This is a genomic window from Jiangella asiatica, from assembly GCF_004349065.1.
GTDB classification, from domain to species: domain Bacteria; phylum Actinomycetota; class Actinomycetes; order Jiangellales; family Jiangellaceae; genus Jiangella; species Jiangella asiatica.
In genome coordinates this window covers 57,223-97,721 of the sequence record NZ_SMKZ01000023.1, presented here as the reverse complement: position 1 = coordinate 97,721, position 40,499 = coordinate 57,223, and the positions used below count along the sequence as shown (strand labels likewise).

General features: G+C 71.9%; 38 protein-coding genes and 2 pseudogenes (1 of these 40 running past the window's edge). 27 read left to right on the top strand and 13 right to left on the bottom strand.

Annotated features, from left to right (window positions below):
- From E1269_RS17120 to E1269_RS17105, 4 genes are all read left to right on the top strand, one after another.
- Nucleotides 1–1,509 (top strand): ABC transporter substrate-binding protein (locus tag E1269_RS17120; protein ID WP_131896665.1); only part of this gene is annotated, 1,509 nt, incomplete at its 5' end.
- 89 nt (nucleotides 1,510–1,598) lie between these two features.
- Nucleotides 1,599–2,501, top strand: a complete 903-nt coding sequence (locus E1269_RS17115; RefSeq protein WP_203433779.1) for a dihydrodipicolinate synthase family protein — start codon at nucleotides 1,599–1,601, stop codon at nucleotides 2,499–2,501.
- Nucleotides 2,498–4,006, top strand: coding sequence for a sulfatase-like hydrolase/transferase (locus tag E1269_RS17110; RefSeq protein WP_131896661.1), 1,509 nt, complete (start codon nucleotides 2,498–2,500; stop codon nucleotides 4,004–4,006). Before E1269_RS17115 ends, E1269_RS17110 begins: the two co-directional genes overlap by 4 nt.
- Nucleotides 4,007–4,067: 61 nt before the next feature.
- Nucleotides 4,068–5,978 carry a sialidase family protein gene (locus E1269_RS17105; RefSeq protein ID WP_131896659.1) on the top strand — a complete coding sequence of 637 codons (1,911 nt, stop codon included), beginning with the start codon at nucleotides 4,068–4,070 and terminating at the stop codon, nucleotides 5,976–5,978.
- 11 nt (nucleotides 5,979–5,989) lie between these two features.
- On the opposite strand, the gene E1269_RS17100 is transcribed toward E1269_RS17105, so the two are convergent.
- Nucleotides 5,990–7,516, bottom strand: a complete 1,527-nt coding sequence (locus tag E1269_RS17100; protein ID WP_162606463.1) for a sulfatase family protein — start codon at nucleotides 7,514–7,516, stop codon at nucleotides 5,990–5,992.
- Between the two features lie 207 nt (nucleotides 7,517–7,723).
- On the opposite strand from E1269_RS17100, the gene E1269_RS17095 reads away from it, so the two are divergent.
- The 9 genes from E1269_RS17095 to E1269_RS17055 are packed head-to-tail and all read left to right on the top strand — an operon-like array spanning nucleotide 7,724 to nucleotide 18,145.
- On the top strand, nucleotides 7,724–9,679 hold the full coding sequence (locus tag E1269_RS17095) for an ABC transporter substrate-binding protein (protein WP_131896655.1): 1,956 nt from the start codon (nucleotides 7,724–7,726) through the stop codon (nucleotides 9,677–9,679).
- A gap of 42 nt (nucleotides 9,680–9,721) precedes the next feature.
- Nucleotides 9,722–10,714 (top strand): ABC transporter permease, encoded by a 993-nt coding sequence (locus E1269_RS17090; protein ID WP_131896653.1) that lies wholly within the window; start codon nucleotides 9,722–9,724, stop codon nucleotides 10,712–10,714.
- Nucleotides 10,715–10,721: 7 nt separating this feature from the next.
- Complete coding sequence (locus E1269_RS17085; RefSeq protein WP_131896651.1) at nucleotides 10,722–11,933, top strand: ABC transporter permease; 1,212 nt, start codon at nucleotides 10,722–10,724, stop codon at nucleotides 11,931–11,933.
- Complete coding sequence (locus E1269_RS17080; protein WP_131896649.1) at nucleotides 11,915–12,994, top strand: sialidase family protein; 1,080 nt, start codon at nucleotides 11,915–11,917, stop codon at nucleotides 12,992–12,994. Before E1269_RS17085 ends, E1269_RS17080 begins: the two co-directional genes overlap by 19 nt.
- On the top strand, nucleotides 12,987–14,009 hold the full coding sequence (locus E1269_RS17075; RefSeq protein ID WP_203433775.1) for an ABC transporter ATP-binding protein: 1,023 nt from the start codon (nucleotides 12,987–12,989) through the stop codon (nucleotides 14,007–14,009). Before E1269_RS17080 ends, E1269_RS17075 begins: the two co-directional genes overlap by 8 nt.
- Nucleotides 14,009–15,121 carry an ABC transporter ATP-binding protein gene (locus tag E1269_RS17070; protein ID WP_131896647.1) on the top strand — a complete coding sequence of 371 codons (1,113 nt, stop codon included), beginning with the start codon at nucleotides 14,009–14,011 and terminating at the stop codon, nucleotides 15,119–15,121. Before E1269_RS17075 ends, E1269_RS17070 begins: the two co-directional genes overlap by 1 nt.
- Complete coding sequence (locus E1269_RS17065; protein ID WP_131896645.1) at nucleotides 15,118–16,008, top strand: dihydrodipicolinate synthase family protein; 891 nt, start codon at nucleotides 15,118–15,120, stop codon at nucleotides 16,006–16,008. Before E1269_RS17070 ends, E1269_RS17065 begins: the two co-directional genes overlap by 4 nt.
- The gene (locus tag E1269_RS17060) at nucleotides 16,005–17,384 is read left to right on the top strand and encodes a sulfatase family protein (RefSeq protein WP_131896643.1); all 1,380 of its coding nucleotides are present in this window, start codon (nucleotides 16,005–16,007) and stop codon (nucleotides 17,382–17,384) included. The genes E1269_RS17065 and E1269_RS17060 overlap by 4 nt, the downstream gene beginning before the upstream one ends.
- Nucleotides 17,381–18,145, top strand: coding sequence for an alpha/beta hydrolase (locus E1269_RS17055; protein ID WP_162606462.1), 765 nt, complete (start codon nucleotides 17,381–17,383; stop codon nucleotides 18,143–18,145). The genes E1269_RS17060 and E1269_RS17055 overlap by 4 nt, the downstream gene beginning before the upstream one ends.
- Before the next feature lie 41 nt (nucleotides 18,146–18,186).
- Here the strand turns inward: E1269_RS17055 and E1269_RS17050 are convergent, their stop codons facing one another.
- Nucleotides 18,187–19,065 (bottom strand): LysR family transcriptional regulator, encoded by an 879-nt coding sequence (locus tag E1269_RS17050; RefSeq protein WP_131896639.1) that lies wholly within the window; start codon nucleotides 19,063–19,065, stop codon nucleotides 18,187–18,189.
- A gap of 81 nt (nucleotides 19,066–19,146) precedes the next feature.
- Between E1269_RS17050 and E1269_RS17045 the strand changes: the two genes are divergently transcribed.
- Genes E1269_RS17045 through E1269_RS17035 form a run of 3 tightly spaced genes read left to right on the top strand, consistent with a single transcriptional unit; the run spans nucleotide 19,147 to nucleotide 20,369 of the window.
- Nucleotides 19,147–19,647 (top strand): YbaK/EbsC family protein, encoded by a 501-nt coding sequence (locus E1269_RS17045; protein WP_203433773.1) that lies wholly within the window; start codon nucleotides 19,147–19,149, stop codon nucleotides 19,645–19,647.
- Between the two features lie 48 nt (nucleotides 19,648–19,695).
- Entirely contained in the window at nucleotides 19,696–19,935 is a 240-nt protein-coding gene (locus E1269_RS17040) for a type II toxin-antitoxin system VapB family antitoxin (protein ID WP_203433771.1), read from the top strand.
- On the top strand, nucleotides 19,935–20,369 hold the full coding sequence (locus E1269_RS17035; protein ID WP_131896635.1) for a TA system VapC family ribonuclease toxin: 435 nt from the start codon (nucleotides 19,935–19,937) through the stop codon (nucleotides 20,367–20,369). Before E1269_RS17040 ends, E1269_RS17035 begins: the two co-directional genes overlap by 1 nt.
- Here E1269_RS17035 and E1269_RS17030 read toward each other — a convergent pair.
- From E1269_RS17030 to E1269_RS17020, 3 genes are all read right to left on the bottom strand, one after another.
- Nucleotides 20,350–21,216 carry an NAD(P)H-binding protein gene (locus E1269_RS17030; RefSeq protein ID WP_162606461.1) on the bottom strand — a complete coding sequence of 289 codons (867 nt, stop codon included), beginning with the start codon at nucleotides 21,214–21,216 and terminating at the stop codon, nucleotides 20,350–20,352. The genes E1269_RS17035 and E1269_RS17030 overlap by 20 nt on opposite strands.
- Nucleotides 21,217–21,284: 68 nt before the next feature.
- Complete coding sequence (locus E1269_RS17025) at nucleotides 21,285–22,376, bottom strand: nucleoside hydrolase (RefSeq protein WP_131896631.1); 1,092 nt, start codon at nucleotides 22,374–22,376, stop codon at nucleotides 21,285–21,287.
- The gene (locus E1269_RS17020) at nucleotides 22,373–25,246 is read right to left on the bottom strand and encodes an ADP-ribosylglycohydrolase family protein (protein WP_131896629.1); all 2,874 of its coding nucleotides are present in this window, start codon (nucleotides 25,244–25,246) and stop codon (nucleotides 22,373–22,375) included. The genes E1269_RS17025 and E1269_RS17020 overlap by 4 nt, the downstream gene beginning before the upstream one ends.
- A gap of 187 nt (nucleotides 25,247–25,433) precedes the next feature.
- On the opposite strand from E1269_RS17020, the gene E1269_RS17015 reads away from it, so the two are divergent.
- From E1269_RS17015 to E1269_RS16990, 6 genes are read left to right on the top strand one after another with little or no spacing between them, the layout of a single operon-like run.
- Nucleotides 25,434–26,504, top strand: a complete 1,071-nt coding sequence (locus tag E1269_RS17015; RefSeq protein WP_131896627.1) for a LacI family DNA-binding transcriptional regulator — start codon at nucleotides 25,434–25,436, stop codon at nucleotides 26,502–26,504.
- Nucleotides 26,501–27,448: a ribokinase gene (locus tag E1269_RS17010; protein ID WP_131896625.1), complete on the top strand. Its 948-nt coding sequence runs from the start codon at nucleotides 26,501–26,503 to the stop codon at nucleotides 27,446–27,448. Before E1269_RS17015 ends, E1269_RS17010 begins: the two co-directional genes overlap by 4 nt.
- Entirely contained in the window at nucleotides 27,438–27,827 is a 390-nt protein-coding gene (gene rbsD / locus E1269_RS17005; protein ID WP_131896623.1) for a D-ribose pyranase, read from the top strand. The genes E1269_RS17010 and rbsD overlap by 11 nt, the downstream gene beginning before the upstream one ends.
- A 48-nt stretch (nucleotides 27,828–27,875) precedes the next feature.
- A complete protein-coding gene (locus E1269_RS17000) occupies nucleotides 27,876–28,847 on the top strand; it encodes a sugar ABC transporter substrate-binding protein (protein WP_203433769.1) in 972 nt (323 codons plus the stop codon).
- Nucleotides 28,844–30,424 (top strand): sugar ABC transporter ATP-binding protein, encoded by a 1,581-nt coding sequence (locus tag E1269_RS16995; protein WP_131896621.1) that lies wholly within the window; start codon nucleotides 28,844–28,846, stop codon nucleotides 30,422–30,424. The genes E1269_RS17000 and E1269_RS16995 overlap by 4 nt, the downstream gene beginning before the upstream one ends.
- Nucleotides 30,414–31,424, top strand: a complete 1,011-nt coding sequence (locus E1269_RS16990; protein WP_131896619.1) for an ABC transporter permease — start codon at nucleotides 30,414–30,416, stop codon at nucleotides 31,422–31,424. The genes E1269_RS16995 and E1269_RS16990 overlap by 11 nt, the downstream gene beginning before the upstream one ends.
- Nucleotides 31,425–31,480: 56 nt before the next feature.
- Here the strand turns inward: E1269_RS16990 and E1269_RS16985 are convergent, their stop codons facing one another.
- From E1269_RS16985 to E1269_RS16975, 3 genes are read right to left on the bottom strand one after another with little or no spacing between them, the layout of a single operon-like run.
- Nucleotides 31,481–32,677: an RNA polymerase sigma factor gene (locus E1269_RS16985; protein ID WP_131896617.1), complete on the bottom strand. Its 1,197-nt coding sequence runs from the start codon at nucleotides 32,675–32,677 to the stop codon at nucleotides 31,481–31,483.
- 5 nt (nucleotides 32,678–32,682) lie between these two features.
- Nucleotides 32,683–33,024: a YciI family protein gene (locus tag E1269_RS16980; RefSeq protein ID WP_131896615.1), complete on the bottom strand. Its 342-nt coding sequence runs from the start codon at nucleotides 33,022–33,024 to the stop codon at nucleotides 32,683–32,685.
- A 3-nt stretch (nucleotides 33,025–33,027) separates the two neighbouring features.
- Nucleotides 33,028–33,510, bottom strand: a complete 483-nt coding sequence (locus E1269_RS16975) for a VOC family protein (protein ID WP_131896613.1) — start codon at nucleotides 33,508–33,510, stop codon at nucleotides 33,028–33,030.
- 134 nt (nucleotides 33,511–33,644) lie between these two features.
- Here E1269_RS16975 and E1269_RS16970 point away from each other — a divergent pair, with 134 nt between their 5' ends.
- Both E1269_RS16970 and E1269_RS16965 read left to right on the top strand, forming a co-directional pair.
- Nucleotides 33,645–34,364, top strand: a complete 720-nt coding sequence (locus E1269_RS16970) for a FadR/GntR family transcriptional regulator (RefSeq protein WP_131896611.1) — start codon at nucleotides 33,645–33,647, stop codon at nucleotides 34,362–34,364.
- A 40-nt stretch (nucleotides 34,365–34,404) separates the two neighbouring features.
- A complete protein-coding gene (locus E1269_RS16965; protein ID WP_131896609.1) occupies nucleotides 34,405–35,121 on the top strand; it encodes an SOS response-associated peptidase in 717 nt (238 codons plus the stop codon).
- Nucleotides 35,122–35,128: 7 nt separating this feature from the next.
- Here the strand turns inward: E1269_RS16965 and E1269_RS16960 are convergent, their stop codons facing one another.
- Nucleotides 35,129–35,350, bottom strand: coding sequence for a hypothetical protein (locus E1269_RS16960; protein ID WP_131896607.1), 222 nt, complete (start codon nucleotides 35,348–35,350; stop codon nucleotides 35,129–35,131).
- 199 nt (nucleotides 35,351–35,549) lie between these two features.
- On the opposite strand from E1269_RS16960, the gene E1269_RS16955 reads away from it, so the two are divergent.
- Entirely contained in the window at nucleotides 35,550–35,837 is a 288-nt protein-coding gene (locus E1269_RS16955) for a sigma factor-like helix-turn-helix DNA-binding protein (protein ID WP_131896605.1), read from the top strand.
- Nucleotides 35,837–36,181 (top strand): annotated as a pseudogene (locus E1269_RS16950) (STAS domain-containing protein); the annotation flags it as partial. The gene E1269_RS16955 and the pseudogene E1269_RS16950, both read left to right, overlap by 1 nt.
- A 50-nt stretch (nucleotides 36,182–36,231) precedes the next feature.
- Here the strand turns inward: E1269_RS16950 and E1269_RS34310 are convergent.
- A pseudogene (locus E1269_RS34310) lies at nucleotides 36,232–36,383 on the bottom strand (VOC family protein); the annotation flags it as partial.
- A gap of 86 nt (nucleotides 36,384–36,469) precedes the next feature.
- Here E1269_RS34310 and E1269_RS16940 point away from each other — a divergent pair.
- Complete coding sequence (locus E1269_RS16940; RefSeq protein ID WP_131896603.1) at nucleotides 36,470–37,795, top strand: hypothetical protein; 1,326 nt, start codon at nucleotides 36,470–36,472, stop codon at nucleotides 37,793–37,795.
- Between the two features lie 93 nt (nucleotides 37,796–37,888).
- Here the strand turns inward: E1269_RS16940 and E1269_RS16935 are convergent, their stop codons facing one another.
- The 3 genes in view from E1269_RS16935 to E1269_RS16925 are tightly spaced (at most 45 nt apart) and all read right to left on the bottom strand, a layout consistent with a single transcriptional unit that may run on beyond the window.
- Nucleotides 37,889–39,757, bottom strand: a complete 1,869-nt coding sequence (locus E1269_RS16935) for a glycoside hydrolase family 15 protein (protein WP_131896601.1) — start codon at nucleotides 39,755–39,757, stop codon at nucleotides 37,889–37,891.
- 45 nt (nucleotides 39,758–39,802) lie between these two features.
- Nucleotides 39,803–40,096 carry an SHOCT domain-containing protein gene (locus E1269_RS16930; protein WP_131896599.1) on the bottom strand — a complete coding sequence of 98 codons (294 nt, stop codon included), beginning with the start codon at nucleotides 40,094–40,096 and terminating at the stop codon, nucleotides 39,803–39,805.
- 22 nt (nucleotides 40,097–40,118) lie between these two features.
- Nucleotides 40,119–40,499, bottom strand: partial view of a DUF6325 family protein gene (locus E1269_RS16925; protein ID WP_131896597.1) — the 3' portion only. The gene runs 57 nt beyond the window's last position; only the last 381 of its 438 coding nucleotides appear in the window; its start codon lies beyond the right edge, outside the window — the gene reads right to left on this strand; it ends in the stop codon at nucleotides 40,119–40,121.

Here is a 40,499-nt window from a genome sequence, read left to right as displayed (position 1 = left end):
CTCCTACGCACCATAGGCATCACCGGTGCCGGCACACTCTTCGGCCTCCCCCTCCTCACCGCCTGCGGCAACGACGATTCGACCTCGGGCAACGCGACCGGCGGACGTCTCATCCTCGGCACGACCGAGATCATGCAGTTCGACCCCTACCTGACCAACTCGGCCATGCACATCCACACCTTCTACACGTATCTGATCGACTACACGGCCGCCGACGACTACACCCCGGTCCCCGCGGGTGCCGAGAGCTGGGAGCTGGCCCCCGATCACCTGTCCGGCACGATCACCCTGCGTGAGACCACCTTCCACACCGGCGACCCGGTCACCGCCGCCGACATCGTCGCCGGCATCGAGCGCGCGAAGAACCCGGAGGCCGGCTTCACGCAGACCGGGCCGGCCTCGTTCATCTCCACCGCCACGGCCGTCGACGAGCGCACCGTCCAGCTTGCCTTCACCGAGCCGACACCCGAGGGCCTCGTCCTGGACTGGATGTTCGCCTTCCCACTGGTTCCGGCGGCGAGCAACGTGCCGGCGACGCTGGAGACCGAGCCATCCGGCTCCGGACCCTTCCTCCTCGACACCTTCGAACGCGACCGCCGCCTCGTCCTCACCAAGAACCCCGACCACTGGAACGACGGCAAGCCGCACCTGGACGAGGTCGAGTACCGCTTCTTCAACGACGAGGAGGCACTGGTCGCGGCGCTGGAGTCCGGCGACGTCGACGGCGCGGTGTACCTGGCGTTGCGGCACGCCGAGCGCCTGGAGAGCCGGTTCACCCTGGTCCAAGGCGGCGGCCGGATGGACCTGTTCTTCATGAACGCCGCGCTGCCGCCGTTCGACAACAAGGCACTACGCCAGGCCGTCGCCCGCGCCATCGACCGCGAACGCATCATCGAACAGGTCCGCTTCGGCCTCGGCGAGCCCATCTACACCGCGTTCATGCCGCCGTCGCCGGCGTTCGACCCCGCCTACCTGGACTCACACAGCTTCGACCTCGACGCCGCCGCGGCCATGCTCGACGCCGCCGGCGGCCCCCGCCAAGCCGTCGCCGGCGTCGGCGACGAACCCGGCGCCATCGAGATTCTCCAAATCATCCAAGCCGACCTGGACAAGATCGGCTTCGAGCTCACCATCGACCCGATGGAACAGACGACGTTCCTCGAGGAGCTGTTCGCCAGCCGGCTGCAATGCTGTGTCGCCGCCCAGCCGAACAACCTGCAGAGCCCATCCCTGATCTCCCGCGGCCGGCAGATGCTGCCGAGCACCGAGAACGTGATGCTCGGCGCCGCGGTGCCCGACGCCTACATCCAGGCCGTCGCCGCCGCCCGGACGGCGATCACCGACGCGGACCGGCAAACGGCGTTCGCCCAGCTCAACGAGGTCCTGGTGGACGAGGCGTGGGCCATCGGCATCGCGACCCGTCCGTCGTTGTCGGCACTGCGCGACGGGGTGGACGGCCTGGCCGTCGACCCGCGCGACTTCCTGGTGCTCGACGACGTCGAGGCGTGAGCCAGCTGCCGACACGCGCACCGTCCACCTCATCCTCCGAGAAAGGCCAGGCCTTGACCGTGCTGAACCACTCCACGCCCAGTTCGCCGATGACCCTGCTGACCGCCGTGTTCACCCCGTTCCGCGCCGACGGCGAGCTGGACCTCGACGTCGTGGCCGCGCAGGCCGACGCCGCGGCGGGCTGGGGAGCCCGCGGTGTCTACGTCGGCGGGTCGGCGGGGGAGGGCGCCTCGATGACGACGGCGGAACGGAAGGCGCTGTTGGAACGCTGGTGCGGCGAGGCGACGGGCCGGTTCGACGTCATCGCACACGTCGGTCACACCAGTCTGGCCGAGGCGCGGGACCTGGCCGCGCACGCTCAGCGGGTCGGCGCGGACGCGATCTCGGCGGTGCCGCCGTACTATCACCGCCCGGCGGACGCGCAGGCGGTGGTGGGGTTCATCGGGCGGGTGTGCGAGGCGGCGCCGGAGCTGCCGTTCATCTACTACCACATCCCGGGCATGACGGGCGTGAAGGTGCCGGCCAGCGCGGTGCTGCTGGCCGCGGAGGACCGCGTCCCGACCTTCGCCGGCGTCAAGTTCGCCGACGGCGACCTTGCCGACCTGCAGCGCTGCCTGGACCTGGCGGAGGACCGGTTCGAGGTGTACGTCGGCAGCGCCCGGCTGCTGCTGGCCTCGATGGGGATCGGTGCCCGGACGGCGATCGGCTCGGCCTACAACTTCACCGCGCCGCTGTACCTGCGGATGATCGAGCACGTCGAGCGCGGCGAGCTGCGCGAGGCACGGCGCTGCCAGGTGCTCGCACAGTCCGCGATCGAGGCGGTCGGCCGGTTCGGCGGCGAGCTCGCCGGGTTCAAGGCGGCATCCAGCCTGGTCGGGCCGGACTGCGGGCCGTGCCGGCCGCCGCTGGTCTCGCCGAGCGAGACCGAGCTGGCCGAGCTGCGCGAGCGGCTGGACACGTTCGGCCTGCTGCCAGCGGCGACGGGTCGATGACCGGCCGGCCGAACGTCCTGGTCATCCAGGCCGACCAGTTTCGCTCGGACTGCTTCGGCGCGGCCGGCAACCCGGACGTTCGCACCCCCGCGCTGGACGCGCTGGCCGCGGACGGCGTGCTGTACACCGACGCGTTCTGCCCGCTGCCGGTGTGCACGCCGTCGCGGTACTCCCTGCTGTCCGGCAGGTACGTGCACCAGCACGGCGGTTGGACCAACCGCAGCACGCTCGCGCCGGGTATCGACACGTTCCCGCGGGCACTGCGCCGGGCCGGGTACCGCACCGCGGCGGTCGGCAAGATGCACTTCACGCCGACCTATCTCGACGTCGGCTACGACAGCCTGCTCCTGGCCGAGCAGCACGGGCCCGGGCGGTACGACGACGACTACCACCGCGACCTGCGCGCGGCCGGGCTCGCGCCGGTGGTCGATCTGCTGGACCAGGAGGAACCGCTGCGGTCGTCGGCGGGGCCTGCGTACTGGACGACGTACGGCGCCGGCCGCTCCGATTTGCCGGAGGAGTGGCACTCCACGACGTGGATCGGCAACCACGCCCTGGCCGAGCTGGACGGCTGGGGCGACGGCGGCGGGCAACTGCTCCACGTGTCGTTCATCAAGCCGCACCACCCGTTCGACCCGCCGGCTCCGTGGGACGCGCTGTACGACCCGGCCGGGCTGCGCCTGCCGCCCGGCTGGACCGAGACGATCCCGGAGCCGGACCGGCGGCACGCGGAGGAGTACTTCGGCTACGACGGGCTCACAGAGTCGGCCCTGCGGACGGTCCTGGCGCACTACTACGCCACCATCACGCATCTGGACCACTGGATCGGGCTACTGCTGGAGCGGTTGCGCCGGCGCGGGCTGTACGAGGACACGCTGATCGTCTTCACATCCGACCATGGCGAGTACCTCGGCTTCCACCACCTGCTGCTGAAGAACGGTCCGATGTACGACCCGCTGGCGAAGGTCCCGCTGGTGGTGAAGTTCCCTGCCTCCGACGGCGCCGAGCGCGCCGGTGAACGCGACGGGTCGCTCGTCTCGCTGGTCGACGTCGCGACGACGGTGCTCGCGGCGGCCGGGTTGGAACCGGAGGCGCCCCTGCCCGGGCTGGACCTGGCCGACCCGGCGGCGGCCCGCGCCTGCGTCTTCGCCGAGAACCGGCACGGCCGGCCGGCCGCCATGGCCCGCACCGCCACCCGCAAGCTGCTGGCCTACGGCGACGACGGCGGAGACGCGTTCTACGACCTCGCCGCCGATCCGCACGAGCTGGACAACCGGATCGACGACCCCGCCTGCGCGGTCCAGGTTCGCGACCTGCGCGACGCGCTGGCCCGGTGGCTGTTCGACACGCCGCCGCCGGACTACCTGGACGAGCGGGCGCCACGCGTCGACCGCCCCAACGTCCCGCAGCCGGACCCGGACCGGCACACCGAGCACCGCGACTGGTTCGCCGCCCGTGTCACCGAGGCCGCCGCACGGCCCGGATTCGCGCCCTGGCGAGCCTGACGCACGTCCCGTTCCGTTCCCGCACGTACGAGCTGTTCCGCATCCCATTCGAAGGAGCACGATGTCGACGACGACACGTCGCAGGACCCGCTTGTCCATCACCGCCGGCCTGGCCGGTTTCGCCCTCGCGGCCAGCATTGGCGCGAGCGGAGCCGGCTGGGCGCCGGCGCCGGCGCAGGCGACACCCGATCGGGCGATCGAGATGTCCACCGTCTTCAGCCGCGGCGAGGATGGCTACCACTCCTTCCGCATCCCCGCCGTCGTGCAGGCCGTCGACGGCACCCTGCTGGCCTTCGCCGAGGGCCGGGTGAACAGCGCCAGCGATGACGGCGACATCGACATGGTGCTCAAGCGCTCCACCGACGGTGGGCGCACCTGGGGCGCACTTCAGGTCGTCTGGGACGCCGGCGCGAACAAGGTGGGCAACCCGGTCCCCGTCGTCGACCAGAGCACCGGGCGCGTGGTGCTCAACGTCACCCGCGCCGGCGGCGACGTGAGCGGTAACGACATCCAGTGCGGCGTGGCGGACGAGGAGCAGACCCGCCGCCCGTTCGTCCTCCACAGCGACGACGACGGCGCCACCTGGTCCGAGCCGGTGGACATCACCGCCGATGTGAAGCCCGCTGACTGGCGGCACATGGTCGGCGGGCCGGGCCACGGCATCCAGCTGACCGAGGGCGAGCACGCCGGGAGGCTGGTCATCCCGGGCAACCACAGCGTCGCACCGCCGGAAGGCTCCGGCCGGGACTGCTCGACCGGCGTCGACGCGGGCGGACACAGCCTCTACAGCGACGACGGCGGCACCACCTGGCAGCTGGGCGCGATCGACCAGCCCGGCGGCGCCGGTGGGCTGGTCCCCAACGAGACCTCCGTGGTCGAGCTGGCCGACGGCGGCGTCTACTTCAGCTCACGGGACCAGGGCACCAGTCCCGGCCAGCGGCTCGACACCGTCAGCAGCGACGGGGGAGCGTCGTTCGACCAGCCCTACGCGCCGGTCGACGGCGTGGTGACGTCGAAAGTACAGGGCTCGCTGCTCCGCCTGCCCGCGCAGCGCGGCGCGGCCGACCGCATCCTGCTCGCCGTGCCCGGTCACGCCACGGCGCGCGAGAACCTCACCCTGTGGTCCAGCTTCGACAGTGGCGCCAGCTGGTCGAGGGGAGCGCAGGTCTACGAGGGCCCGTCCGGTTACTCCGATCTCGTGGACCTCGGCGGGCGGCCGGGCCAGCGCGACGTCGGCGTGCTGTTCGAGAACGGCGAGCGGGTCTACGACGAGCGGGAGCTCGCCTATCACCACCGCATCAGCTTCGCGGTGGTCCCGGAGCGGCTGCTCGACCGGCCGGCCGGCGATCCGTCGACGACGCCGGACCGGTCCGGCCACGACCACGACGGCGCGGTCTCCTGGAGCCCTGGCACGGTGCCCGGCGTGTTCGGCCGGGCACTGGAGCTCGCCGGCGACTACGTGGAGCTCCCGCACCAGGAGGAGCTGGCCTTCGGCACCGGGGAGTTCACGGCGGCCGCCTGGTTCCGTTCCGAGCGCGAGTTCGACCAGGCCGTCATGTGGGCACACAACGGCGACGGCCTGTGGTGGATCCGTCTCGAGCCCGGCGCGGGCCGGATCCGCGCGCTGCTCGACGACGGCACCATCGCCAGGTACGTGTCGGTGCCCGGTGACTTCGCCGACGGTGAGTGGCACCACGTCGCGCTGACCAGGGACGACACCGGCGTCACACTCTACCTGGACGGGGCCGCGTCCACGGCCGCGCCGGTCGCCGGGTCGGTGTCCGCGGCGGCGCGCACCGGCATCAGGCTGGGTGCCCGCGTCGACGGCATCAACAACCCGCTGGTCGGCGCGATGGACGAGGCGTGGCTGTTCGGCCGGGCGCTGACGGCCGACGAGGTCCGGGCGCTCGCGGTGGAGAACGTCGCCACGGACCCGCTTCTGCACCTGCCGCTGAACCAGGTCGTCGGCTGAACGCCTACACGTCAGGGCGGCGCCGCCCAGTTCGGCACGGCCGGGCTGGGTGGCTGCCGGCGCCCGTTCATGACGTCCACGGCGCCGAGGACCTGGTCGAGCAGCTGCGGGAGCAGCTCGTAGCGCACCGCGACGGCGGCGGCGTCGTGCCACAGGTTGTAGCGCTCGGCGGGGTCGCGCCGCCGGTCGTAGAGCTCGCCGTCGGCGCAGCCGTGGTACCAGGTGAGCTTCCAGTCCGGAGTCGTGAGCGTGCGCGCCCGCATGGGCACGAAGTCGTCGTCGTTCTCCGTCAGGACACCGGCATGGCGCGGCAGCCGGGCCTCGCCGGCCCAGGCGGCGCGCATGCTGACCCCCTGGACGCCCTCGGGCGCGGGTACGCCGGCGTGGTCGAGCAGCGTGGGCGCCAGGTCGAGGGTGGAGGCCAGGTCGTCCAGTCGCGCGCCGGCACGGATCCCGGGGCCGCGGACGATCATCGGCGTCCGGATGGCGGAGTCGTAGTGGAACCCCTTGCCGGCCAGGCCGTGGTCGCCGAGGTACTCGCCGTGGTCGGTGGCGAAGACGACGACGGTGTCGTCGTCGAGCCCGGTGGCGCGCAGTGTCGCCAGGATCCGGCCGATCTGCTCGTCCAGCAGGGTCACCATGCCGTAGTAGATGGCCGTGGCCGCCTGCCAGTCGGCCGTCGTGTACCGGGTGTAGTCGTCCGGCGGGGTGCCGATGACGGGGTCGCGCCGGCCGGTCTCGCCGCGATGCGCGGCCAGCTGCAGGGCGGTCGCGCCGTCGGCCGCGCTCACGGGCGGGACCGGGACGGGCATCCGCGCGGGATCGTAGGCCGACGCGTACGGCTCGGGCACGGTGAACGGGTGGTGCGGGTCGGGGAAGGAGACCTGGAGGAAGAAGGGTTCGCCGTCGCGGGCGTGGTCCTCGAGGTACGCGGCGGCGCGGTCGACCACGTACTCGCCCGAGTGCGCGTCGGCGGGGAGCTCCCAGGTGTGCGTTCGCAGCGACCCGCTGGCGTTGTTGACCCCGGGCGCCATCGGGCGGGTCCGGGCGCGCCGCTCGGCGAGGTCCGGGACGCGCCGCTCGAGCCACGGCGTGAAATCCGGGCCGTACGTCCCCATGCCGTGTCCATTGACCAGGTCGACGTGCTGGAAGCCGTAGTAGTCGAAGTCCGGGCCCTGCTGGCCGACCGGCGGGATCAGCACGGCCTCGTCGGCCTGCGGCACGAGGTGGAGCTTGCCGACGGCCGCGGTCCGGTAACCGGCGGCCGCCAGCAGCCGGGGCAGGAACCGCGGGTCGTCCGGGGTGTGGCAGCCCACCATGCGCGATCGCAGCGCGGACGGGTAGCAGCCGGTGAGCAGGCAGGCCCGGCTCGGTGTACAGGTCGGCTGGGTGACCATGCACTGCGACAGCATCGTGCCGGCGGCCGCGAGAGCGTCGAGGTTCGGTGTCCGGCAGACCTCGTTGCCGAAACAGCCGAGCGCGTCGGCGCGCAGCTCGTCGGCGAGGATCACCACGATATTGGGACGAGACGGCGGCATCGTTTCACCCTCCGGTACGGGTTGCATTTCGGCGGAATTTTCGGTGCGGCCCTTGACACGGGACATCTGTAGGATATCTGCTAGGCACACATCGGTTGTCGTACCGATGTGCGGACAATAGCCAGCCCGCGGACACCGGTCCAGCCGGTCAGATCGACGCGATTGCTTCACGAACGTCTCGGCGACAGCTGACAAGGAGGTCACACGATGCCCCATCGGAGACGAACCTGGGCCCTGGCGGCACTGTCCGCCGTCGTGCTCACCGGGTGCTCGTTCTTCAGCACCGACGCCGACACCGGCGAGGACGACGACACGCCCGCGAGCGACACCGCCGCCGGCGGGCCGGAGGCACCGACTCTGGCCGCGCAGGTCGAGGCGGGGACGCTGCCGCCGGTGGAGGAGCGGCTCCCGGACGAGCCGCTTGTGGTCGAGCCGGTCGAGGAGATCGGCACGTACGGCGGCGAGTGGCGCACGTACATGATGGGACCGGACGACGACAACGCGATGAACCCGATCGGCTACGAAGGGCTGGTCCGGTGGGCGCGCGAATACACCGGCGCGTCGGGCACCGACGAGATCCTGCCCAACCTCGCGGACTACGAAGTCAACGAGGACGGCAGCAGCTACACGTTCCACCTGCGGCCGGGTACCCGGTGGTCCGACGGAGAGCCGTTCACCGCCGACGACATCATGTTCTGGTACGAGTCGGTGCTCATGAACGAGACGCTCACGCCGAGCGTGCCGGGCTGGCTCACCGCCGGCGGCGAGCCGGTCACCGTCACCAAGGTCGACGACCACACGGTCCGCTTCGACTTCGCGGCGCCGAAGGCGTTCTTCCTCCATGACATGGCGACGCTGGATCGCGGCGTCCAGGTGGCGGAGCACCCGCGGCACTACCTGGAGCAGTTCCACCCCGACCACAATCCCGACGTCGAGGCGCTGGTGGCCGAGAGCGGCCTGGGCGACTGGGTCGCTTTGTTCGAGAACCGCGTGGACTGGCGGCGCAACGTGGACATCCCGCGACTGGCGCCGTGGGTGGTCACCGATCCGCCGAACGACGGCACCACCGCGACGGCCGAGCGCAACCCGTACTACTGGAAGGTCGACCCGGACGGCAAACAGCTGCCCTACCTCGACCAGGTCTCGTACTCCATCGTCGAGGACGCCGAGGTCGCGCTGCTGCGCGCCATCGACGGCGAGGTCGACCTCGAGCACCGCGGCCTCAACCAGGGCGACAACTACCCGCTGGTGTCGGAGAACCAAGAGGCCGGTGACTACCGGCTGATGACCTACGACTACGACAGCATGAACATCGCGACAGTCCAGCTCAACCTCACCCACCCGGACCCGGTCAAGCGGGAGATCTACAACAACAAGGACTTCCGGATCGGGCTGTCGTACGCGATCAACCGGCAGGAGATCATCGACCTGGTCTACAACGGACAAGGCGAGCCGTGGCAGACCAGCCCGCTGGAGAGCACACCCTTCTACCACGAGCAGCTCGCCACCCAGTACGTCGAGTACGACGTCGACCTGGCCAACCAGCACCTCGACCAGGCCGGTTACACCGAGCGCAACGCCGACGGCATCCGGCTCGGCCCGGACGGCCAGCCGATCGTGGTCACCATCGACGCGCGGATCGACGTGTTCAACTGGACCGACGTCGGCGAGCTGCTCGTCGACTACTGGGCCGCGGTCGGCATCGAGCTGCGGATCAACCCGGTGTCCGACGAGGTCCGCACCGAGCGGCGCGACAGCAACCAGTTCGACGCGCACTTCGGCTCCGGTCTCGGTGGCCGGGCCGCGCTGATCGTGCCCTGGAACTACGTCCCAGTCGCCGCTCCCGCGGCCTACGGCGAGATGTGGGCGCGCTGGTACGAGGGTTACCCGGACGGCGAGGAGCCGCCGGCGCCGGTGCAGGAGCAGTACGACTTGTGGCGGCAGCTCGAGGCGACCTTCGATGCGGACCAGCAGGAGGAGCTGTTCAAGCAGATCCTCGACATCGCGGCCGAGGAGTTCTACCAGATCGGCATCGCCACGCCGCGGCAGGAGTTCGCGGTGGTCAAGAACTCCATGCACAACCTGCCCGAGCAGATGCCCTCCGGCTCTCCGTACCCCAACCCCGCTCCGTACAACCCGGAGCAGTTCTTCAAGAGCGAGTGACATGCGCTACCACCACGAGCACCGGCGGGTGAGGCGACGATGATGACGCAGTTCGTCATCCGCCGCGTGCTCTACATGATCCCGACCCTGATCGCGGTGTCGATCGTGACCTTCCTGGTCATCCAGGCACCGCCGGGTGACTACCTCACCACGGTGGTGGCGAGGCTGGAGGCGGAGGGCCAGTACGTCGACCGCGGCCAGCTCGACGCGCTGCGGGAACGGTACGGGCTCGACGAGTCGGTGTGGGTGCAGTACTGGCGGTGGATCACCGGCATCGTGCTGCACGGCGACTTCGGGCAGTCCCTCGTCTACAGCGCGCCGGTGTCGGACGTGATCCAGGAGCGGCTGGGCCTGACGATCCTGCTGTCGGTCACCACCCTGGCATTCGTGTGGGCGGTCGCCATCCCGATCGGCATGTACTCGGCGGTCCGGCGGTACTCCGTCGGCGACTACGCCGCCACGTTCGTCGGGTTCATCGGGCTGGCGATCCCGAACTTCCTGATCGCGCTGATCCTGCTCTACGTCTCGTACCGGTACCTGGGGCAGAGCGTGGGCGGGCTCTTCTCACCGGAGTTCGTCGACGCCAGATGGAACCTCGGCAAGGTCCTGGACCTGTTGGCCCATCTGTGGATCCCGGTGGTGATCATCGGCACCGCCGGGACCGCGGGGATGATCCGGGTGGTGCGGGCGAACCTGCTCGACGAGCTCAACCGGCCGTACGTGGTGACCGCCCGCGCGAAGGGGCTGCCCGAGCGCCGGCTGCTGATCAAGTACCCGAGCCGGATCGCCGCCAGCCCCATCGTGTCGACCGTCGGCTGGCTGCTGCCGTCGCTGATCTCCGCGGAGATCATCGTCTCGGTGGTGCTCAGCCTGCCCACCACCGGGCCGGTCATGCTGCGGGCGCTGGAGAGCCAGGACATGTACCTGGCCGGCAGCTTCCTGTTGGTGCTGAGCGTGCTCACCGTCGTCGGGACGCTGATCTCGGACATCCTGCTCGCCCGGCTCGACCCACGTATCCGCTACGGCAGGAGGTGACGGCGACATGAGCGACGTGACCCTGCTCCCGCCGGCCGCGGGCGGCGATCCCGGCGATCCCGACAGCACCACCGCGTCCGCCGCGGCGAGCACCGACACCAAGGCCGACCCGGGAACCGTCGGCCAGTGGCGGATGATGTGGCGCCGGTTCCGGCGGCACCGCCTGGCCATGACGGCCGCCGTGGTCCTGGGGATGATCTACTTCGTGGCGATCTTCGCCGAGTTCCTCGCTCCGTACAGCCCGTCCACACGGTTCGACGACCTGCAGTACGCACCGCCGCAACTGATCCGGCCGGTCGACACCAGCGACGGGTTCGCCATCGGCCTGTTCGCCCACGGCTACGAGGTGACGACGAACGAGGAGACGCAGCGGCGCACGGTGTCGATCGACGAGTCGGTCACCGCCGAGCTCGGGTTCTTCGTCAAGGGCGAGGAGTACGAGCTGTTCGGGCTCATCCCGTGGGACCGGCACTTCATCGGCCCGACGGACCCGGACAACCCGGTGTTCGTGCTGGGCACCGACCGACTCGGCCGCGACATGCTCAGCCGGCTCGTCCACGGCACCCGGGTGTCGATGTCCATCGGCCTGGTCGGCGTGGCCGCCAGCATGGTGATCGGCATCCTCATCGGCGGCCTGTCCGGCTACTACGGCGGCGCGGTGGACACCGCGGCGCAGCGGCTCATCGAGTTCATCATGTGCATCCCGACGTTGCCGCTGTGGATGATGCTGGCCGCGTCCGTCCCCGACGACTGGGGCGTCCTGACCAAGTATTTCGCCATCACGGTCATCCTCTCCGTGATCGGGTGGACCGACCTGGCCCGGGTGGTCCGCGGACGCTTCCTGGCGCTGCGGGAGGAGGACTTCGTCGAGGCGGCCCGGCTGGACAACTGCGGGTCGCTGCGGATCATCCGCAGGTACCTGCTGCCGTCGTTCAGCAGCCACATCATCGCGGCGCTGACGCTGGCGATCCCGGCGATGATCCTGGCCGAGACCGCCTTGAGCTTCCTCGGCCTCGGAATGCAGGCGCCCGCGGTCAGCTGGGGCGTGCTGCTGCAGGAGGCACAGAACGTGCGCAGCCTCGTCTCGGCGCCGTGGCTGCTCATCCCGGGCATCGCGGTCGTGGTGGCCGTGCTGGCACTCAACTTCGTCGGCGACGGCCTGCGTGACGCCGCCGACCCGTACAACACCGGAGGACGACGATGGCGCAAGCGCACGTGACCGGCACCGACCCGTCCGGGACCGACCCGTCGGGCACGGACCTGTGGGCCGCGGGCACCGGGGGCTACCACACCTACCGGATCCCGGCCCTGGTGGTGACGGCGCTCGGCACGGTCCTGGCCTTCAGCGAGGGCCGGCGCCACGGCGGCGGCGACGCCGGCCAGATCGACCTCCTGGTCCGGCGCAGCCACGACCACGGGCAGAGCTGGGACGAGCCCCGGCTGGTCACCTCGGCCGACGGGTTCACCCGCGGCAACCCCGCACCCGTGGTCGACCGCGCCAGCGGCGACGTCGTGCTGCTGTTCACCCAGAACGGTGCCGAGCACACCGAGACCGACATCTGCGCCGGGGTGGGGGAGCGCACCGTGTGGGTCACCCGCAGCAGCGACGACGGCGCCACCTGGTCCGAGCCCGTCGAGATCACCGCGCAGGTGAAGGACCCGTCGTGGACGTGGTACGCCACCGGGCCGTGTCACGCCGTCCAGCTCACGTCCGGTCGGATCGTCGTACCGTGCGACCACGCCGTCGGTGTCCAGCACGACCGGTGGAACGACCCGTTCCGCTCGCACGTCATCCTCAGCGACGACGGCGGCGCGACGTGGTGGGTGGGCGGCGTGCTGCCCGACGGCACCAACGAGTCGACGGTCACGGAGCTGGCCGACGGCCGGGTGTACTTCAACGTGCGCAACCATGCCCGCACCAACCTGCGCGGTCACGCCTACAGCGAGGACCGCGGCCGGACGTTCGACGGGTTCGCTTGGCACCCGGAGCTGGTCGAGCCGGCCTGCCAGGGCTCGGTGCTCACCGGCCCCGACGGTGCGCTGTTCCTGGCCAACCCGGCGAGCGCCACCCGAACGCGGCTGACCGTGCGGACCAGCCTCGACGACGGAGGCACCTGGTCGGACGGGATCGTCGTCACCGAGGGCCCGGCCGCCTACAGCGACCTCGCGCTGACCCGCGACGGGCACCTGCTGTGCCTTTACGAGCGCGGCGACGAGCGCCCGTACGACAGCCTGCGGCTGGCCCGGATCCCTGTCGGGAAGGTGGTCGCCGGTGGTTGAGTCGCCTCCGCCGCTGCTGGACGTGCGCGACCTGCGCACGCACTTCGCGACCGACACCGGGATGGTGACGGCGGTCGACGGCGCGTCGTTCTCGGTGCCGCGCGGCAAGACGGTCTGCGTGGTCGGCGAGAGCGGCTGCGGCAAGAGCGTCACCGGCCGGTCCATCCTACGCATCGTCGACGCGCCCGGGCGCGTCGTTGGCGGGAGCATCCTCTGGGACCGCGACGGCACCGGTGACCCGGTGGACCTGGCGACGCTGGACCCCGGCGGCCCGGACATCCGGAAGATCCGCGGCGACGAGATCGCCATGGTCTTCCAGGAGCCGATGACGTCGCTGTCGCCGGTGCACACGATCGGCTCCCAGATCGCCGAGTCGGTCCGGCTGCACACTGACCTCGACGACGACGCGGTTCGCGGCCGGGTCATCGAGGTGCTCGGCCAGGTCGGCATGCCACGGCCGGAGAGCCGCTACGACGCCTACACCTTCCAGCTCTCCGGCGGCATGCGGCAGCGAGCGATGATCGCGATGGCGCTGGTCTGCCACCCGCGGCTGCTCATCGCCGACGAGCCGACGACGGCGCTGGACGTCACCACGCAGGCACAGATCCTGCGGCTCATGGTCCAGCTTCAGGCCGAGATGGACATGTCTGTGCTGTTCATCACCCACGACATGGGCGTCGTCGCGCAGATCGCCGACGAGGTCGTGGTGATGTACCTGGGCACCGTCGTCGAGACCGGGCCGACCGAACAGATCTTCACCGATCCCCGGCACCCCTACACCAGGGCGCTGCTCCAGGCCATCCCGCGGTTCGGGCAGCGCCGCGCCGGGCGGGCGTTGTCGATCATCCCGGGCAGCGTGCCGGACCCGTACCGGCGGCCGGGCGGCTGCCCGTTCCACCCGCGCTGCGCGCAGGCGCGGCCGGGCACCTGCGACGTCGTCGAGCCGGCGACGGTGACCGTGGCCGAGCGGCGCGACGTGCGGTGCGTGCTGGCGGCCGAGGAGGTGCACAGCTGATGGCGGAGACGACGCTGGAGACCAGGGCGAGCGGTGCGGAGGCCGCCCCGCCGATGGCCGAGGGCAACCTGCTCGAGGTCCGCGACCTCGAGATGCACTTCGCCGAGCGATCGGGCTGGCTGCGCCGGTCGCGCCGAGTGGTGCGCGCGGTCGACGGCATCTCCTTCGACGTGCGCGCCGGCGAGACGCTCGGTCTGGTGGGGGAGAGCGGCTGCGGCAAGACCACGACCGGCCGCTGCCTCGTGCGCACCCACGCGCCGACCGGCGGACGGCTCATGTACCGCGGCGGCGACGGCCGCGAGGTGGACCTGGCCGCGCTGCCGCACCGGGACCTGCCCGACTACCGCCGGCAAATCCGGATGATCTTCCAGGACCCGTTCTCGTCGCTGAACCCGCGCATGACGGTACGCGACATCATCGGCGAGCCGCTGCGCGTGAACGGTGTCGCCCGCGGCGCGGAGCTCGACGACCGGGTCGCGGACCTGCTGGTGCGGGTGGGCCTGCGGCCGCAGCACCGCTCCCGGTTCCCGCACGCGTTCTCCGGCGGCGAGCGGCAGCGCATCGTCATCGCGCGGGCGCTGAGCCTGGACCCGCGGCTGGTCATCGCCGACGAGGCGGTCTCCGCCCTGGACGTCTCCGTCCGGGCACAGATCCTCGAGCTGATGGTGACGCTGCAGCGCGAGCGCGGCCTGACCTACCTGTTCATCTCCCACGACCTGTCCGTGGTCGAGTACCTCTGCGACCGGGTGGCGGTGATGTACGTCGGCAAAGTGGTCGAGCTCGGCCCCACCGAAGAGCTGTTCACCCGGCCCCAGCACCCGTACACCCAGGCGCTGCTTGCGGCTGTACCGCAGCCGGACCCGACCAGGCGCAACATCCTCACCCAGCGCCCGCTCGAGGGTGAGGTCGCCGACCCGGCCGACCCGCCGCCCGGCTGCCACTTCCACCCGCGTTGCCCGTTCGCCCGCGACATCTGCCGGACCGAGGAACCGGCGCTGCGCCCCACCGCCGACGGTCGGCGCGTGGCTTGTCACTTCGCCGAGGAGCTGTCGTTGCCGGGTCTTGCCGTCGACGACGACGCCGCCGGCCTGTCAGATCCGGAGGACACATGACGTTGCACCTGCGAGGCATCATCCCCGCGCTGGTCACGCCCTACGACGCCGAGGACCGCATCGACGCGGACGTGACCCGGAAGGTGGTGGAGGCACTCGTCGGGCAGAGGATCGGCGGGCTGTACGTCGGCGGCACCACCGGCGAAGGGCCGATGCAGACGCCTTCCGAGCGGACGGCGTTCACCGCCCTGGTGGCCGAGCAGGTGGCCGGCCGGGTTCCGGTGGTGGCGCACGTGGGCGCGGCGGACACCGCCACCAGCCTGCGCCTGGCCGCCGACGCCGCCCGCGCCGGGGCCGACGCCGTCTCGGCCGTGGCGCCGTTCTACTACCAGCACGGACGCGAGCAGGTGCGCCGGCACTTCTTCGACATCGCCGAGGCCGCACCGGTCCCGTTCCTGCCCTACCACCTGGACTCCGCCGTCACGAGCGGCGCCGGTGACACCGTCGGCATGTTCGCCGAGCTGGCCGCCCACCAGAACGTCGCCGGGTTCAAGTACACCTCACGCGACGTGTACGAGCTGCAGCAGCTGGTCGCCGTCTGCGGAACCGACGCGGTCGTGTACAACGGCGCCGACGAGGTATGCGTCCACGGCCTGCTCGCCGGTGCCGTCGGCGCGATCGGCAGCACCTACAACGTGATGGCCGGGTTGTTCGTCCGGCTGGCCGAGCACGTGGAGCAGGGCGACGTGGCCGGCGCCGTCCGGCTCCAGGAACAGGCCAACGAGGTGATCCGGGCCGGCGCCGGCTACGACAACGTCGCCTTCGCCCGCGCCGTGCTGCGTGCCCAGGGCTTCGACGTCGGCCAGGCCCGCCGGCCGCTCCAGCAGCTCGGTGCCGACGACCTGGCCGCGATCGCCCGGATCGTGGCCGCCACGCCGTTCCTGTGACCGCGCCGCCGAACATCGTCGTCGTACTGTCCGACGAACACACCCCGGCCGCGACCGGGTGCTACGGGCACCCGACGGTGCGTACCCCGAACATTGACCGGCTGGCGGCAGTGGGGACGCTCTACGAGAGCGCCTACTGCGCCAGCCCGATGTGCGTGCCGTCGCGGCTGTCGCTGCTGTCGGGCCGGTACGTCCACGACATCGGGGCGTGGGACAACGGCGTCCTCCCGGACCCGTCGGTGCGCAGCTGGGGCGACCACCTGCGGGCGGCCGGCTACGAGAGCGTGCTGGCCGGGCGCACGCACTTCAACGGCGCGGACCGGCTGTGGGGGTTCGACCGGCGCCTCTCCGACGACCTGGAGCACTGGGTCGACCACAGCGGCCGCCCGCCGCGGCGGGTGCCGGAGTGGCAGCGGCGCACGAACTCTCACGTCGCCGAGACCGGCGTCGGCGAGCACCCGAACACGCGGCACGACGAGACCGTCACCGACCTGGTGGTCGACTACCTGACGTCCCGGGCACAGGACGGTGGCGAGCGGCCGTTCCTGCTGTACGTGGGGTACATGCAGCCGCACTTCCCACTGGTGGCGGCGCCGGAGTTCGCCGCGTGGTACGACCCGTCGACGGTCGTGTTGCCGCCGACGAGGGGAGCGGCGCCGGAGGACCAGCACCCGGTGATCGCCCAGCTGCGGCGCAGCTTCCGCAACGACGAGCCGCTGACCGACGAGCAGCAACGGGTCGCCACGGCCCGCTACTGGGCGCTGGTCAGCCAGCTCGACCACCACGTGGGCCGCATCCTGGACGTCATCGACGAGTCACCGCTGCGTGACAACACCGTGATCGTCTACACCAGCGACCACGGCGAGATGCTCGGCCACCACGGCGTCTGGCAGAAGCAGTGCTTCTACGAGCCGGCGGTGACGGTGCCGCTGCTGGTGCGCACCCCGGCGCAGGCGCGGGGCGCGGCGGCGCCGGCGCGCGTGGCGGGCGACGTGAGCCAGGTGGACCTGCTGCCGACCCTGCGCGGACTGGCCGGGCTGCCGGCGGACGCGTCCCTGCCGGGTCGCGACCTGCTGGGCGCTACGGTCGAGCCGCGACCGGTGATCTCTGAGTACCACGCGCAGGGCATGCTGGATGCTGGGTTCATGCTCAAGCGCGGACGCTACAAGTACTGCGCCTACGTCGGGCACCCGCCGCAGCTGTTCGACGTCGTCGCCGATCCGGAGGAGCGCCAGGACCTGGCCGGCGACGCCGCGCACGCCCAGGTGCTGGCCGAGCTGGACGCGCAGCTGCGCTGGCACCTCGACCCCGACGCCGTCGACCACCGGGCCAAGGCCGACCAGCGCGCCCGCGCCGCCGCGGTCGGCGCGCAGTGACGGCCGACCTCGGCCCGCCGCGCACCTACGCCAGCGTGGCCGGCCGCGACCTGCGGCTGTGGACGTTCGGCCGACACGACGCACCCCGCCCGGCCGTGGTGTTCTTCCACGGCGGCGGCTGGCGGCGCGGGCGCGTCGACCAGTTCCGGCCGCAGGCGGAGCACCTGGCCGGCCGCGGCATGGTGGCCGTGCTCGTCGAGTACCGGACCGACGGGCCGGTGGCCGCCACCCAGGACGCGCTCGCCGCCATGGGGCACGTCCGCTCGCACGCCGCCGCCCTCGGCGCCGACCCGGACCGGCTGGTCGCGGCCGGCGGATCGGCCGGCGGCCACCTCGCGCTGGCGACCGCCCTGCTCGCCCCGCCGGACCTGGCACCGTCGGCGCTGGTGCTGTTCAACCCGGTTACCGACACCACCGGCGACTACCCCGACGGCTACGGCCGATCCTGGTTCGACGCCGACGACGACGCCCGCGCGTACTCGCCGTATCACCACCTGCGGCCCGGCACCCCGCCGGCGCTCGTGCTGCACGGCACCGCTGACACCGCGGTCGCCTTCGGCAACTCTCGGCGCTTCGTCGACGCGATGACCGCCGGCGGCGACCAGGCGATACTGGTCGCCTACGAGGGCCAGCGGCACGGCTTCTTCAACCCGGGCACCGCGAACGGCGACCTGTACCACGCCCGCACGACCGCGGCGATGACCTCGTTCCTGGAGTCGCTCGGCCTCATCCCGCGCCCTTCCCCGTCGATCATGGAGTAGATCACCTTTCCCCGACCCCCGGAAGGTGATCTACTCCATGATCAACGCGAGGTAATGGGGGCGAGCACCTCGCGGGCGGCCGGGCGGACGGTGCGCTCCGGGCGGATCAGCGCGTCGACACGGCGGGCGACGCGGACCCCCGTCAGCGGCCGCAGCACCACGCCGGCCGGGCGCAGTGAGGTCCACCGGGGGATCAGCGCGAGGCCGGCTCCGGCGCGCACCAGCTCGGCGGCGACGGTGAACTCGTTGACCCGGTGCCGCACCTCGACCGGCCGGCCGCTGACCGCCGCGACGGTGTCGAGCAGCGCGCCGACCGGGAACCCGGCGTGGGTGGTGATCCACGGCTCGGCCGCCACCTGCAGGGCGTCGACGGAGTCCCGGCCGGCCAGCGGGTGGTTGGCCGGCAGGGCGAGGTCGAGCGGCTCGTTCAGGAGGGGGACGACGGTGACGGTCGCCGGCCACGCCGGGGTGTGCGGGAGGCGGTGCGCGAGGACGACATCGTACGCGGCGGTCAGCTGCGGGAACTCCGACTGCGCGACGTCCTCGTCGCTCAGCGCGACCCGGACCGGCGCGGCCCCGGGAGAGGCGTGCGCCAGGGAGGGGAAGAACGCGACCGCCGCGCTGTTGAACGCCGAGACGGTGACCGTGCCGCCGGGGGAGCGGCTCAGGTCCCGGGCGACCTCGCGGGCGCGTGCCAGCGCCGCCTGCACGTCGGCCCCGGCCGCGGCCAGCCGCTCGCCCGCCTCGGTGAGCCGCAGCGTGCGGCCGTGCCGGCGGGTCAGCGGCACCGGGATGGGCCGCTGGAGCAGTTTCAGCTGCTGCGACACCGCGGACGGAGTGATGCCCAGCGTGTTTGCGACCGCTCGCACGCTGCCCAGCGCGCCGAGCTCGCGCAGGATCCGCAGCTGTCGCTCGTCCACCCTGACAATGTAGTGAAACTGAACTCTCGGTTCAGCAAGTGGGGCTTGGCTTCACAGTCGCCGCGCGCCGAGACTGGACGGGTGCCAGCCACGGAGATCACCGACACCTATCAGCGGCTCGTCGACCTGCTCGACCACCACGGGGCCGACTACGACCTCATCGACCACGACCCGGTCGGCACGACCGACGCCGTCAGCGCGCTGCGCGGCCATCCGGTCGCGCAGGCCGCCAAGTGCATCGTGCTCATGGTGAAGACGGACCGGAAGACCCGCCGCCACGTCCTCGCCGTCGTCCCCGGCGACCGCCGGGTCGACCTCGGCGCCGTCGCCGCCCTGTACGGCGCCCGGTACGCCGGCTTCGCCGACGCCACCACCGCCGAGCGACTGGCCCGGGCGGTCCCGGGCACCGTGCTCCCGTTCGCCCAGGACCCGGCGGTCGAGCTGGTGGTGGACCCGGCCGTGCTCGCCCAGCCGCGGCTCTACTTCAACGCCGCGCGTCTCGACCGCTCGGTCAGCCTGGCTCCGGCCGACTACGAGCGGATCGCCCGGCCGCTGGTCCGCCCGATCGCCACGGCGGGGTAGAGCGCCGACAACGTATGGCTGTATGGCTCGGATGGTATGATCGCCCGTATGAAGACCACGGTGAACCTCCCCGATGAGCTCTTCAACGAGGCGCAGGAGCTTGCTCGCCAACAGGGCACGACCTTGAAGGAGCTGATCGAGACCGGCCTGCGCAGCGTGGTCAAGCAGCGCAGAGCGAAGCCTCGGTTCGCCCTGGACGACGCCAGCGTCGGCGGGCGCGGTCTACAGCCGGCGTTCCGCGGCGCCCGATGGGAACAGGTCCGGGACACCATCTACGAGCAGCCCTGATGATCGCGGTCGACACGAACCTGCTCGTCTACGCCCACCGGCGTGATGCCGAGTTCCACACCGCGGCGGCCGAGCGGATCCGGGATCTCGCCGAAGGCCGGGCGGCGTGGGCGATCCCGTGGCCGTGCGTGCACGAGTTCTTCGCCATCACAACCCATCCGAAGATCTACGACCCGCCCAGCACGCGCGCGCAGGCGGTCGGGCAGGTGGACGCGTGGCTCGCGTCGCCGACGCTGGTCCTGCTCGGTGAGACTTCCGGATACTGGGCGGAGCTGAAATCCCTCCTGACGGCTGGGAAAGTGATCGGGCCGATGGTCCACGACGCTCGGATCGTGGCGCTGTGCGCTGGACACGGTGTGCGTGAGCTGTGGTCGGCCGACCGCGACTTCGGGCGGTTCGGCTCGCTGCGAGTGCTCAACCCGCTGGTCGGCTGAGGGCTTTCCTGGCGAGGACGTCATCGACGGAGAGCGGCGGTGCCCCGGTGAGGCGTTCGACCTCGTCGGAGACCGCCCTCCAGCGCTGGTGGCGGATCGACTCCAGCATGGTGCCGTAGGCGTGCGCCCACCAGGACGTCTCGCCGGCTCGGGCCAGGGCGGCGGCGTAGTCCGCCGGGTCGACCTCGACGTAGCGGACGGCCTGGCCGCCCTGGGCAGACGACACCGCGGCGGCGATCGCCGGCCCGTCCAGGGCCTCCGGGCCGGTGAGGTCGTGGTGCCCCGAGGTCGGGCCGGCGAGGGCGAGCGCGGCCAGGCACCGTCCGACGTCGGCGCGGGAGACGAGGGAGACGCGGCCGTCGCCCGCGGGGAGCCGGAGCTCTGAGCCGGTCCGGGCGCCCGTGACCAGCCGCAGGAAGAACTCGGTGTAGACCGACGCCCGGGCGACGGAGACGGCGCAACCGCTGGCGGCCAGCAGTTCCTCCGTGTGCCCGTTGGTGACCGCGTAGCAGAACGGCGACTCGACGTCGACGTCCAGGCCGCTGAGGGCGACGACGTGGCCGACTCCGGCATCGGTCACGGCCCGTACGACGTTCACGTGGTGCAGCATGACGGTGGCGGCGTGCCCGTCGCTGGAGACGAAGACCAGGGTGTCGACGCCGCCCAGCGCGGCCCGCAGCGACGCCGGGTCGGCGTAGTCCGCCGGTGCGACGACGACGCCCGGTGGCGCCGCCCAGCGCGTGGCCGGTCGAACCAGCGCGACCACCTCGTGCTCGGGACGCCGGGCGAGCAGATCCAGGACCTGGCCGCCGACCGTGCCGCTGGCGCCCGTCACCGCGATCCGCACGGCTGACCCCCGTCCTCGGTTGGAAACACCGGGGGTCAGCCTCGCACGACGTGCCGGCGGAGCCTTGGTCAGTCCCCGTGGCCCTGTTCCGGTGCCTGGACCATGAGGTCCTCGATCGCCTCCGCGATCGTCTCGTCCGGTACGGCGGTCAGCAGGTAGTGGTGCTGCCCGTCCGGGTCGGGCGCGAACGTGTTGGAGCCGTCCGCGGCGATCGAGATGGTGCCCGGCTCGGACAGCTCGAACAGCCCGTCGGTGCCCCGGACGGCGACGTACGCGGCAGTCTGGTCCCAGCTGCTGCGGTCGTTGCCCCAACCGACGTAGTCCTCGTAGGCGTTCAGGACCGGGTTGTCCGGGTGGGTCTCGGTGAACAGCCGGGATCCGGTGAGGATGGTGTCACCGATCTCGAAGCCGCTGTAGATGACCGGGGTGGGCCAGCCGGCGGCGACGGAGGCCGCCGCGGCGGGCTCGAGCATGATGTTCCACTCGCGCCCGGTGGGGAACTGGGCGCCCATGACGACCAGCTTGTCGACCTTCTCCGCAACCAGCTCGGCGCCAGTGAGCCGGCTGTAGCGGTCCGGCCCGGACGCCAGCAGCTCGCCGAGGTTGATCTGCCCGCCGACCACCACGATGGTGACGCTGCCGTCCTTCTCCCGCGACAGGATCTTCCGGTAGAGGTCGACGGCGTCGGGGACGCGCGACTCACGGATGTCGTTGTGCCAGCCGCGGGCCAGCAGCTCGGCGTAGCCGGAGACGTTGTTGCCGTCGATGACCGCGCCCGGCGTCGGTGGGCTGGGCACGTGATCGTGCATGGGCTTGACCGAGCCGATCGGGATGTTGCCGTGCCCGTAGTAGGTGTTGATGGCGTCCAGGCCGGCGGCGGCATGCCGAGTCGGGTTGCTCGCCATCATGGCCAGCACCTCGACCTCGCCGTTGTCCTGCATGGCGTTGAGCATGCCCGTGACACCGGCGTCGTCGACGTCGCCGCCGAAGTCGGTGTCGTAGATGAGCTTGACCGGGTCGTCGCCGTGGTCGGCGGCCGGCGCGACCACCGCTGACCCCGGGTCGGGTGCGGCGCCGGCGGGCAGGCCGGCCGCGGTGGCGGCGGCCAGTACGGTCGCCGTCACCGTGAGACGTGTCTTCGAGGTCCGCGAGATCTTCATGCTGGGATCAACTCCAAGGTGTCGATGCCGAGGCCGAGGCCGACGGCGTCCGGGTTCTGCCCGGTGACGGTCAGGGTGACGGTGTGCCGGCCCTCGTCGAGCTGGACCGGGCCGTGGTCGACCTCGGCGACCTGCACGTTGGGCGCGTAGGCGTCGAACGGCTCGCCCACCGGTTGCCCGTCGATCGAGAGCTGGTGGATGCCGAAGTCGTTGGCCTTCGTGTAGACGGTGACCAGGTCGAACGTGCCCGACTCGGGCACGGTGAACTCCAGCGTGAGGTGGTCGCCCGGTTCGCCGTCGTTGGACTGGAACCAGATCTGCGCCCCGCCGGACCACTCGACGCCGCAGCAGTTGGTCTGCCGGACGGCGGGTTTGGTCGCCTCGACCGGCGGGAGCAGCTGCTCGGCCTCGATCAGGTAGGTGCTGCCGGAGGTGGCGGAGGCGACCGGCGAGGCGGTGCCCTCGGCGCCGGTGCCGTCGACGGGGACGACGCGGTAGTACCAGGTCGTGTCCAAACCCAGCCCGAGGTGGGTGAAGGCGAGCTCGTCGGTCTCGCCGACCAGCGTGTCCGGGCCGAGCTCGAACTCCGGGTCGGTGGAGCCGTAGACGCGGAACCTGGCCAGCGCGTCGGAATCCACGCCTGTCCACGACAGCTCGATCGCATTGCCGGTCAGGCCCCCGGCGGTGAGGTCGGTGACCTGGTCGTCCATGACGACGACGCGGACCGCGGCGGCCGGCAGGTCGACGCCGATCACGTCGGGGCGCACGTCGAGCAGGACGCTGGCCGGCTCCGCGGTGTCCGGCACCGCCACGGCGAACGTGCGGGTCCACGTCTGGCCGGGTTTCAGCCGCCGCACCGGGGCCTGGTCCGGCTCGGCCCGCCACCCGGGCGGGGTGTCGAGCTCGACCCTGCCGATCCACGGTGCGGTGCCGGTGCCGGGCAGGCTGGCCTCGACCTCGACGGTGCTGCCCGGCAGTGCGGCGACCGCTCGGGGTGTCGCGGTGAGCGGGCCCTCGACGGCGGTGGCACTGGCCCGTGCCGGTGCGAGGGCGTCGATCTCGGCGACGGCGAGCCGGTCACCGGCCGCGACCTCGCCGACGATCCGCACGCCGGTCAAGCGCTCGGCCCGACCGAGGTGCACGTCGACGATCTGGTGCGGCCGGTCGCCGCTGATCAGGGCGGTCGCGAACGAGCGGCGCGACGGCTGCACCCAGCGGCCGCTGGTGGTGCGGACCTGGACGGTGGCGTCGTGCAGGCCGTCGGCGGACCCGGCCGGACCGGTGACGATGCGCACTGTGTCGGTGGTCCACGGCTGGGAGTAGGTGACGCCCAGCTCGACCGGGCCGCCGCCGGGTGCGGTGAAGTACCGCGGCGGCTCGAACCGCTCGGCACCGGTGAAGTCGGACTCGGCACCGTCGGCGACGACGGCGATGTCCGCGCTGCCGCCGCCGACCTCGGCACCCGGGATCGACGAGAACGCCTCGACCGCACCGCCGGCCGCGCGCACCTGGTGGTTGGCGCTGCGGCGGAGCAGGTCCGCGCCCGGGCTGACCTCGGCCAAACTGTCCAGGTCGGCGGGATCTGGCGGCGACGAGGGCGTGGGGACGCGCCACTGCCCGCCGTCCACGGAGCCGCCGGCGTCTTCGATGGCCCGCTCGACCAGCGGGATCATCCGTTCGGCCATCGCGGTGAGCGTGTCCTCGGCGGCCGGGTCGCCGGGCAGGTGGTCCGGCAGCCGGTCGCGGGTGCGGAAGGCGTGGTAGCGGTCGGACAGCTCGACGTCGGGGAACTGGGCCCGGATGTACTCGGTGCCGCGCAGCAGGCCGATCAGGCCACCGAGCGTGGCGGTGGCGTTGTCGGAGTCCCAGCCGGACATGGTGCCGATCTGCACCGTGCGCTGGTAGTCGCCGTTCCCGTAGAGCAGCGCCATCATGCCGCCGGCGAAGTTGATCGAGGACTCGACCGCGTTGATGTACCGGAAGCCGTTCGCCTCGGCCTCGAGCTGGTAGCGCTGGTAGATCTTGTCGCGGGTGCTCTCCCAGTCGTCGATGTCCGGGTTGGCCTCGAAGTCGGCCAGCACGAAGTCGACGATGTCGGCCGCCTTCGAGGTGTCGGGGACGTAGCGGCGGGCCAGGTCGGTGAGCGCCCGCGGCTGCTCCTCCGGCGGGAGGTGGTCGACCAGCGGGGCCAGCGCGTACAGCAGCGCGAAGAACTGGGACGCGTGGTAGGCGTGACCCTCGGCGGTGGTCCGGATCGGCAGGTCCGCCAGCCGCAGGGCCTCGGCCGGCATTCCCGGCGCGAACGCGCCGAAGAACTCCGTCGTCAGCTGCGCGTCGATGGCCAGCGAGTCCGGGTTGGCCATGCCCAGGCCGGTCGCGGGCGGCACGGTGCCGCCGCGCATCAGCTCCCGGGCCCGGGCGTTGGACACCCAGATGAAGTCGTTGATGTGGCGCTGCCACGCGTCCGCGATCTGAGTGCCGGTCAGCGACGGGGTCCCGGCCTGGCTCGCGGCGTGCAGGTAGACGTACTCGACGTCGGTGTCGTCGTCGGCCAGCCATGGGTCCTGATCGGTGACGAACCCGATGTCAGGCCAGTCCGCGTCGGTGTAGAACGGCGGCTCGTTGCGAGTGAGCTCGGTCTGCAGACCGGTCCAGTTCGCGATGGTCTGGCCGAGCCACATCGCGTGCAACCGGTCGCGGTAGGTGTCCCGGTCGAGCGTGATCACGTCGCCCGCGGCACCGGCCTCGCCCGCGGCACCGGCGTCGGGTGAGGGGGCCGCCGCGCCGGGCGCTGCCACCGCCCCGGCGATGACAGCCCCGCTCACGACTGCGGCCGCCAAGCCACGTCGCATTCCGGATCGTCGAACCATGGCGCCTCCTTGCGTCTGGGTGATCCGCCCGGCCACGCCGTGACCGGCTTGGTGACAGACAAGCAACTCGGGTTGATGAGGTTGCGCAATGGGCGTCTCACGATGCGATCACCCGGTTGATTACCCGGGCACAGAGTCGGATTCTTTCCGATCAACACGGGTTGTCAACACGGGTTGAGAGGTGGGCGTGACGGTCACACGCAGGGATGTCGCACGGCTCGCGGGCACCTCGCCGGCCGTGGTGAGCTACGTGCTCAACGGCGGACCGAGAGGTGTCGCGCCGCGGACCCGTGAGCGCGTTCTCGCCGCGGTCGAGCAGCTGGGCTACCGCCCGAACCAGCTGGCGGCGTCGCTGCGTACCAGCCGTACCATGACCCTCGGGCTGGTCGTCCCGGACAACGCCAACCCGTTCTTCGCCGAGCTGGCCCGGGCGGTCGAGGACGCCGCCTTCTCGGCCGGGTACACGCTGCTGCTCGGCAACGCCACCGACGACGAGGCGCGGCAGACGGCATACGTTCGGACGTTCATCGACCGGCGCGTCGACGGCCTGCTGCTCATCCCGTCGCACGGCGCGCCGGCCTGCCTGCCCGACATCAACCGCTCCGGCACCCCGTGGGTCGTGCTCGACCGGCGCACGGAAGCGGCCGTCTTCGCCGCGCAGATCCTGGTCGACAACCGCGGCGGCGCCGCCGCGGCGACAGCACACCTGCTGGAGCACGGGCGGCGCCGGGTCGCCTGCATCGCCGGACCCGGCGACGTCGCCGTCACCTCCGACCGCGTGTCGGGCTGGCGCGACGCGATGACAGCCGCCGGCATGTCACCGGACCGGCTGCTGCTGCGCCACACCGCATTCGGCCGGTTCGCCGGTTACGAGGCCGCCCGCGACCTGCTCGCCACCGAGAACGTCGACGCGATCTTCGTCGCCAGCGATGAGCAGGCGGCGGGCGTCCTGCGCGCCATCGGCGAGGCTGGGCGGCGCTGCCCCGACGACGTCGCCGTCGTCTCCTTCGACGGCGTGGAGGCTGCCGAGTACACCACGCCGGCGCTGACCACGATGCGCCAGCCCTTGGGCGAGCTGGCCCGGATCGCGATCGAGCAGCTCATCGCGCAGATGGAGGACCCCGACCTGCCGCCCCAGACGACGGTGCTGCCGGTGTCGCTGCTCCGGCGCGGGTCCTGCGGCTGCCCCGACCCGCCGGGCGGAGCCGTGGGCGCCGGATCCGGCAGCACGGACGACGACGAGGAGGAGCGCCGATGACGCCGGCGGTCGTGGTGGTGGGCAGCGTCAACCTCGACCTAGTCGTCCAGGTCCCGCGGCTGCCGGTTCCGGGCGAGACGGTGATGGGCGGCGGCGTGGAGTACCGGGACGGCGGCAAGGGCGCCAACCAGGCGGCGGCAGCGGCACGGCTCGGCGCCGACGTCACGTTCATCGGCGCCTGCGGCGACGACGGCTTCGCCGCGAACGTCCGCTACGGGCTGCTGTCCGCCGGCATCGACACCACCGGGCTGGCCGACGTGCTCGGCGCGCCTACCGGCGTCGCGCTGGTCGTGGTCCAGCCCGACGGCGAGAACACCGTGACGGTCGCCCCCGGAGCCAACCACGCGCTGAGCCCGGCGGACCTTGACGCGTTCACCGACGCCATCGGTGCCGCGGACGCGCTCCTGCTCCAGCTCGAGGTGCCGCTGACGACGAACGTCGCCGCGGCCCGGATGGCGCGCTCGGCCGGCGTCCCGGTGGTGCTCAACGCCGCGCCGCTGCCCGAGGACGTCGCCGACCTGCGGCCACTGCTCGACGTGGTCGACGTGCTGGTCGTCAACGAGTCCGAGGCCGAACAGCTCGCGGCGACGGGCCCGTCCGCGGCGACCCCGATGGAGCAGGCCAGCCGGCTGCGCGACCACGGCGCCCGGATCGCCGTCGTCACCCTCGGCCGTGATGGGGCGGTGGCCGCCTACGACGGCGGCGACTGCGTCCAGCCGGGGTTCGGGGTCGACGCGGTCGACGGCACCGGGGCGGGCGACACGTTCTGCGCCGCGCTGGGCGTCTCGCTCGGCGAAGGCATGGATGTGCCGGCGGCGGTCCGCCGCGCCTGCGCCGCCGGTGCGGTGGCCACGACGAAGCTCGGCGCCCGGGCCGCGGCGCCCACCCCCGGCGAGGTAGATCGGTTGCTCGCTCGCGGGGAGGTGAGCTCCCATGCGCGCTGACGGACTGTGGCACCCGCGGCTGGCCGGCCTCGTGGCCGGCTTCGGCCACACGCAGACCCTCGTCGTCGCCGACCCGGGCCTCCCGGTGCCGACCGGGGTCGAGTGCGTCGACCTGGTCTGGGCGCGGAACGAGCCGCGGATGCTTCCCGTCCTGGCCGCGGTCCTCGGTGAGCTGGTGGTCGAGAGCGCGACGTGGGCCAGCGAGGCCGACGATCCCGGCCTGCTGGCCGGTCTGGAGCGGCTGCTCGGTGCCCGCACCACCGACCGGATTCCCCACGACGAGCTGAAGAGACGCGTCGCCGGCGCGCGGGCCGTGGTCCGCACCGGCGAGGCGACCCCGTACGCGAACGTCATCCTCACCGCTGGAGTGCCCTTCTAGCGGTGCGTCGTGCCCCCGTCCGTACAGAGACGTACCAGGAGGATTCGCATGAAGACGCAGCTCAAATCCGTCGCAGCCCTCGTCGGCATGGTCATGGTGATCGCCGCCTGCGGCCAGCAGGACACCACGTCGGACCCCGGCGGCGGGGATGACACCGGCGGTGACAGCGGCGAGGTCCCCACGATCGGCCTGGTCATGAAGAGCCTGGGCAACCCGTTCTTCCAGAACATGGAGGAGGGCGCCATCGCGCACGCCGAGGAGCGGGGCGACCTGGAGCTGGAGACCGTCGGCATCCAGTCCGAGACCGACATCACCGGTCAGGTCGAGGCGGTCAACAACCTGGTCGCCCAGCAGGTCGACGCGATCGTCATCGCTCCCGCGGACTCCCGCGGCCTCATCGCACCGCTCAAGGCCGCTTACGACGCCGGAATCGCGATCGTGAACATCGACGTGAAGCTGGACGACGCCGCGCTGGCCGAGGCGGACATGGAGGTCCCGTTCGTCGGGCCGGACAACGTCGACGGGGCCCGCCAGGTCGGCGAGGTGCTGGCGCAGGAGCTCGGAACGGGCGGGAAGGTGGTGATCCTGGAGGGAGTCGCCGGCGCCGCCAACGCCGAGCAGCGCAAGGAGGGCTTCATGCAGGCCATCGACGAGGGCGGGCTGGAGCTCATCGAGTCCGCGACCGCCAACTGGGAGACCGAGGAGGCCAACACGGTCTTCACGAACCTGCTCTCCGCGCACCCGGACATCCAGGGCGTGATGACGGCCAACGACTCGATGGCACTGGGCGTGCTGGCCGCACTCGACGCGGCCGGGCGCACCGGTGAGATCTCCGTCGTCGGCTTCGACAACATCCCCGAGGTCCAACCGGCGCTGGAGGGCGGCTCGCTGCTGGCGACCCTGGACCAGTTCGGCTCCCAGCAGGCCTCGTACGGCATCGACGTCGCCATGGACCTGCTGGACGGCAAGGACGCCAACGACTGGGAGAAGACGCCGATCGAGCTGGTCACGGCCGAATGACCGCGGAAGGACCGGCGCGGACGGGCGGCGGCTCGGCCGTCGTGCCCGGCCCGCTGCTGGCCGTCGAGGGCGTGACCAAGGTGTTCCCCGGGGTCACCGCCCTCGACGGGGTCGGCTTCGAGGTCCGGCCCGGCGAGGTTCATGCCCTCGTCGGCGAGAACGGCGCCGGCAAGTCCACCCTGGTGCGCGTCCTCGGCGGGGTGCACGGTCCGGACCTGGGGACGATGACGCTGGACGGCGCACCGTACGCACCGCAGGACCCGGCCGAGGCGCTGGCGGCCGGGGTGCGGATCGTGCACCAGGAGCTCAGCGTCCTGCCGAACCTCACGGTCGCCGAGAACCTCTTCCTCGAACGGCTGCCGCGCCGGTTCGGTGTCGTGGACTTCCGGCAGGCCAACCGGGACGCCACCGACCTGCTGGCCCGCGTCGGCCTGGACGTGTCGCCGCGCACCCGGATGGGCGAGCTCAGCGTCGCGCAGACCCAGCTGGTCGAGATCGCCCGGGCACTCGCCGCCCGGGCCCGGCTGCTGGTGCTCGACGAGCCGACCGCGACCCTCACCGCGCACGAGACCCGGCGGCTGTTCGAGATCGTCCGCGACCTGCGCTCGATGGGCACCGCCGTCGTCTACATCTCCCACCACCTCGACGAGATCTTCCAGGTGTGCGACCGGGTGACCGTCCTGCGCAACGGCCGGCATGTCGGCACGCACCCGGTCGGCGACCTCACCAGCGCCGACCTCGTCCGGCTGATGGTCGGACGGGAGTTCGCCGACGACCACCCGTTTCCCGGCGACGTCACGCCCGGCGAGGTCGTGCTGGCCGTCGACGGGCTCGGCGTACGCGGGCTGGACGCGACGGTGTCGTTCGACGTGCGCGCCGGCGAGATCGTCGGCGTCGCCGGGCTGGTGGGCGCCGGCCGGACCGAGACGATGCGGGCGCTGTTCGGTGCCGACCGCGCAGACGGGGGCACCGTCACCGTCGGCGGCCGCCGGGTGACGATCCGCCGCCCGCGCGACGCAGTCCGCGCCGGCATCAGCTTCGCCACCGAGGACCGCAAGGCCCAGGGGCTCATCCTGCCGATGGGCGGCGACGTCAACATCACGCTGGCGGCATTGCGCAAGGTGACCCGCGGCGGGCTGCTGCGCCGCGACGCCGAACGCGCCCAGGCCGCCGCGATGGCGTCGCGGATGCGCGTCAAGGCACCGGACATCACGACCGCCGTCGGCACCCTCTCCGGCGGCAACCAGCAGAAGGTGGTGCTCGCGCGCTGGCTGTACCGGGACGCCCGCGTGCTGATCATGGACGAGCCCACCCGCGGCATCGACGTCGGCGCACGGCACGAGATCTACGCGATCGTCGCCGAGCTGGCCCGGCAGGGACGCGCGATCGTGATGGTCTCCTCGGACCTGCCGGAGCTGATCGGCATGTGCCACCGGATCCTCGTCTTCTCCCGCGGCCGCGTCGTCGGCGACGTACCGCGAGCGGAGTTCGACCACGAGCGGCTGCTGAGCCTGGCCTACAGCGGCTTCCTGAACGGCGCCCGGCCCGAACCGGAAGGAGGCGACCGTGTCGACTGAGACGGTTGCGCGAGAACGCGTGTCGACCACCCGGATCACCCGGTGGATCCTGGGGGAGACGGGCATCGGGCTGGCGCTGCTCGCCCTCATCGTGTTCTTCGTGATCGCCGCGCCGAACTTCGCGACGAGCACGAACCTGGCGAACATCCAGACCCAGATCACCCTGAACACGATCCTCGCCGCCGGGATCACGTTCGTGATCCTCGTCGCCGGCATCGACCTGTCCGTCGGAGCGGTGCTGGCGCTGTGCGCGATGATCGCCGGACTGGTGATCACCAGCGACCTGCCGACCGGGCTCGCCGTCGTCGCGGCCGTGTTCGCAGCCGTCCTGACGGGTCTGGCCTGCGGCCTGGTCAACGGGGTCGTCTCGGAGACGTGGGCGATCCCGAGCTTCATCGTCACCCTCGGCATGATGAACATCGCCCGCGGCGCGGCGCTGCAGACCACCGACGCCGCCGCCGTGTTCGGGTTCCCGGAGGGGTTCAACCGGTTCGGGACGGCGACCTTCGTCGGCATCCCGTCGGTGTTCCTCATCGCGGTCGCGATCATCGTGATCGGCCACCTGGTGCTCACCCGCACCGTCTTCGGCCGGATGCTGTTCGCGATCGGCAACAACGAGGAGTCGGTGCGCCTGGCCGGCCATCGCACGAAGGGCTACAAGGTGGCCGCGTTCTGCATCTCCGGCGCGCTGGCCGGGGTCGCCGCGATCATCTACATGACCCGGCTGCACACCGCTACGCCGATCATCGGCAACGGGTACGAGCTCAGCGCGATCGCGGCGGTCATCATCGGCGGCACCAGCTTGTTCGGCGGCAAGGGCTCGCTGGTCGGGACGTTCCTGGGCGCCTGCCTGCTCGGCGTGCTGACCAACGGGCTCCTGCTCATGGGCGTCGGCGACTTCGCCCGGCAGATGGTGACCGGCGCGGTGATCATCCTCGCGGTGATCATCGACTACTACCGGCAGCGCCTGTCGTCGCGCCTGGCGCTGGCCAGCCCCTAGTTTCCCTTCCCTCGCGGGACTTGCCGGTGCCGGAGACCTCGCGGTCGGCGCTGGGCTTAGGAAGTCCAGCTGAGCCGGTCGTGCAGGATGGCCAGCTCGGCCGGGTTGGCGGTGAAGGCCAGAGCGCGCTCGTCGGCGGCACGGGCCTCGGCGGGCCGGTCGAGCGCGCGCAACAGGTCCGCGCGGGTGGCATGGTAGAGGTGGTACGTGTCGAGCTGGCCGGCCAGCGCGTCCAGCTCGGCCATCGCACCGGCCGCCCCGACCGCGTACCGCAGCGCGACGGCGCGGTGCAGGCGGGTGACCGGCGACGGCGCGAGGTGCAGCAGCATGTCGTAGAGCAGCACGATCTGCTCCCAGTCGGTGTCCTCCCAGCGCGGTGCCTCGGCATGGCAGGCGACGATCGCCGCCTGCAGCTGGTACGGGCCGGGCCGGTGCTGGCGGGCCGCGCGCACCAGCAGGCGGGTGGCCGAGCCGATGGTGTCGTGGTCCCAGCGGGAACGGTCCTGATCGCGCAGCAGCACGATGTCGCCGTCGGCCCCGAACCGAGCGGTCGCGCGGGCCCGGTGCAGGCGGATCAGCGCGAGCAGCCCGGCCACCTCCGGCTCATCCGGTGCCAGCTCGTGCAGCAGCGCGGCGAGCCATTCGGCGTCGTCGACCAGGCGCTGGGAGTGGATTGTCTCCGTGCTGGAGAGGTAGCCCTCGTTGAGCATCAGGTAGACGACGGCGAGGACCTCCGCCAACCGGCCGCGCAGGTCCGCGGCGGCGGGCAGTCCGTAGGGGATGCCGGCGTCGGCGATTTTGCGCTTGGCGCGGGTGATGCGCTGGGCCACCGTGGTCTCCGGCACCAGGAACGCCCGGGCGACCTGCGCGGTCGTCAGGCCGCAGACCACCCGCAGCGTCAGCGCGATCTGCGCGGCGCGGGGGAGCGCGGGATGGCAACAGGTGAAGATCAGCCGGAGCCGCTCGTCCGGTTCGGGCTGGACGGGCCACTGGACCTGGGCGAGCTTGGCCCGGTAGGTGTTCTCCCGGCGCAGCACGTCCAGGCCGCGGCGGCGGGCGACGGTGAACAGCCAGGCGTCCGGGCGGTCGGGGATGCCGTCGACGGGCCAGCGTCGCAGCGCCGACACCACCGCGTCCTGCACGAGGTCCTCGGCGGTGGCGAAATCGCCGATCAGCCGGACCAGGGCGGCGGCGAGCCGGCCCGCGTGCTCACGCACCACCCGGGCCAGCTCGTCGTGCGAGGCTTCGGCCATCGCCGTCAGGACTCCAGCGGCCGGATCTCCACGACCGGGCAGCCCGGCCAGCCGCGGACCATCCGCAGTGCCTCGTCGAGGTCGGCGACGTCGACCTCGAGGTACCCGCTGACCACCTCCTTGCCCTCGACGAACGGGCCGTCGGTGACGATCGGCTCCGGCGCGTCGAGCCGGACGGTGGTGGCCGTGTGCGGACCCTGCAGCTTGCTGCCGCCGCGGATGACGCCGGCGTGCTCGGCCATCCACGCGTCGACTCGCTCGAAGGCGCGGTCGCGGTCGGCCGGCGACATCGCCTCCAGGTCGGCGGCGAACTGCTCGGTGTCGACGAACAACAGCACGTACTTCATCGCTCACATTCCCTGGTCCTGCAGCTCGGTCATCCGGCGAGCCAGCTCCTCCGGCGGCACGTCCTCGACGTGGGTGGCGATGGTCCAGCCGTGCCCGTACGGGTCGACGACGAAGCCGTCCCGGTCACCGTAGAACTGATCCTGCGGTTCCCGGCGCAGCCGCGCACCCCGTTCGACGGCGCGCGCGACGACGGCGTCGACGTCCTCGACGTAGATGAACAGGAACGACGGCGTACCGGGGAGCCCTCCGGCTGGCGGCGCCTGGGTACCCATAACCGGGGACTCGTCCTCGACGATGATGACCGAGTCGCCGATGACGATCTCGGCGTGCGCGACGGTTCCGTCCGGGCCCGGGAACCGCATGCGCTCGGTCGCGCCGAACACGTCGGCATAGAACCGGAGCGCCTCGGCCGCACCGCGGACCACGATGCACGGCGTGACGCGGCGGTAGGTGTCCGGGACCGGCGGGGGTGTTGTCGACGTCATGAGTGTCCTCCTCGTGATGGCGAACCTACTTCTCACTCTCTAGACGATCGGGCCGCCCGCCGATACGACACGCCCGTCCGGCATCGGCCGACGGGGTATATTCGAGCGCATTCGCCGATCGGGGGAGATGGCCTATGGCGGTGACCGACCTCGCGATCGAGAAGATCAAGCAGATGATCCTCAGCGGGGAGCTGAGACCGGGCGACCGGCTGCCGCGCGAGGTCGACCTCGCCGAACGGCTGGGCCTGTCGCGCAGCTCGCTGCGCGAGGCAGTGCGGGCGCTCACCCTGATCCATGTTCTCGACGTCCGGCAGGGCGACGGCACCTACGTCACCAGCCTGTCCCCGAACCTGCTGCTCGACGCCATGGCCTTCGTCGTCGACTTCCACGGCGACGACACCGTGCTCCAGTTCCTCGAGGTCCGGCGGATCATCGAGCCGGCGGCTGCGGCCATGGCGGCGCTGCGGATGCCGGCGGAGGCCGTCGACAAGCTCGACCAGCTGATGGCCGGCATGCGCCCGGACACCGACGTCGAGGAGTTCGTCTCCGCCGACCAGGAGTTCCACCGCCTCATCGCGGAGGGTTCCGGCAACCCGGTGCTCGGTTCCCTGGTCGAGAGCCTGTCCGGGCCCACCCACCGGGCCCGGGTCTGGCGCGGCCTGACCCAGGAAGCCGCCATAGGGCGGTCGCTGGAGGAGCACCGCGCCATCGTGGCCGCCATCCGCTCCCGCGAGCCCGACATCGCCCGGTCCTGGGCGACGGTGCACGTCGCCGGCGTCGAGGAGTGGCTGATGAGGGCCCTGATTCCGCCCGCGGACGAGACCGACGAGCCCGAGCCGCCGCTGTCCTCCTGATCGTCGGTAGCCGGGTCCTGCCGGTGGGACAATCGGGGGCGTGTGCGGACGCTACGTGGTCGACGCGGGCATCGAGGACCTGATGGACGAGTTCGCCGCCATCGCCGGCGGCGACCTCCGGGACCTCGGGAGGTCCTACAACGTCGCGCCCACCGACGCGGTCCCCGTCGTGCTGGAGCGCACCGACCAGCCGCCGGAGGCGACCCGCCAGCTGCACGCGGCCCGGTGGGGCCTGGTCCCGCCGTGGGCGAAGGACGTCAGCGGCGGCGCCAGGATGATCAACGCCCGGCTGGAGACGGTGGCGGGCAAGCCCGCGTATCGCGGCCCGTTCGCGCGCCGGCGCTGTGTGGTCCCGGCCAGCGGCTACTACGAGTGGCAGCGGCTGGCCGGCGGTGCCAAGCAGCCGTTCTACATCCACCCAGGCGGCGGGCTGCTCGCGATGGCCGGGGTGTTCGAGTGGTGGCGTGACGAGCGGCTGCCGCCGGACCACCCGGACCGGTGGGTGCTGTCGGCGAGCGTCCTGACCACCACGCCCGCCGACCACCTCGCGCACATCCACGACCGGATGCCGGCCATGCTCAGCCGCGACCAGGTGGGTGACTGGCTGAACCGGTCCAACGACGACACCGGCCTGCTCGCCGACCTCGCCCGGGCCGGAACCGCCGAGGTGGCCGCCGCCCTCACGGCGCGACCGGTCGGCCTGGGCGTGGGCAACGTGCGCAACAACCACCCCGACCTCATAACCGCACTCAGCTGAGCAGCGCTCAGCCGTCGTCGCGTGCGGGGTCGTCGCCGCGCTGCTCGGCGGCGATCAGCTCGTCCAGCCACTCGCCGAGCGCCTCACGCCGTCGGTCGGCGGGGATCCGGCGCTCGCTCGCGTATACGCCGAACGCGGCGGCAAGACCGGCGACGTCCAGCTCGGGCTGGAGCTCCAGGCCGAGCTCCTCATCGGCCGCGCCGTGCCGCGCTGCTCGATCGCCCGTCACTCAGGATTCCTCCCGCATGGTTCCGGCCCGACGGCGGTGATGATGGGGCCACTACCCGGTCGCGGCGATTGGATGCATCGTGCCTGAAATCAGGCTAAATGTCCCGAAGGGTTGCTACCGGCGGGGCCGACGTGCTTGGGTTGGCTGAAGTGGTCAGGCATGAGCCACGTCGTTCCTAGTCGATGACGGGGTGACGGGCATGATCACCCACCTGGTCGAGCAGAGCCACCGGCTCGCCGACGACGCCGTCATGGCCTTGGCTCCGGCATGCCGACACCTTCCCACGGCAGACCGGCGCCTACTGTTCCTCCGTTTCTACCGTGGCTGGACCCACCAGCGGATCGCCGCCGAGCTCGGTGTCGCGGCGCCGCAGGTGTCCCGGCAACTCACCAGCATCCTGAGCCGGCTGCGCGCCGAGCTCGCTGAGCCCGAGCCCGCCCGTGCCGGCCGGCCGAACGACCCTCCCCGCTCTCCGGAGGTCCCGTAATGGTGCTGTCCACGACCATCGATCCCTCTCGTGACCGTCGCGGCGGTTCGGTCCGCCTGCTCCCGCTCGGCGGCTGCACCGTCGTCCGGCTGACCGGCAACTTCGACGTCGCCGGCGGCCGCACGCTGGAACGCACCCTGTGCGAGGTCGTCGACGGCGGTCACGTCGTCGTCGACCTGTCCCACGTCGGGCTGTTCAGCGCCACGGCACTGGACGCGCTGTCCCGCGCGCACGCCTGCGCGGTGCACGCGCGTACGAGCCTGCACCTCAGCGGTGCTCGCGATGCCGTGCGCGCCGCGCTGGCCGCGTCCGGGCTCGACGCGCGGCTGGACCACCACGACGACCTCGCCGACGCGGTGGAGGCCGCGCTGGCCGCCCGGGACGCACGGGCGGATCAGTCCAGGCAGAACTCGTTGCCCTCGGGGTCGGCCATCATGATGTGGTCGGCGTCGAGCGGAAAGCGGGCTCGTAGAGCCTGAGCCGGGTGGCGCCGTGCGGGACGAGCCGCTCGGCCATCGCGTCCACGCGATCCCCCATAGAACCCGGATCACCCTGCGCGGGTGATCCGGGCCAGTGCCGATGTCACCGATGCTCCCCGTGTCCCCGCATGTCGAGCAGTCGGGTGGTGCGCGATGTCGGAGCCTCCTCAGCTGGGCCAGGACGAACGTGCGGAGCTCGAGCGGCTGCGTGCCGAGGTCGCCGCGCTGCGAGCCGGGCATCGGGGAGCGGCGCCCCCGCCGGGTGCTGAGCAGGTGGCCCGGCCGGGCCGGTGGAGGGCAGGCGCCTCGGCGCTGCTGATCGTCGTCGGCTGCGTGCTGCTGATCCCGGCGACCGCCGCGGTCTGGCTGCGCGCGGAGGTCACCGACACCGACCGCTACGTCGACACCGTCGCGCCGCTGGCACGGGAGCCGGCCGTCCAGCAAGCGGTCACGACTCGGATCACCAACGAGATCTTCACGCGGATCGACGTGGCGCAGATCGTCGACGACACCGCGCAGGCGCTGGCCGAGCGCGGTGTCCGGCCGGCCGTCACCACCTCCCTGCAAGGCCTCTCCCAGCCGATCGCCGGCGGCGTCCAGGACTGGGTCCGCGGCGAGGTCGGCAAGGTCGTGGCCAGTGACGCGTTCGCCGACGCCTGGACCGAGGCCAACCGGGTCGCGCACGACAGCGTGCTGGCGATGCTGACGGGGGAGCGGTCGGCAACCGGGCTGGAGGTCCAGGGCGACACGGTCACCATCAACCTGGAGCCGTTCATCGCCGAAGTCCAGCGGGCCCTCGTGAACGCCGGCTTCAGCCTCGCCGAGCGGATACCGGCGGTGGACGCCGAGTTCGTCCTCTTCCGGTCCAGCGGCATCACCGACGCGCAGGACGCGGTCGAACTGGTTGACCAGCTCGGGATCGTGCTGCCCGTCGTGGCGGTGGTGTGCCTGATCGCCGGCGTCGCGGTCGCGCGGCAGCGGCGGCTGGCCGTCATCGGCACCGGGATCGGCATGGCGTTGGCCATGCTCACCCTCGGCGCGGCACTGACGGTGCTGCGTCCGGTCTACCTCGACGCGCTGCCGCCGGACGTGAACCGGGCCGCCGCCGAGGCGGTCTTCGACCAGGTCGTGACGTTCCTGCGAACGACGCTGCGCACGGTGCTGGCCGTCGGGCTGATCCTGGCGCTGGTCGCATACCTCACCGGGCGCTCCGGCGGCGCGGTCGCCGTCCGTCGCGGCGTTGCCCGCCTGGGGGCGTGGGTGAGCGAGCGCGACTGGCGCATGGGGCCGGTCCCCGCCTGGTTGAACGAGCACAAGCGGCCGGTCCAGGTGGCCATCGTGATCCTGGCCGCCCTGGTGTTCCTGTTCTGGAACTACCCGACCGCCGGCGTCGTGCTCTCGATCGCGGTGGTCGCGGCCGTCCTCGTCGTCCTCGTGGAGCTGCTGGGCACGCAACCGGTTGGACGGGTGTCCTGCTGAGGCTCTGGTCAGCCGGACGGGCTGGCCTCGTCCTTCCCGCCGGCCGCCTCCTCACCAGCACGATGGTCCACGCACTGCGCGGGCGCATCGGACTCACCGGGCGGACGTCGGCGCCTCGCGATCGAGCTGGGTGTCGAGGTTCACCGCCGCGGTGATCAGGGCGAGGTGGCTGAACGCCTGCGGGAAGTTGCCGAGCTGCTCGCCGGTCAGGCCGATCTCCTCGGCGAACAGCCCGAGGCGGTTGCTGTAGGTGAGCATCTTCTCGAACGTCAGCCGGGCGTCGTTCAGCCGACCGGACCGAGCCAGCGCGTCCACGTACCAGAACGTGCACATCGAGAACGTGCCTTCCGAGCCGCGCAAGCCGTCCGGCGAGGCGCTCGGGTCGTAGCGGTAGACCAGGCTGTCGGAGACGAGCTCGTCGTCCATCGCCCGCAGCGTCGACTCCCACATCGGATCGCGCGGCGAGACGAAGCCGACCAGCGGCATGTAGAGCAGTGCGGCGTCGAGTACCTCGGTGTCGAAGTGCTGCACGAAGGCCTGCCGGCGCGGGCTCCACGCCCGGCTCATGACCTGCCGGTAGATGGCGTCGCGCGCGGTGGTCCAGTCGGCCACGTCGGCCGGCCGGGAGTGCCGCCGCGCCATGCGCAGCGCCCGTTCGAAGGCGACCCAGGACATGACCCGGCCGTAGGTGAAGTCCTGCCGGCCGCCGCGCGTCTCCCAGATGCCGTCGTCGGGAAGGTCCCAGTGGTCGGCGAGCCAGTCCAGCATGCCGCTGATGCGCTGCCAGCCCTGATAGGTCAGCGGTAGGCCGTGGGCGTCGCCGAGCTCGACGGAGTCCAGGGCCTCACCGTAGATGTCGAGCTGGAGCTGGTCGTGTGCGCCGTTGCCGATCCGCACCGGGCGCGATCCCCGCCAGCCCTCGAAGTGGTCGAGCACCTCCTCAGTGAGGTCGGACGAGCCGTCCACCCGGTACATGATCTTGAGCGGCGATCTCGCGCCGTCGGCCGCGGCCGCATCGGCGGCCTCACCCACCCGGTCGCCCAGCCAGCGCAGGAAGGTCTCGGCCTCGTCGGTGTAGCCGAGTCCCAGCAGCGCGTAGACGGAGAACGACCCGTCCCGGATCCAGGTGTAGCGGTAGTCCCAGTTCCGCTCGCCGCCGATCTGCTCCGGCAGCCCGGCCGTCGGCGCGGCCACCAGCGCACCGGTGGGCTGATAGGTGAGCAGCTTCAGCGTCATGGCCGAGCGCTCCACCGTCTCGCGCCATCGTCCGCGATACCGCGAACGGCCGACCCAGCTCCGCCAGAAGTCGCGGGTGTTCTCGAACAGCGCGAGCACCTCGTCGCGGACCAGGTTGCGTGGCGGGCCGTCCGGCATCGTCTCGATGATGAAGGCGCCGATGTCGCCGACCGAGGCGTCGACGGCGGCACGGACCCCATCACCGGCCCGCTCCAGTCGCAGCCGCGGGTCGGCAAGCGCCTCCGGCCGGCGGGCGACGTGCAGGGCGAGCTCTACGCCGTCGTCGCCATGGAAGGCCGCGCCCATGTCCGTGATCTCGGTCTTGTGCGACGCCCGTCCGTAGTCGAAGCGAGGCTGGCAGTCGAGCACGAAGCGCAGCTGGCCGCGGACCACGCGCACCACCCGGACCAACCGGTGCCGGTCGGTCGCGGGGCCGCGCAGGACCGGCATGAAGTCGATCAGCTCACCGACCCCAGCGTCGGTCATGAACCGGGTCACCAGGATGGACGTACCGGGCAGGTACAGCTGGCGGCTCACCCACCCGTCCGCCTCGGGCGCGATCCGGAAATGGCCGCCGCGCCGATGGTCCAGCAGCGACGCGAACACGCTGGGCGAGTCGAAGCGCGGACTGCAGAACCAGTCGATCGTGCCGTCGCTCGCGACCAGAGCACTGGTCTGGAGGTCGCCGATCAGGCCGTGGTTCTCGATCGGTGGGTAGCGGTCCATGGTCGCTCCCGCGTGGTTGCCGGGCGTCGGTGTGCGGGCGGCTCGTCAGATGCCGAGCAGCTTGGCCTTCGCCGCGGCGAACTCGTCGTCGGTCAGCAGGCCCCGGCCGCGCAGGTCACCCAGCCGCTCCAGCTCGGCGGTGACGGGATCACCGCTCGGCCGAGCAGCGGGTTGCGCGTAGCCGGGCGGCGGAGGCGCGTAGGCCTGTTCCGCTTCGTACTGGCGGGCGGCATCGTGCGTCTGCCAGCGCTCGGCCTGGCGGCGCGACACACGGTTGGACACGGCGGTGGCGGTGCCGGCCACCACCGCTGTGCGTGCCATTCCTCGCAGCAGTCCCATCGAGGGCTCCTCCTCGTCCTGATCAGCCGGACATGAGCCCGCCGAGTGCGCGGTTCGCGAACTCGGCCGGTATGCGCGCCTGGTCGGCGACCTCGCCGCCGGCGTCGCGCACGGCGTTGACGAATGGGATGGCCCAGGTGTTCTCCACCACCAGGACCGCGACGGAGTTGCCCGGCGGCAGCGCGGCCGCGGCCTCCTCGACGTCCTCGGCGTCCAGCAGCCCGCCGCCGAGCTGACCGTCCAGGTCGGCGAAGACCGGAGCCAGGTCCGGGCCGAGACCGGCCAGCTCGATCGAGCCGACGACTCCGTCGTCGTCCCGGTAGACGAACAGCAGATCGACGATGCGTACCAGGCCGTTCACCACGAGGTCCCGCATCGCGGGCAGGATCTCCCCCTTGAACTG

Excerpts from the sequence above, each read along its gene's own strand:
- E1269_RS16955 (WP_131896605.1), top strand. The coding sequence starts at position 35,550 with ATGATCACCCACCTGGTCGAGCAGAGCCACCGGCTCGCCGACGACGCC.
- E1269_RS16935 (WP_131896601.1), bottom strand. The coding sequence starts at position 39,757 with ATGGACCGCTACCCACCGATCGAGAACCACGGCCTGATCGGCGACCTC.
- E1269_RS17020 (WP_131896629.1), bottom strand. The coding sequence starts at position 25,246 with ATGGTTCGACGATCCGGAATGCGACGTGGCTTGGCGGCCGCAGTCGTG.
- E1269_RS17010 (WP_131896625.1), top strand. The coding sequence starts at position 26,501 with ATGACGCCGGCGGTCGTGGTGGTGGGCAGCGTCAACCTCGACCTAGTC.
- E1269_RS17115 (WP_203433779.1), top strand. The coding sequence starts at position 1,599 with ATGACCCTGCTGACCGCCGTGTTCACCCCGTTCCGCGCCGACGGCGAG.
- E1269_RS17040 (WP_203433771.1), top strand. The coding sequence starts at position 19,696 with ATGAAGACCACGGTGAACCTCCCCGATGAGCTCTTCAACGAGGCGCAG.
- E1269_RS17110 (WP_131896661.1), top strand. The coding sequence starts at position 2,498 with ATGACCGGCCGGCCGAACGTCCTGGTCATCCAGGCCGACCAGTTTCGC.
- E1269_RS17035 (WP_131896635.1), top strand. The coding sequence starts at position 19,935 with ATGATCGCGGTCGACACGAACCTGCTCGTCTACGCCCACCGGCGTGAT.
- rbsD (WP_131896623.1), top strand. The coding sequence starts at position 27,438 with ATGCGCGCTGACGGACTGTGGCACCCGCGGCTGGCCGGCCTCGTGGCC.
- E1269_RS16940 (WP_131896603.1), top strand. The coding sequence starts at position 36,470 with ATGTCGGAGCCTCCTCAGCTGGGCCAGGACGAACGTGCGGAGCTCGAG.
- E1269_RS16975 (WP_131896613.1), bottom strand. The coding sequence starts at position 33,510 with ATGACGTCGACAACACCCCCGCCGGTCCCGGACACCTACCGCCGCGTC.
- E1269_RS17100 (WP_162606463.1), bottom strand. The coding sequence starts at position 7,516 with ATGCCGCCGTCTCGTCCCAATATCGTGGTGATCCTCGCCGACGAGCTG.
- E1269_RS17000 (WP_203433769.1), top strand. The coding sequence starts at position 27,876 with ATGAAGACGCAGCTCAAATCCGTCGCAGCCCTCGTCGGCATGGTCATG.
- E1269_RS17065 (WP_131896645.1), top strand. The coding sequence starts at position 15,118 with ATGACGTTGCACCTGCGAGGCATCATCCCCGCGCTGGTCACGCCCTAC.
- E1269_RS16985 (WP_131896617.1), bottom strand. The coding sequence starts at position 32,677 with ATGGCCGAAGCCTCGCACGACGAGCTGGCCCGGGTGGTGCGTGAGCAC.
- E1269_RS17090 (WP_131896653.1), top strand. The coding sequence starts at position 9,722 with ATGACGCAGTTCGTCATCCGCCGCGTGCTCTACATGATCCCGACCCTG.
- E1269_RS17085 (WP_131896651.1), top strand. The coding sequence starts at position 10,722 with ATGAGCGACGTGACCCTGCTCCCGCCGGCCGCGGGCGGCGATCCCGGC.
- E1269_RS16980 (WP_131896615.1), bottom strand. The coding sequence starts at position 33,024 with ATGAAGTACGTGCTGTTGTTCGTCGACACCGAGCAGTTCGCCGCCGAC.
- E1269_RS17105 (WP_131896659.1), top strand. The coding sequence starts at position 4,068 with ATGTCGACGACGACACGTCGCAGGACCCGCTTGTCCATCACCGCCGGC.
- E1269_RS16995 (WP_131896621.1), top strand. The coding sequence starts at position 28,844 with ATGACCGCGGAAGGACCGGCGCGGACGGGCGGCGGCTCGGCCGTCGTG.
- E1269_RS17070 (WP_131896647.1), top strand. The coding sequence starts at position 14,009 with ATGGCGGAGACGACGCTGGAGACCAGGGCGAGCGGTGCGGAGGCCGCC.
- E1269_RS16970 (WP_131896611.1), top strand. The coding sequence starts at position 33,645 with ATGGCGGTGACCGACCTCGCGATCGAGAAGATCAAGCAGATGATCCTC.
- E1269_RS17025 (WP_131896631.1), bottom strand. The coding sequence starts at position 22,376 with ATGAAGATCTCGCGGACCTCGAAGACACGTCTCACGGTGACGGCGACC.
- E1269_RS17080 (WP_131896649.1), top strand. The coding sequence starts at position 11,915 with ATGGCGCAAGCGCACGTGACCGGCACCGACCCGTCCGGGACCGACCCG.
- E1269_RS17095 (WP_131896655.1), top strand. The coding sequence starts at position 7,724 with ATGCCCCATCGGAGACGAACCTGGGCCCTGGCGGCACTGTCCGCCGTC.
- E1269_RS16930 (WP_131896599.1), bottom strand. The coding sequence starts at position 40,096 with ATGGGACTGCTGCGAGGAATGGCACGCACAGCGGTGGTGGCCGGCACC.